The 57,513-nt window shown below is 35.1% G+C and carries 65 protein-coding genes and 1 riboswitch (1 of these 66 running past the window's edge); of the genes, 15 read left to right on the forward strand and 50 right to left on the reverse strand.

From position 1 onward, the window contains the following. From aroA to I580_RS04675, 13 genes are all read right to left on the reverse strand, one after another. Positions 1–180, reverse strand: partial view of a 3-phosphoshikimate 1-carboxyvinyltransferase gene (aroA, locus tag I580_RS04615; protein ID WP_143141656.1) — the 5' portion only. Its footprint begins 1,083 nt before the window's first position; only the first 180 of its 1,263 coding nucleotides appear in the window; its start codon is at positions 178–180; its stop codon lies off the left edge, out of view. Between the two features lie 147 nt (positions 181–327). Continuing rightward, positions 328–1,425 carry a prephenate dehydrogenase gene (locus I580_RS04620; RefSeq protein ID WP_010772465.1) on the reverse strand — a complete coding sequence of 366 codons (1,098 nt, stop codon included), beginning with the start codon at positions 1,423–1,425 and terminating at the stop codon, positions 328–330. A gap of 28 nt (positions 1,426–1,453) precedes the next feature. Beyond that, positions 1,454–2,620, reverse strand: a complete 1,167-nt coding sequence (gene aroC, locus I580_RS04625; protein ID WP_010772464.1) for a chorismate synthase — start codon at positions 2,618–2,620, stop codon at positions 1,454–1,456. Positions 2,621–2,631: 11 nt separating this feature from the next. After that, positions 2,632–3,693, reverse strand: a complete 1,062-nt coding sequence (aroB, locus tag I580_RS04630) for a 3-dehydroquinate synthase (RefSeq protein WP_010772463.1) — start codon at positions 3,691–3,693, stop codon at positions 2,632–2,634. 66 nt (positions 3,694–3,759) lie between these two features. Beyond that, positions 3,760–4,785: a 3-deoxy-7-phosphoheptulonate synthase gene (gene aroF, locus I580_RS04635; protein ID WP_010772462.1), complete on the reverse strand. Its 1,026-nt coding sequence runs from the start codon at positions 4,783–4,785 to the stop codon at positions 3,760–3,762. A 29-nt stretch (positions 4,786–4,814) separates the two neighbouring features. Then, entirely contained in the window at positions 4,815–5,684 is an 870-nt protein-coding gene (gene aroE, locus I580_RS04640) for a shikimate dehydrogenase (protein WP_010772461.1), read from the reverse strand. Between the two features lie 397 nt (positions 5,685–6,081). Beyond that, the gene (locus I580_RS04645) at positions 6,082–6,426 is read right to left on the reverse strand and encodes a nitrous oxide-stimulated promoter family protein (RefSeq protein ID WP_010772460.1); all 345 of its coding nucleotides are present in this window, start codon (positions 6,424–6,426) and stop codon (positions 6,082–6,084) included. A gap of 10 nt (positions 6,427–6,436) precedes the next feature. Next, positions 6,437–7,417 carry an NAD(P)H-quinone oxidoreductase gene (locus tag I580_RS04650; protein WP_010772459.1) on the reverse strand — a complete coding sequence of 327 codons (981 nt, stop codon included), beginning with the start codon at positions 7,415–7,417 and terminating at the stop codon, positions 6,437–6,439. A gap of 75 nt (positions 7,418–7,492) precedes the next feature. Beyond that, positions 7,493–7,945, reverse strand: coding sequence for a hypothetical protein (locus I580_RS04655; RefSeq protein WP_010772458.1), 453 nt, complete (start codon positions 7,943–7,945; stop codon positions 7,493–7,495). A gap of 82 nt (positions 7,946–8,027) precedes the next feature. After that, positions 8,028–8,399 (reverse strand): thioesterase family protein, encoded by a 372-nt coding sequence (locus I580_RS04660; RefSeq protein ID WP_010772457.1) that lies wholly within the window; start codon positions 8,397–8,399, stop codon positions 8,028–8,030. Positions 8,400–8,404: 5 nt separating this feature from the next. After that, entirely contained in the window at positions 8,405–9,616 is a 1,212-nt protein-coding gene (locus tag I580_RS04665) for a CCA tRNA nucleotidyltransferase (RefSeq protein WP_010772456.1), read from the reverse strand. Further along, positions 9,613–10,401: a 4-hydroxy-tetrahydrodipicolinate reductase gene (gene dapB / locus I580_RS04670; protein WP_010772455.1), complete on the reverse strand. Its 789-nt coding sequence runs from the start codon at positions 10,399–10,401 to the stop codon at positions 9,613–9,615. The genes I580_RS04665 and dapB overlap by 4 nt, the downstream gene beginning before the upstream one ends. Continuing rightward, a complete protein-coding gene (locus I580_RS04675) occupies positions 10,394–10,741 on the reverse strand; it encodes a nucleotide pyrophosphohydrolase (RefSeq protein WP_010772454.1) in 348 nt (115 codons plus the stop codon). The genes dapB and I580_RS04675 overlap by 8 nt, the downstream gene beginning before the upstream one ends. 159 nt (positions 10,742–10,900) lie before the next feature. On the opposite strand from I580_RS04675, the gene I580_RS04680 reads away from it, so the two are divergent. Beyond that, positions 10,901–11,794 carry a YitT family protein gene (locus I580_RS04680; protein ID WP_010772453.1) on the forward strand — a complete coding sequence of 298 codons (894 nt, stop codon included), beginning with the start codon at positions 10,901–10,903 and terminating at the stop codon, positions 11,792–11,794. 52 nt (positions 11,795–11,846) lie between these two features. Here I580_RS04680 and I580_RS04685 read toward each other — a convergent pair whose 3' ends face one another. From I580_RS04685 to I580_RS04715, 7 genes are all read right to left on the reverse strand, one after another. Beyond that, on the reverse strand, positions 11,847–12,383 hold the full coding sequence (locus I580_RS04685) for a ReoY family proteolytic degradation factor (protein ID WP_010772452.1): 537 nt from the start codon (positions 12,381–12,383) through the stop codon (positions 11,847–11,849). Positions 12,384–12,391: 8 nt separating this feature from the next. After that, complete coding sequence (locus tag I580_RS04690; protein ID WP_010772451.1) at positions 12,392–13,651, reverse strand: tetratricopeptide repeat protein; 1,260 nt, start codon at positions 13,649–13,651, stop codon at positions 12,392–12,394. A 2-nt stretch (positions 13,652–13,653) separates the two neighbouring features. Beyond that, a complete protein-coding gene (locus I580_RS04695) occupies positions 13,654–14,700 on the reverse strand; it encodes a hypothetical protein (RefSeq protein WP_010772450.1) in 1,047 nt (348 codons plus the stop codon). A gap of 518 nt (positions 14,701–15,218) precedes the next feature. Then, a complete protein-coding gene (locus tag I580_RS04700; protein WP_010772449.1) occupies positions 15,219–16,034 on the reverse strand; it encodes a hypothetical protein in 816 nt (271 codons plus the stop codon). 260 nt (positions 16,035–16,294) lie between these two features. After that, positions 16,295–16,570: an HU family DNA-binding protein gene (locus I580_RS04705; protein ID WP_010761417.1), complete on the reverse strand. Its 276-nt coding sequence runs from the start codon at positions 16,568–16,570 to the stop codon at positions 16,295–16,297. Positions 16,571–16,817: 247 nt separating this feature from the next. Continuing rightward, on the reverse strand, positions 16,818–18,128 hold the full coding sequence (gene der / locus I580_RS04710) for a ribosome biogenesis GTPase Der (RefSeq protein WP_010772448.1): 1,311 nt from the start codon (positions 18,126–18,128) through the stop codon (positions 16,818–16,820). A 164-nt stretch (positions 18,129–18,292) separates the two neighbouring features. Further along, positions 18,293–19,630, reverse strand: a complete 1,338-nt coding sequence (locus I580_RS04715; protein WP_010772447.1) for an aldehyde dehydrogenase family protein — start codon at positions 19,628–19,630, stop codon at positions 18,293–18,295. Between the two features lie 256 nt (positions 19,631–19,886). Between I580_RS04715 and I580_RS04720 the strand changes: the two genes are divergently transcribed. Beyond that, positions 19,887–20,663 carry a helix-turn-helix domain-containing protein gene (locus I580_RS04720; RefSeq protein WP_010772446.1) on the forward strand — a complete coding sequence of 259 codons (777 nt, stop codon included), beginning with the start codon at positions 19,887–19,889 and terminating at the stop codon, positions 20,661–20,663. A gap of 109 nt (positions 20,664–20,772) precedes the next feature. Here I580_RS04720 and rpsA read toward each other — a convergent pair whose 3' ends face one another. The 5 genes from rpsA to I580_RS04745 all read right to left on the reverse strand — a co-directional run bounded on the left by rpsA (position 20,773) and on the right by I580_RS04745 (position 26,086). After that, positions 20,773–21,984 carry a 30S ribosomal protein S1 gene (gene rpsA, locus I580_RS04725; RefSeq protein ID WP_010772445.1) on the reverse strand — a complete coding sequence of 404 codons (1,212 nt, stop codon included), beginning with the start codon at positions 21,982–21,984 and terminating at the stop codon, positions 20,773–20,775. Positions 21,985–22,196: 212 nt separating this feature from the next. Beyond that, positions 22,197–22,865 (reverse strand): (d)CMP kinase, encoded by a 669-nt coding sequence (gene cmk / locus I580_RS04730; RefSeq protein WP_010772444.1) that lies wholly within the window; start codon positions 22,863–22,865, stop codon positions 22,197–22,199. Between the two features lie 122 nt (positions 22,866–22,987). Beyond that, on the reverse strand, positions 22,988–23,536 hold the full coding sequence (locus I580_RS04735) for an SAG1386/EF1546 family surface-associated protein (RefSeq protein ID WP_010772443.1): 549 nt from the start codon (positions 23,534–23,536) through the stop codon (positions 22,988–22,990). 79 nt (positions 23,537–23,615) lie between these two features. Next, entirely contained in the window at positions 23,616–25,058 is a 1,443-nt protein-coding gene (locus I580_RS04740; protein ID WP_010772442.1) for a RecQ family ATP-dependent DNA helicase, read from the reverse strand. Then, on the reverse strand, positions 25,055–26,086 hold the full coding sequence (locus I580_RS04745) for a helix-turn-helix domain-containing protein (RefSeq protein ID WP_010772441.1): 1,032 nt from the start codon (positions 26,084–26,086) through the stop codon (positions 25,055–25,057). Before I580_RS04745 ends, I580_RS04740 begins: the two co-directional genes overlap by 4 nt. Positions 26,087–26,125: 39 nt before the next feature. Between I580_RS04745 and I580_RS04750 the strand changes: the two genes are divergently transcribed. Further along, the gene (locus tag I580_RS04750; RefSeq protein WP_010772440.1) at positions 26,126–26,338 is read left to right on the forward strand and encodes a ferredoxin; all 213 of its coding nucleotides are present in this window, start codon (positions 26,126–26,128) and stop codon (positions 26,336–26,338) included. Between the two features lie 438 nt (positions 26,339–26,776). Here I580_RS04750 and I580_RS04755 read toward each other — a convergent pair whose 3' ends face one another. The 10 genes from I580_RS04755 to I580_RS04800 all read right to left on the reverse strand — a co-directional run bounded on the left by I580_RS04755 (position 26,777) and on the right by I580_RS04800 (position 35,425). Then, a complete protein-coding gene (locus tag I580_RS04755; RefSeq protein ID WP_010772439.1) occupies positions 26,777–27,502 on the reverse strand; it encodes an alpha/beta hydrolase in 726 nt (241 codons plus the stop codon). Between the two features lie 133 nt (positions 27,503–27,635). Further along, entirely contained in the window at positions 27,636–28,244 is a 609-nt protein-coding gene (locus I580_RS04760) for an ECF transporter S component (protein WP_010772438.1), read from the reverse strand. Positions 28,245–28,672: 428 nt separating this feature from the next. After that, positions 28,673–28,797, reverse strand: a riboswitch (FMN riboswitch). Between the two features lie 135 nt (positions 28,798–28,932). Then, entirely contained in the window at positions 28,933–29,649 is a 717-nt protein-coding gene (locus I580_RS04765; protein ID WP_010772437.1) for a pseudouridine synthase, read from the reverse strand. Beyond that, the gene (gene scpB / locus I580_RS04770) at positions 29,650–30,267 is read right to left on the reverse strand and encodes an SMC-Scp complex subunit ScpB (protein ID WP_010772436.1); all 618 of its coding nucleotides are present in this window, start codon (positions 30,265–30,267) and stop codon (positions 29,650–29,652) included. After that, positions 30,264–31,043, reverse strand: coding sequence for a segregation/condensation protein A (locus I580_RS04775; protein ID WP_010772435.1), 780 nt, complete (start codon positions 31,041–31,043; stop codon positions 30,264–30,266). Before I580_RS04775 ends, scpB begins: the two co-directional genes overlap by 4 nt. Positions 31,044–31,087: 44 nt before the next feature. Then, the gene (locus I580_RS04780; RefSeq protein WP_010772434.1) at positions 31,088–31,450 is read right to left on the reverse strand and encodes a GNAT family N-acetyltransferase; all 363 of its coding nucleotides are present in this window, start codon (positions 31,448–31,450) and stop codon (positions 31,088–31,090) included. Between the two features lie 31 nt (positions 31,451–31,481). Further along, positions 31,482–32,372, reverse strand: a complete 891-nt coding sequence (gene xerD / locus I580_RS04785) for a site-specific tyrosine recombinase XerD (protein WP_010772433.1) — start codon at positions 32,370–32,372, stop codon at positions 31,482–31,484. 161 nt (positions 32,373–32,533) lie between these two features. Continuing rightward, entirely contained in the window at positions 32,534–33,466 is a 933-nt protein-coding gene (locus I580_RS04790; protein ID WP_010772432.1) for an alpha/beta hydrolase, read from the reverse strand. Between the two features lie 117 nt (positions 33,467–33,583). Continuing rightward, positions 33,584–34,213: an NUDIX hydrolase N-terminal domain-containing protein gene (locus tag I580_RS04795; RefSeq protein ID WP_010772431.1), complete on the reverse strand. Its 630-nt coding sequence runs from the start codon at positions 34,211–34,213 to the stop codon at positions 33,584–33,586. Between the two features lie 117 nt (positions 34,214–34,330). Beyond that, positions 34,331–35,425 (reverse strand): DUF871 domain-containing protein, encoded by a 1,095-nt coding sequence (locus I580_RS04800; protein WP_010772430.1) that lies wholly within the window; start codon positions 35,423–35,425, stop codon positions 34,331–34,333. Between the two features lie 177 nt (positions 35,426–35,602). Here I580_RS04800 and I580_RS04805 point away from each other — a divergent pair, with 177 nt between their 5' ends. The 3 genes from I580_RS04805 to I580_RS04815 all read left to right on the forward strand — a co-directional run bounded on the left by I580_RS04805 (position 35,603) and on the right by I580_RS04815 (position 37,252). Further along, complete coding sequence (locus tag I580_RS04805) at positions 35,603–36,367, forward strand: peptidylprolyl isomerase (RefSeq protein WP_010772429.1); 765 nt, start codon at positions 35,603–35,605, stop codon at positions 36,365–36,367. Positions 36,368–36,426: 59 nt separating this feature from the next. Further along, entirely contained in the window at positions 36,427–36,948 is a 522-nt protein-coding gene (locus tag I580_RS04810) for a P-loop NTPase family protein (RefSeq protein WP_010772428.1), read from the forward strand. An 88-nt stretch (positions 36,949–37,036) separates the two neighbouring features. Then, on the forward strand, positions 37,037–37,252 hold the full coding sequence (locus I580_RS04815; RefSeq protein WP_010772427.1) for a hypothetical protein: 216 nt from the start codon (positions 37,037–37,039) through the stop codon (positions 37,250–37,252). Between the two features lie 134 nt (positions 37,253–37,386). On the opposite strand, the gene I580_RS17440 is transcribed toward I580_RS04815, so the two are convergent. Together I580_RS17440 and I580_RS04825 are read right to left on the reverse strand one after the other, a co-directional pair. Next, positions 37,387–37,566 (reverse strand): YxeA family protein, encoded by a 180-nt coding sequence (locus tag I580_RS17440; protein ID WP_390621151.1) that lies wholly within the window; start codon positions 37,564–37,566, stop codon positions 37,387–37,389. A 340-nt stretch (positions 37,567–37,906) separates the two neighbouring features. Continuing rightward, entirely contained in the window at positions 37,907–38,461 is a 555-nt protein-coding gene (locus I580_RS04825; protein ID WP_010772426.1) for a TetR/AcrR family transcriptional regulator, read from the reverse strand. Between the two features lie 241 nt (positions 38,462–38,702). On the opposite strand from I580_RS04825, the gene I580_RS04830 reads away from it, so the two are divergent. Then, the gene (locus I580_RS04830) at positions 38,703–40,031 is read left to right on the forward strand and encodes a DUF1576 domain-containing protein (RefSeq protein ID WP_010772425.1); all 1,329 of its coding nucleotides are present in this window, start codon (positions 38,703–38,705) and stop codon (positions 40,029–40,031) included. Then, positions 40,009–40,347, forward strand: a complete 339-nt coding sequence (locus I580_RS04835; RefSeq protein WP_010772424.1) for a hypothetical protein — start codon at positions 40,009–40,011, stop codon at positions 40,345–40,347. Before I580_RS04830 ends, I580_RS04835 begins: the two co-directional genes overlap by 23 nt. Positions 40,348–40,408: 61 nt before the next feature. Here the strand turns inward: I580_RS04835 and I580_RS04840 are convergent, their stop codons facing one another. The 5 genes from I580_RS04840 to I580_RS16905 all read right to left on the reverse strand — a co-directional run bounded on the left by I580_RS04840 (position 40,409) and on the right by I580_RS16905 (position 43,245). Then, entirely contained in the window at positions 40,409–40,954 is a 546-nt protein-coding gene (locus I580_RS04840) for a TIGR01440 family protein (protein WP_010772423.1), read from the reverse strand. A gap of 111 nt (positions 40,955–41,065) precedes the next feature. Then, positions 41,066–41,311: a KH domain-containing protein gene (locus tag I580_RS04845; RefSeq protein ID WP_010772422.1), complete on the reverse strand. Its 246-nt coding sequence runs from the start codon at positions 41,309–41,311 to the stop codon at positions 41,066–41,068. A gap of 11 nt (positions 41,312–41,322) precedes the next feature. Beyond that, positions 41,323–41,598 (reverse strand): 30S ribosomal protein S16, encoded by a 276-nt coding sequence (rpsP, locus tag I580_RS04850; RefSeq protein ID WP_010761445.1) that lies wholly within the window; start codon positions 41,596–41,598, stop codon positions 41,323–41,325. A 236-nt stretch (positions 41,599–41,834) separates the two neighbouring features. Continuing rightward, positions 41,835–42,671 (reverse strand): GNAT family N-acetyltransferase, encoded by an 837-nt coding sequence (locus I580_RS04855; protein WP_010772421.1) that lies wholly within the window; start codon positions 42,669–42,671, stop codon positions 41,835–41,837. Between the two features lie 415 nt (positions 42,672–43,086). After that, complete coding sequence (locus tag I580_RS16905) at positions 43,087–43,245, reverse strand: hypothetical protein (RefSeq protein ID WP_155855919.1); 159 nt, start codon at positions 43,243–43,245, stop codon at positions 43,087–43,089. A gap of 250 nt (positions 43,246–43,495) precedes the next feature. Here I580_RS16905 and I580_RS04860 point away from each other — a divergent pair, with 250 nt between their 5' ends. Then, a complete protein-coding gene (locus tag I580_RS04860; RefSeq protein WP_010772420.1) occupies positions 43,496–44,047 on the forward strand; it encodes an NADPH-dependent FMN reductase in 552 nt (183 codons plus the stop codon). 55 nt (positions 44,048–44,102) lie between these two features. On the opposite strand, the gene I580_RS04865 is transcribed toward I580_RS04860, so the two are convergent. Further along, positions 44,103–44,663, reverse strand: a complete 561-nt coding sequence (locus I580_RS04865; protein ID WP_010772419.1) for a DNA-3-methyladenine glycosylase I — start codon at positions 44,661–44,663, stop codon at positions 44,103–44,105. A gap of 140 nt (positions 44,664–44,803) precedes the next feature. Here I580_RS04865 and I580_RS04870 point away from each other — a divergent pair, with 140 nt between their 5' ends. Genes I580_RS04870 through I580_RS04880 form a run of 3 tightly spaced genes read left to right on the forward strand, consistent with a single transcriptional unit; the run spans position 44,804 to position 47,252 of the window. After that, a complete protein-coding gene (locus I580_RS04870) occupies positions 44,804–45,184 on the forward strand; it encodes a GntR family transcriptional regulator (protein ID WP_010772418.1) in 381 nt (126 codons plus the stop codon). 2 nt (positions 45,185–45,186) lie between these two features. Continuing rightward, on the forward strand, positions 45,187–46,086 hold the full coding sequence (locus I580_RS04875; RefSeq protein WP_010772417.1) for an ATP-binding cassette domain-containing protein: 900 nt from the start codon (positions 45,187–45,189) through the stop codon (positions 46,084–46,086). Continuing rightward, complete coding sequence (locus I580_RS04880) at positions 46,083–47,252, forward strand: ABC-2 family transporter permease (protein ID WP_010772416.1); 1,170 nt, start codon at positions 46,083–46,085, stop codon at positions 47,250–47,252. The genes I580_RS04875 and I580_RS04880 overlap by 4 nt, the downstream gene beginning before the upstream one ends. Positions 47,253–47,532: 280 nt before the next feature. Here I580_RS04880 and ffh read toward each other — a convergent pair whose 3' ends face one another. The 4 genes from ffh to I580_RS04900 form a co-directional block, all read right to left on the reverse strand. Continuing rightward, a complete protein-coding gene (ffh, locus tag I580_RS04885) occupies positions 47,533–48,951 on the reverse strand; it encodes a signal recognition particle protein (RefSeq protein WP_010772415.1) in 1,419 nt (472 codons plus the stop codon). 4 nt (positions 48,952–48,955) lie between these two features. Beyond that, a complete protein-coding gene (locus I580_RS04890) occupies positions 48,956–49,294 on the reverse strand; it encodes a putative DNA-binding protein (RefSeq protein ID WP_010772414.1) in 339 nt (112 codons plus the stop codon). Between the two features lie 64 nt (positions 49,295–49,358). Further along, positions 49,359–49,988 carry an NUDIX hydrolase gene (locus I580_RS04895; RefSeq protein WP_010772413.1) on the reverse strand — a complete coding sequence of 210 codons (630 nt, stop codon included), beginning with the start codon at positions 49,986–49,988 and terminating at the stop codon, positions 49,359–49,361. Positions 49,989–49,990: 2 nt separating this feature from the next. Continuing rightward, a complete protein-coding gene (locus I580_RS04900) occupies positions 49,991–50,458 on the reverse strand; it encodes a 2-thiouracil desulfurase family protein (RefSeq protein WP_010772412.1) in 468 nt (155 codons plus the stop codon). Positions 50,459–50,603: 145 nt separating this feature from the next. On the opposite strand from I580_RS04900, the gene I580_RS04905 reads away from it, so the two are divergent. Then, the gene (locus tag I580_RS04905) at positions 50,604–51,317 is read left to right on the forward strand and encodes a response regulator transcription factor (protein ID WP_010772411.1); all 714 of its coding nucleotides are present in this window, start codon (positions 50,604–50,606) and stop codon (positions 51,315–51,317) included. After that, positions 51,314–53,071, forward strand: a complete 1,758-nt coding sequence (locus tag I580_RS04910; protein WP_010772410.1) for a sensor histidine kinase — start codon at positions 51,314–51,316, stop codon at positions 53,069–53,071. Before I580_RS04905 ends, I580_RS04910 begins: the two co-directional genes overlap by 4 nt. Before the next feature lie 182 nt (positions 53,072–53,253). Here I580_RS04910 and I580_RS04915 read toward each other — a convergent pair whose 3' ends face one another. Together I580_RS04915 and I580_RS04920 are read right to left on the reverse strand one after the other, a co-directional pair. Continuing rightward, complete coding sequence (locus I580_RS04915; RefSeq protein WP_010772409.1) at positions 53,254–54,159, reverse strand: phosphate ABC transporter substrate-binding protein PstS family protein; 906 nt, start codon at positions 54,157–54,159, stop codon at positions 53,254–53,256. A gap of 406 nt (positions 54,160–54,565) precedes the next feature. Then, positions 54,566–55,765, reverse strand: coding sequence for a pyridoxal phosphate-dependent aminotransferase (locus tag I580_RS04920; RefSeq protein ID WP_010772408.1), 1,200 nt, complete (start codon positions 55,763–55,765; stop codon positions 54,566–54,568). Between the two features lie 206 nt (positions 55,766–55,971). Here I580_RS04920 and hisC point away from each other — a divergent pair, with 206 nt between their 5' ends. Continuing rightward, complete coding sequence (gene hisC, locus I580_RS04925) at positions 55,972–57,048, forward strand: histidinol-phosphate transaminase (RefSeq protein ID WP_034860345.1); 1,077 nt, start codon at positions 55,972–55,974, stop codon at positions 57,046–57,048. A gap of 134 nt (positions 57,049–57,182) precedes the next feature. Here the strand turns inward: hisC and I580_RS16910 are convergent, their stop codons facing one another. Beyond that, the gene (locus I580_RS16910) at positions 57,183–57,353 is read right to left on the reverse strand and encodes a hypothetical protein (RefSeq protein WP_010772406.1); all 171 of its coding nucleotides are present in this window, start codon (positions 57,351–57,353) and stop codon (positions 57,183–57,185) included. Between the last annotated feature and the right edge of the window lie 160 nt (positions 57,354–57,513).

Raw genomic sequence — 57,513 nt, forward strand, 5'->3', positions numbered from 1 at the left:
TTCACCGTCATCTTCAATGTTAACACCTAATTCTTGAAAAGCTTTTAAGGTACTTAGACAGTCATCACCTCTCAAAAAATTTTTAATTGTTGTTTTTCCTTGTGCAATCGCACCAAACATAATACTTCTATGAGAAATCGACTTATCGCTAGGAATGTTAATCATTCCATTTAAACCCATTTTATTGATCACTAAATCCAAAATATCCCTCCTGATTTTTACAGCCTAGCAGCATTTTCCTAACTCGTAGAAAATTAGAAAAAACCTATCTGAATTGATTATCTTTCAGTTGTATTTCTTTTTAAACGAAAAATTTTTTACATAATCTTATTTTTCATAACACAAGTAATCAGTCTCTTTTTCAATTAATTCTTTTGCTTTCTCTAAATCTTCTTGGCGTTTAAAGGTTAATTGTAAAATACCATATATATCCTCACGAGTTTCAAGAATTTTCAAATTAATCAATGATAACTTCGCTTTGCCAAGTAAACCAGTTATTTCTGCAATAACCCCAGGAACATCGGGCACATCAACAAATAAATCATGAAAGGCTGGAATTGCCCCTTCTTTGTGAACTGGCATCTGATTTCTCGTTTCTTTCGCTTCATAGAAAAACTGATAAATAGCTTCTTTATTTTCTGTTTGAATCCAACTTGAAACTTGTTCCATTTCATTTTGCCATAAGTTCATTAATTCTAGTAAGGTTTCTTTGTTACTCAATAGAATATCGGTCCACATTTGTGGGTCGGAAGAAGCAATTCGTGTTATGTCACGAAAACCACCAGCCGCTAATTGTCGGGAACGTGGATGTTCTTCATTAAAAACTTTACTTTGGTTGACTAATCCAGCTGCAATAATATGGGGTAAGTGACTAAGCATTCCTGTAATTTGATCATGTTCTTCCGCTGTAAGAATGACAAATTTTGCTCGAGTTCCTTTTAACAATTTTTGCAATTGGTGAATCTGATGTTCATGTTTTTTTTCCGAGGAAGCTAAAATATAGTACGCATTTTCAAACAAATTTTCATCTGCTGCAGTCACACCAGATTTATGTGAACCTGCCATTGGGTGACCACCAATAAATGTCTTTAGTCCAGCTTTTTTTGCGGATTCAATAATTTCTAATTTTGTACTACCAACATCAGAAATAATCACGTCTTGTTTTAACGGCAATGTTCCTAGTACTTTTAACTGTTGGAGCATACTTTTCACAGGAGTACACAAAAAAATAACATCTGCTTGAACCGCTGCTTGTTCAATGGTTCCCCCCTTTTGATCAATGATTTTTCGTTTTAAAGCAAAATCTTCTGAGCTTGCTTGATTATCCAATCCCATAATCTCTACTGAGGGATGCTCTTTTTTTATGCATAATGCTAGTGAACTACCGATCAACCCTAGACCGATAATCAAAATTTTTGTATTCATATCGCTTCACTCTCCATTTTTTAGTTCATTAAAACGTTTGAGTATAGCGACGGTAAGATTCTACTTCTTCTTTCATTTGTGCGAAAGCATCACTACCAAATTTTTCCAGCATTGCTTGAGCGACTTCTGTAGCTACAACTGCTTCACAGACTACACTTGCTGCTGGTACTGCTGTACTATCAGAACGTTCTACGCTTGCTTTATATGGCTCTTTTGTGTCGATGTTGACACTTTGCAAAGGTTTGTACAATGTTGGAATAGGTTTCATCACGCCTCTAACAATAATGGGCATTCCATTTGTCATTCCACCTTCAAAGCCGCCTAAATTGTTCGATGTTCTCGTATAGCCAGTTGCTTCATTCCAAACGATTTCATCCATGACTTGACTGCCTGGTTTAAAGCCCATTTCAAAACCAATCCCAAATTCAACGCCTTTAAACGCGTTAATACTTGTCACAGCTTGGGCAATTTTTGCATCCAGTTTGCGATCCCATTGAACATAACTGCCTAATCCAATTGGCACTCCGCCAACAACAACTTCTACAACGCCGCCGATTGTATCACCATTTTTCTTTGTTTTATCAATTAAATCTCTAATATCTTGCTCAACTGATGGATCAAGTACGCGAACATCGGAATTTTCTGACCGTTCTTGGATTTCTTTTACGGTCAAATTATTCGGAATCTCCGCTTTGATTCCACCTAAAATGGCCACATGACCCGCAACTTCGATATTTAATTCCTTTAGCAGTTTTTTAGCAACTGCACCAATCGCAACACGCATTGTTGTTTCTCTAGCTGAGGAACGCTCTAAAACATTTCTAAGATCATCGTGCTGGTACTTGATACCTCCGACTAAATCGGCATGACCTGGGCGTGGTTTATTCACTCGTCGGATTTTTTTCTCCTTTTCAGAAACTTCTTCGATCGACATAACAGATGTCCAATTTTTCCAGTCTTTATTTTCAACGACTAGTGTCAGTGGTGAACCTAAAGTCTTCCCATGACGAATGCCAGATGTAATTCTTACTTGATCTTTTTCGATCAACATTCTGCCGCCACGGCCGTAACCACCTTGTCTTCTTGCTAATTCTAAGTTAATATCTTCTGGCGATAAAGGCATGCCTGCTGGTAAACCTTCTATGATTGCCGTTAACTCTGGTCCGTGTGATTCTCCCGCCGTAATAAAACGCATATAATCTCCTCCTAATCTAAATAACTCTTCATTTCTTCAATTGGAATACGAACGATTTTAGCTTTACCAATCGTTTCTAATAAAATAATATTGATTTTCCCGCCTCGTGTCTTTTTATCATGAGTTAGTGCTTTATACAATTGTTCTTGATTCCACTGCTCTGAAATAATAGGCAAATGAAATTTTTGAATCATTTTATCTAATTGTTCGGTCGTTCCTTCGGGTGTCAATCCCTTGGTTTCAGCAATTTTTGTGATTTGACTCATTCCGATTGCAACCCCTTCGCCATGCGTTAAATTACCGTACCCAACGGTATTTTCTAGTGCATGGCCGATCGTATGACCAAAATTAAGGAGTAAACGAACCCCATTATCTAACTCATCTTCTTCAACGACTTCTCGTTTGATTTTGCAACAAGCAGCAATAATTTCTGTCGCATGTGCAATTAGATCCTGTTCGTCAGTTAAAGTATCAAGCTTGTGCCAAAGGTCCTTGTCTGCTATCGCAGCAGATTTAATAATTTCAGCAATTCCTTCTTGAATGCGCCTTACTTCTAACGTGTTTAAAGTATCTGGATCGATCAAAACCCCATCTGGTTGAGCAAATGTTCCTACTAGGTTTTTAGCTTTTGTCGTATTAACAGCGGTTTTTCCGCCAATACTACTATCTACTTGAGCTAATAACGTCGTTGGAACTTGTAAGAAATGAAGTCCACGCATATACGTTGAAGCAACAAATCCTGCAAGATCTCCAACCACACCACCACCTAAAGCAAGGATGCCATCACTTCTAGTCAAGCCTTCATCTGCAAGAAAATCGTAAATTTCGGCTGCTACTAACAAGCTTTTACTTTGTTCACCCGCTTCAATCACAAAAGTGGAAACTTCAAAACCTGCTTTCTTCAAGCTATTTTGAACTTGATTGCCATATAATGGATGAACATTCGTATCAGTAATGATCACGACTTTTTGAGGTGACCACAATTCTCTTGCCCAAAAACCGATTTCTTTCAACAAACCTTTTTTAATGGATAAATCATAAGAATGATTGGGTAATGTTACTGTGAGTTTCATTTGATTCAACTCCTATTTTTATTAAAGAGCAAACTAAACCTTCAATTAAGCTCGTTTTATTTAAATTTATTCCTCTAAAGCATTGATTTCTTTCATTGCTTTTTCGATAATATGAACTTCTTTCATCATACGCATGTATGTTTTTTCATTTAATGATTGTGGTCCGTCAGACCACGCATTAATTGGATCTGGGTGAATTTCAACAATTAAACCATCAGCTCCTGCAGCAACTCCTGCACGTGCCATTGAAGGAACTAGATCCCAAATTCCTACACCATGACTTGGGTCAACAATGATTGGAAAATGACTTAATTTTTTGATTAACGGAACAGCACTTAAATCAAGTGTATTACGTGTTGCTGTTTCGTAGGTACGAATGCCACGTTCAATGAAAATCACATTAAAGTTTCCTTGAGCAGCGATGTATTCAGCTGCATTTAACCACTCATCAATTGTACCAGAAATACCACGTTTTAAGCCAATTGGTTTACCCGTTTTCCCAACTGCTTGCAATAATTTGAAGTTTTGCATATTTCTTGCACCAATTTGTAAAATATCACTGTATTCCGCGATCATATCGATATGAGCTTCGTCCATCACTTCTGTAATAACCTTCATGTCAAATTCGTCTGCTGCTTGACGAATGTATTTTAATCCCTCTTCTTCTAAGCCTTGGAAAGCGTAAGGAGATGTTCTTGGCTTAAACGCACCGCCACGTAAAATCGTTGCGCCGCCTGCTTTCGCGATTCTAGCACATTCACGGATTTGCTCTAAACTTTCGATTGAACAAGGTCCTGCCATCATCGTCATACTTCCATCACCTATCTTAACACCGTCAACATCAACAACTGTGTTTTCTGGATGAAATTCTCGACTTGTTAATTTGTATGTTAAGGAAATTCTTACTGCGTTTTCAACACCGTCGTAACTATTGAATGCTACATCTTGCATTTTTCTTGTGTCACCGACCAAACCAATGATTGTTTGCTCTTTTCCTTCACTCAAATGAACTTCTAGTCCCTCTTTTTTTACTCGTTCGATCACCGATTTGATTTGTGCCTTTGTTGCTTCTGATTTCATAATTACGATCATGTATATTCTCTCCTTCAGTTAATTCTAATTTAGTTGTTTTCAATAATTGGTTTTACGATTTCTATTGGCATTTCTTGACCTGTCCATTTTTCAAATGCTGCAGCTCCTTGATATAGCAGCATGCCTAAACCATTGTTCGTTTTAGCACCACGTAAACGAGCTTGTTTTAGAAATTCTGTTTCTCTAGGGGTGTAGATGACATCGCACACCGCTAAATCCGAACGAATGATAGAGAAATCTTGAATCGGTGTTTGGTTTTCTAGTGGTTTCATTCCGACACCAGTTGCATTTAATAGTAGTGCACTTTCAGCCACATCTTTAGCTAAACTATGTTCGTCAGATAAATCGTTTAAAGTGATAGCGCAGTTTGTATTTTCTGAAATATAGGCTAATTTCTCTTTGATTTTTTCGTAAAAATCATCTTTTCGGTTATAGACTGTGATCTCTTTAACACCATCTAAGGCGGCTTGAACAATAATTGCAGTAGCGGCACCGCCTGCTCCGATAATCGTCATTTTTTTGCCGATGATATCAACCTCAATGTCTTGCAAGCTTCTCATGAATCCTGTGCCATCGGTGTTATGCCCTGTCAACTTACCATGATCATTAGTAATAGTATTGACTGCACCAATCAGGCGAGCGGCTTCGCTTAGCTCATCCATATACTCAACAGCTAAGATTTTATTTGGCATTGATAAATTTGCACCAATCATGTCTAAGTTCTTGATTGAATCGATAGCTTGCTTCAACCCATCTGTCCCCACTTCAAAAGCAAGATATACTGCGTCAATTTCTAATGTTTGAAAAGCTGTGTTATGGATCATTGGTGATACACTGTGACGAATCGGTGTAGCAAATAATGCAGCCAGTCTAGTGTGGCCTGTGATCGTGTTTTCCATCTTATTTCCTCCTAAAGAGTGATTTTTTTCAAACAAAAAAGGTATTCACGTAAATTTTTAGAAAAATCTACAGTGAACACCTCACAAAAAATAGGTAATATAAAAGCCACTATAGATTTTCTCATCTACGCGGCTGAAAGTCATCTCAAAATCCCCTAGCCATCATAGATACAAACTTGCTAGTCTGCATCCATAATGTTTATGAATACAAACTCATCTAAAATAGCTAAAGTAATAATTATTCAGTTGTGATTGGTTATGCTTCATGGTTGTCATATGAATCACTCCGTAACTGATTTATTTAAGAATTGTTCTCAGTATATACCTAGGAAAACTAAGTGTCAACCTATTTTTCTTCTTGTTCTGATTTTTTTTTGTCTTTTTAAATTAAAAACCTTTAATTGCCGAGGTTTTGCCTGCTTTTTTTACTTTTATTTTCTTTTAGAAGATGTTTTACAGCTAAAACTGGATGATAAAGTAACATTCTTGGCCCAGAATATCTCATCACTTGTTTCATTTGCTCTTTATAATCCGGTCGATAACAATGTACAGGACACTGTTTACACGTTGGCTTTTCTTCTCCAAAACGACAGACATCCAATCGAAGATGTGAATAAGACAATAACATTTGTTTATTAATCTTAGTTGCTTCGTGATTTTTATAATAGATATCGATCATTGCTCTAATAGTACGTTTTTCTTCTTGTATTTTTGGTCCAGTATTCTTTTTTACCATTTCCATCTCTCACTCTTCAGTCATTGATTTTTAAAATGATTTTCCCTTTATTTTTATTGCTTCGCATATATTGATGTGCGTTTTCTACATCTTCAAGTGAAAAAACCGTATCTACAACTGGTTTTAGGTATCCAGTTTCAAAAAGTGAAGTTGTTTTATCCGAAAATTCTTTAGTCAGTTTTGCTTTATAGGAGTCACTTCTAGGTGTGAGTAAAGTTCCTTTGATAGCTATTCTTTTTTCTAATAGATCCATTAAATTTAGCTCTTTTATATTTGTACCACCTAAAATGCCAATAAGAATCAAACGACCATCGTAAGCAATACTAGCTAAATTTTGTTCCCAATAAGAGGCACCAATAAAATCTAAAATAACATCCACTCCTTGTCCAGTAGTCTCAGTCAAAACTCTTTTACTAAAATCTTCATCATGATAATTAATCACAACATCTGCTCCTAATGATCGACATAATTCAAGTTTATCAGATGAGCCAGCAGTGACAAAGATTTTCGCAGAAGTCAGTTGTTTGACTAGCTGAATTGCGGCACTTCCCACACCACTAGCACCAGCATGTATCAAAACAGATTGATTCGGACCTAATTCGCCCAGCCAAAATAATGTTTGATATGCCGTCAAAAATACTTCTGGAATTGCCGCTCCTTCAACAAACGTTAATTGATCAGATAAAAGCATTGCATTACCAAGGCTCATCACAGCATACTCTGCATATCCACCGCCGTTTACAAGCCCCATTACACGGCTTCCACAAGGGAATACATCAGAGTCACTTTCTACTACTGTTCCTGAAACTTCAACACCTAAAATGGTGTTCCCTTTTGGTAGCTTTCCTGTGTCTATTGCCACTAAATCGGTACGATTGATGGCTGCGGCTTCAACTTTGATCAATAACTGGTTAGAAGTTCGTTCAGGTAATGCTGCATCTTTAGTCAGGTCTAAGATTGGTTGATTTTCCTTATAAGATAACTCGATAGCTCTCATTTTTGCACCTCGCGATTTTAACGAAAAAACCGCAGAATCTTATGAAAAGAAATCTACGGTCCATTCGATTACATATTAAAGTTCTTCACCATATACATCATCAACTGTTTGTGTTGGGTCAATCACGATATACAAGCTTTTTGTTTTTTCACTGACTTTAGTAGATTGATATACATTGTCTAAACCTTCGTCAGTTTTATCTTTATATGGGAAGTAAACAAGGTCTGGTGTACCAGTTTTGTATAGAATTTCCATACGTTCAATATCTTCATATTTTAAAGCACGAGCGAACATACCTAGTTCTAATCCACCAAGGTTGATATCATGTGTTTGAACGTGATCACCTTCTTGGAAAATTTCGATTTTAAATCCTTCACATGGGTGGATTTCCATGAATTCGCTTCCGTGAATACGGCCAAAGCTAGTTGTGATTTGTTTAATCCATAAGTCTCCAATAAAACGGCGACCAATCGTCCATGTTTCACCATTTCTAAAATAAAACTTTAATCCAGTCATTTCTCTACTCATAATATACGTCCCCTTATCTAAAATAATTACTACAAAGTTAAGTTTAGCATAACTTTTATCTTAGGTCACACCATTCGCTTTATTACTTAGGATTAGCTAATTTATCTAAAAAAACATCTGTTAAGATAACAGCTCTTTGATGGGTCCCTGTAGCTATGGTTTGTCCATTATCAAATGCTTCAAAAGAAAAATTTATCTTCGTTTTTTCTTGCGAATCAACTTTTACTTTGACAATGATTTGCGCTCCGACTTTAGAAGGACGCAAATGTTTCGCCTCAATCACTGTACCTACACTTGTTTCTTCTGGCGCTAATTGTTTATGCAAATATTCTTTTGCTGTATTTTCCACCATTGCAATCATCACTGGTGTAGCTAATACGTCTAAATCTCCAGAACCAATTTCTTTAGCAGTCTCTTTTGCCCCAACAACAAACTCTTTTGAAAATTCTTCCACCGCTTTCACTCCTCGTCGATTATATCTTTTGCGTAAACAATAAGTAATTCTTTGTCATTTGCGATTTGACCATTCACAACAGCCGTTTCAAGCATTTCAATCATATCACCAAGCCATTTCCCTGGTTTTTTATTGAAATAGTCTAACAAATCATTCCCAGTAATAGCAAGTTGTTTTCTATTATGGATCGGCAAGCTTGAATAACGTTCTTTTGCTTCTTCAAGTTTACTCTTTTGGTCATAATAATACAATAGATTTTCTACTGATAGTACAGCATCCAAGCCCAAATTAAATAAATCCATCACTTGCCAGTCTCCTTGAAGACGTTTATTTAATCCAAACACCAATAATTGTACCTCATGGATCATTTGATTCGATTGTTTCCAAGATTTAAGAAAAGGTCGAAGTTCATTTTCTTTTAGTCCAATTGAATGTAATAACAACGTCCACGCTTGATTGTCTGTTTCAAGTTGTCTGTTTGGAAGATCCAAAAAGTTTAGTAATGCTTCGCCATATTGTTTTAATCCTGGGCAATATTGGTAACATTCCGTTTCGACGAATGGTAGTAACGCTGCTCGTCGATTTTTTCCTAATAAAAGTTTAATAAACTCTACTGCAATTCGTTCTACAGAAATTTTACCTAACAATGAATGGAATTCCGAAATAGCAGATAGTGTCTCACCTTCAATCGTAAAATCTAACTGACTAGCAAATCTCAACCCACGCATCATCCGTAAGGCATCTTCATGGAACCGTTCTTTAGGATTCCCCACAGCGCGTATGATTTTTTGCTCTAAATCGAGTGTACCGTCAAATAAATCAATAATTTTGCCATCCACATCCATTGCTAGAGCATTGATTGTAAAATCCCGACGTTTTAAATCTTCTTTCAACGAACGGACAAAAGTCACTGTATCTGGTCGTCTAAAATCTTGATAGGTTGACTCAGTTCTAAAGGTGGTAATCTCATATTGTTCCTCACCAACTAACACAAGAACAGTTCCATGCTCTATTCCTACATCGATCGTTCGATTGAAAATTTGTTTAATTTCTTCTGGATAGGCACTAGTTGCAATATCTACATCATGAATCGGCTGATTTAATAAAGCATCCCGTACACTTCCACCGACAAAATAAGCTTCAAATCCATGAGCTTGAATCTCTTGCAGCACCTTAGCGGCTTTAACAAATTCATCTGGTATTATTTCTAATTTCATAATAGATTTTCCAAACCATAAACTAATTTATCTAGGTGAACAACTTTTTCACAGCCCAACGCAACACCTGTCATAAATGAACTACGATCATACGAATCATGTCTAATCGTCAAGCCCTCGCCAACTCCACCAAATTGAACTTGTTGATGGGCAATCATTCCCGGCAAACGAACACTATGAATTCTCATTCCTTCAAAATCAGCTCCACGAGCACCTGTTATCAATTCTTTTTCCTCTGGATGACCTTGGATTTTCTTCACACGAACTTCACTCATCATTTCCGCTGTTTTGATTGCTGTTCCGCTAGGTGCATCTAATTTATTATCATGGTGTAACTCAATAATTTCTACATCCGGGAAATATTCAGCCGCTTTTTGGGCAAACTGCATCATTAAAACTGCACCCACAGCAAAATTAGGAGCAATTAACCCACCAACGTTTAATGTCTTTGAGCGATCAGTCAGTTCAGCTAATTGCGCTTCAGTTAAGCCCGTTGTGCCAACAACTGGTGAGATTTTGTTTTCTATAGCAAAGTTTGTATTTTCGTAGGCAACTTTTGGAATTGTAAAATCGATCCAAACATCTGGCTGAACAGAAAGAACTTCTTCTTTTGTCTTGAAAATCGGTACATCGACCGTTGGATATTCTGCTAATTCATTAAGATTCAGTTTTTCTTCAAATGGATCCAATACACCGACTAACTCAAATTTTTCATGATCTAAAACCATCTTTGTTGCAGTTGCACCCATTTTTCCTTTGAAGCCTGCGACTACAATTTTAATCATTTGTTTGCCCATCCTTTCGTTCAAAACGATATTTATCCCGTTGATTGAATTTTTCCATATTTTTTTGAAATGCTTCTGTTAAATCTATATCTAGAGAATTAGCCATAATCATCGTTACAAACAAAACATCGCCTAATTCTTCTGCAACCGTTTTTGGTTTTTCATCTATCTTTTTAGGTTTCTCGCCATAATAATGATTGATTTCTCTGGCTAATTCCCCTACTTCTTCCGTTAAACGTGCCATTTGGCTTAATGGAGAAAAATAACCCGTTTTAAATTGCTGGATATATGTATCCACCTCTTCTTGCATAGAATGCAAAGATTGATTTTCGTCTTTCATTTTTACCCCAACCTTTCTATTACATCTTATCAAAAAGTGTGCAATCTGAAAAGGTTCTACTTGTTGTTTTATAATGAGAATGATAAAGTGAGTACTGGATAAGGGTTGTTTGGCACAAGGACCGATACCTTTGGCCAATACGTTTTAGGAGTGAACACTATGATTGAAGAAAAAAAGTTTTATGTGAAAGATGTCTTACTGATTTTAGTTGGGACCTGTCTTTATGCATTTGGGTTAGTAACATTCAATATTGCAAATGATTTAGCCGAAGGTGGTGTGACAGGTATTACCTTGATTTTACGTGCACTTTTTTATATCGATCCAGCTTATTCAACTTTGATTATCAATATTCCATTGATTTTGATTGGCGGGAAAATTTTAGGAAAGCATTCATTTTATTATACCATTTTAGGAACCGTATCTCTCTCAGTATTTCTCTGGCTATGGCAACGATTTCCGATAGAAGTTAATTTAGATCATGATTTATTGATTGCTTCTTTATTGGCTGGGTTGGCAGCTGGTATCGGGAGTGGCTTGGTTTATCGCGTAGGAGGAACAACTGGCGGAACCGATGTCGTTGCTCGGATTTTAGAAAAAAATTATGGTATCAGCATGGGACGCTCATTACTGATTTTCGATATTTTAGTCTTGATTTTGTCTTTAAGTTATATTGATGTCAAACGAATGATGTATACTTTGATCGTTTCTTTTGTATTTAGTAAAGTTGTCGATTCTGTTTTGGATGGGGCTTATGCAGCCAAGGGAATCTTGGTTATTTCAAATCATTCTGAAGATATCGGAGAAGTGATTATGGCATTATTAGAGCGTGGGGTAACGTATTTAGATGGCCAAGGTGGTTATTCTCAAATCGATAAAAAAGTGCTTTATGTTGTAGTTAGTCCAAGCGAAATCATTGAAATTAAACGCATTGTTCATGAGCTAGATGCAAAAGCCTTTATTTCAGTAATTAATGTTCATGAAGCAATTGGGGAAGGCTTTACCTATGGCCGACCAGCAAAAATGCTTTTCAAAAGAAAAAAACAGTTTAACTAAATCTAATAAAAAAGGTAAATTAGCGCAGTGAGAATGCTAATTTACCTTTTTCTTATTTTTTTAATCGATTCAACTCATTTGTCAATTCCAAGAATCCTTCATAATTGTCATCCTCTAAAGCCAAATCGATTTGGTTATACAGTAATTCAATTTTTGCTTTCTGCTCCTCTTGAGCGAAAAACTCATTGATACGCTCAACCACTTCCTCACTTACTTGTTCATTCCATCTCGCATAAGGATTATCTTCTAGAATCGATAGATATTGACTATTTTGCCAAGAACCATCAAACGCACATTCCACATAAAGAGCTTCTTTCCAGTTCATACGGATTTCGTGAAAAATTTGATCTGTATCAGTAAATTCTTTTCCTGATAAAAACAATCGAATCGGCTCATCATCCATTTCTTTTGCCGTTAGTTTCAAGCCTCGAGTTGCTTTATCCGCTTGCTCAATAAAATGAACATTGTTTAAAATAGCCTCATGATTGATCAAATAATTTAAAATCCACAATACTTCTCGTTGGCTAAACGAAACATTATTAACTAACCAAACTAAAAATTCCTTTTTATCTGAGACATTGACAAACATATAATCACCTATCTTTCTTCAATATCATCTAACAAGGATTGCGCTTCATTATCCCCAGGTTCGTGTTGAAGATAGTGTCGTAATAACTCCTTAGCCTTTTCAATTTGTCCTTCTTCACGAAGAAAAACAGCATATTCTTTTAAAAATTCAGGTTCATGAGATAACTCTTGATACGCTTGTTCGTAATGTACTTTGGCTAAATCATACTCTTCTAGTTCATTGTATGCATGAGCTAAATTCCATTCGCCATAAGGGTGCCCTTGTTCTTCCATTTGCTGAACAATATCAATCACTTCATCAAATCTATTTTCGTTTAGATACAAATTACTTAATGTTAGTCTTGTTTCGTCTGTTTTTTCGCCTAGCGCTAGCGCTTCTTTTAGTAAAGATTCCGCTTTTTCTGTATCATGTAGCCGGTAAGCATTTTCTGAGGCTAATTGATATAAATCAACTTGGAAAGGATTTTCCTTAATTCCTTCTGCTAAAATTGTACGGGCTTCTTCTAGTTGCTCTTCTTCTTGTAAAGCTTCGCCTAAAGATAAATACAAAGATTGATAATGAGGATTTAACGCTCTCAATTGTTGTAGTAACGCAATAGCTTTTTGGTTTTCGTGCAATTGTAAATAAGTGAATGCTAATTGAAATAAACGATCGTCTGTCTGCCCTTCCTCCAAAGCATTTTCTAAAAACGGAATGGCTTCTTCGAAATCACCTAACATACTTTGGCTACTACCAACACGTTCGTTGATCGATACATTGGAGATTTCTGTAACTCCTCCTTCAAGCAACTCTTGATAAGAAGCAGAAGCTTCTTGAAACTGACCATTTGAAAAATACAACTCGCCTAATGCAAAGTGAATCAACTGCTCTTCTGGCATCAAACGTTGTGCTTCTTTTAATTTTGCTTCACTGACTTCTGGAATCCCGATCACCTGATATAAATCGGCCGTAACAAGCAGACTTTGTACATAGCTATCACTCTCTTTACTCACCTTTTCTAGGTAAACAAATGCATCATCAATCAAATTATTTTCGATGGCAATCTCAGCTAAAGGAATATTCAAACCATCGGCATCTGGAAAAATCATCAATAAATGTTCAAAAACTAATTTCGCTTCTTCTAAAAAACCAAGGGACAATAATTCTTCCCCTAACTCAACAAGCGTATCATCGTCATCTTTTCTAATGGCTTCTGCAAGCATCAATTGTGCTTGAGCCAAATCTTCATCATGTAATGCGTGTAGCATTTTTTCACTATATGTTGTCATAATTACCCTCTAATTTCTTTTAAAATAGTTTTATATTTTTCTACGATCGCTAGTAAGTCCTCTATGGTAGGTTGCTTTATACAATCAATTTCACCTACTTCTTTTAAAAGGGCGGCTTTTTCACCACGATCAAGACATTTTACAATCCCTTCCACATAATCACCGACTAAAATTTGTTCAGGAAAATCAACTGGAAAACCTAAATGAATCAACCATATGATAAAATTCTTATAATGAAACGAGAGCTGGTTGACCTCTTGAGACCAAAGTAATTGTAATAACATGCCTAAAAAACGTTTCATATGACCAGAAAGTAAATGACCATTAGGCGTTTCTAAGAATCCATGTTCAAACAGTTGCCCAAATTGATCGATTGTTTGCCCATCTTTTTCATAATACCGTATCAGTTCATCCAACATACCATTAAATGACTGCTGATTCAATCGTGTTGCATCACTGTAGTTTTTAAAGAGCATTCGTAAAAAATCGTGACTACAAACTAAACCACAGCGAATAAAAACCAGAAAATCAACTAGCTTACCTTCTCCGTGATCAGTCGTTAACGTATGATCATAGAGTATCTTATCTGCAAGAACTACACTTTGTAAAACAGGATGACTCTTCAATTCTATTTGAACCTCTGCAATCAAGCTCTTACTTAATGATTGAATAGAGAGCGGCAAAAGCCAACAATCAGAGTTTAATACAGATGTTTCATGCAAAAAATTTGTTAGCTGAACTGCTCCTTCATTTCCAACACCTAAGAAAAGAAAGTGATGTTGTTGATCAAAATCAGCTAAAAATGTCACTAAATTTTCCAATTCATCCATATTATTACAATGAGCATCATTTTTACAAATATACCAATCTAATTCTTGTTTGTCATCAAAAAATTGTATCAATTTTTCTGAAAATAAATCATAATACCGTTGATTAGTAATTAAAAAAAGATGTTTTGATTCAAATGAAGTCCCTTTAATCTGTGAAGCAAATGTTTCACCATAGATGATTGTTGTCTCTAATTGATTTTTCTTATAAAGAAGTTCCATCAATAACACCCCTCTCTTACATTTTACCATTAGTCAGCGAAAAACAGAAAGAGGGATGATTTTTATTTCTAAAAAAGCAATGATCCGCAATTAAAGACAATTGTTCTTTTATTTTTCTTAAAGAACGGGCATTATTGATTCATTATTTTAGTATATAAATTCTAATTTGCATAGGTAAAACTTCTTAATTATTGTTTATACTTAACTTGTTTCAGAAAACGGCTAACTTCTAATGAAAAATAGCGCAATTCTTTAAAAGTTAGTGTTTTAAGAAACAGAGTGATTCAGTCTGATTTGAATAATTAGAAGTTTCCATTGTTCATAGTTAAACGAGTTGTTTTAGACATAGCTAATTATTCGTTATCTGTTAAGCCAATCTGAGAAGATTGGCTTTTTTATTTGCCATCCAATCTATCCCTGCTCAGCCAAGGTACAAAAAAACGTCTAAAAGACACAGTCTTTTAAACGCTTTTTCTAAATAAAGTTTAAATATGTTTTAACCACATATGATTTTTTTATCATTTCCATAGAATAGGAATCGTTGCTTCTCCTATAAATGAATAGGAATTATCTCCATCTTTTTTTACAGCTGACCAAGAAAATTTCAATTTAGTCGTATCGCTCGTTAAATCTTTCCAAGTCATGATACCATTATCATAGGTGAAATTCGCATCCGTTGATTTATACTCAACCGTTACTCCATCAAATTGTTTTGACAAAATAACTGGATCTACTAGCTGATATTGATTCATCCCTTTTTTTAATACAACTGTTGGGTAGAATCGTTCTTCTGATCCTATTCGAACATATTTCAAATTATTTAAAGTATTCAAAACAGATATATCTAAAATTGGTGCCAGAGACTTTTCATCTTGGTTTTCAAGATTAGTAAGCGTTATGTTTAACTCTTCTAATTTAGCCATTGACTTTAAATAATCAATTGAAAAAGAAGGACTACCCCAATCTTCGAAAGTCTTAACATTTCCCAAGTGACTAAGTGGTCTAGAATCAACAGCCAGTGTACCATCCATAGCATAATTATCTAGATTACTTAAAAACTGAATTCCTTCTAAGCTAAATGGACTTGATTCAGAATCCAACAATCCGGTTGCTTTTTTTAAATCATTTTTCTCAAACAAACCATAATTGTTGAATAAGTCATTATTGCCTCGATCAATCAAATCAAACAATTGGTTTCTTAAAGATGGATCTGGAATATATGCATATGGCTGCATATCTCGACTTTCATCACGATAAGCAGAAGCCTGTGCCCCTCCAATTAAACTCAACCCGATAATTCCTAATACCCCACAACATTTTATAAACTTTTTCATCTTACCACTCCTAAATATATAGTTGTTTCAAAAAAATCATAACATATTTTGCTTTTCGATTATATCTAATTTTGAATATTTAGTTTTCACAATTAATCATTTTTTTCTTTAAATTTGATTAAAAACACTTATATATTATAAAAGTTAGACCACATCTATTATTAAATAATAAAAATCCCATTTTCTTTCTAGTCATATTTACTAGTTATCTCTGAAATAAAGAAAGAACCCTTGACTAATCAAGGGTTCTAAGAACTGTCTTATTTAACAGCATCTTTCAACGCTTTACCTGGTTTGAACGCAGGTACTTTACTTGCAGCGATTTGAATTTCTTTACCAGTTTGTGGGTTACGTCCTTTACGAGCCGCACGTTCGCGTACTTCAAAGTTACCAAAACCGATTAATTGAACTTTTTCACCTTTAGCAAGAGATTCTTGGATTGTTGAAAATACAGCATCCACTGCTGCAGTTGCGTCTTTTTTAGTTAAACCAGTTGAAGATGCAACGTTTTCGATTAATTCTGCTTTATTTGCCATGGATTATTTCACCTCCTCCACAAGGGATAGGATATCTAAAAGATATCGAATTTACGCTTATTTTTGAGTGGTCCAAAAATCACGTACAAATATTGAATTGGATCAATATTCTGTTATCACGATATCATAGGAAGCTTGTAATAGCAAGGTTTTTGATGCGTTTTAACCACTTTTTTCTAAAACTATCATTTTTTTTTATAACTCAATGAATTTATTTGTGCATTTGAAAAAAGTGTGGTAAAATGCGCTACTTCCGTCTTCTTGGGATAATTTTGATTGGTGTCCCTTCAAATGTAAAGGCCTTACGAATTTGATTTTCTAAAAATCGAGCATATGAAAAATGCATCAATTCTTCTTCATTCACAAAAATAACAAATGTCGGCGGCTTGATCGCTACTTGAGTCCCATAAAAAACTTTCAAACGCTTGCCTTTATCTGTTGGCGTTGGATTGATTGCAATGGCATCCATAACAACATCATTCAACAAAGCAGACGGGATTCGTAGGTTTTGGTTCATACTGACCAATTCAATCAACTCAGGTAACTTATTTAAACGCTGTTTTGTTAATGCAGACACAAAAATAATTGGCGCATAATCTAGATAACGAAACTCTTCTCGAATCTCTTCTTCAAAATCACGCATCGTATTTGTTTCTTTTTCAATCGTATCCCATTTATTGACAACGATAATAATTCCTCGACCTGCTTCATGCGCATAGCCAGCGACTTTCTTATCTTGTTCACGAATACCTTCTTCTGCATTTAACACCATCAAAACAATGTCTGATCGTTCAATCGCACGCATCGCACGCATCACACTGTATTTTTCAGTTGATTCATAGACTTTTCCTCGTTTACGCATACCAGCAGTATCGATCATCAAGAATTTTTGACCATCTTCAGATTCAAAATGCGTATCAATTGCATCACGTGTCGTTCCTTCGATTTCTGAAACAATCACACGATCTTCCCCAAGAATTGCGTTGATCAATGACGATTTCCCAACATTTGGACGCCCAATCAAACTAAATTTGATTGTATCTTCATCCTCTTCTTCGATTTCAGTAGAGAAATGTTTGACTGCTTCATCTAATACATCTCCGATTCCTAGTCCATGACTTCCTGAAATTGGAAATGGATCTCCTAATCCTAAAGAATAAAACTCATAAATTTCATTTCTCATTTCCGGATTATCTACTTTATTTACAGCTAAAATCACTGGCTTATTACTACGGTATAAAATTTTCGCTACTAATTCATCTGCATCTGTAACACCTTCTCTACCACTCGCTACAAAAACAATCACATCTGCTTCTTCGATCGCAATTTCAGCTTGATGCTTGATTTGATCCATGAACGGTTCGTCACTTAGATCGATACCACCTGTATCAATAATACTAAATTCTCGTCCCAACCATTCTCCAGTAGCATAAATACGGTCTCTAGTCACACCTGGTGTATCTTCTACAATAGAGATTCTTTCACCAGCTATACGGTTAAAAATCGTCGATTTCCCTACATTTGGGCGCCCGACAATTGCAATTGTTGGATTTGCCATTCAAATTACCTCCTTGACAAGTTTTCAATCTTTACTAGTTTACCTAAAGCTTGTCTAAGATGCAAGAAAAACTAGTGAATTAAGTAAATTAAAGCGCCAAAAAAAATCCTGTCATTGTCACTTAACAAATTTGACAATGACAAGATTTTTTAATTTAAATCATTTTATTCAACACCATACGCAATTCGTTTCACATTCATTAAATGATACGCTGTTACATTATCAGTTGTACTGCTTCCGCCCATTGCACCGCAACCTAATGTCATTGACGGCGCTAGTTTTGTTGTTGCACCAATTGCACCTAAAGCACCTAAAGTATTGACTAAAATACGTGAAGCTCTCATTTCTAAGCCATAGGTTTCGGCATTAGCATCTGTTGTTGTATGGATCACTGCAGTGTGACCTGTTCCTTCATTAGCAAGTAAGGCTTTGCAAGTTTGTACGCCTGCTTCAAAAGAGTCAACTGTAAATAACCCTAAGATTGGTGTTAATTTTTCTCTAGAGTATGGATTATGATGGCCGATCTCAGTCTGTTCTGAAATCAAAATAGAAGTTTCTTCGGGTACAGAAATCCCAACTAATTTGGCAACATCTGCTGCACTTTTCCCAACAATATCTGGATTTAATGTTCCCGTCTCTCTTAAAATATATTGGCTGACTTTTGCCGATTCTTCTTCGTCCATAAAGTAGGCTTTCTTCGCTTTCAATTGCTCGATAACTGCTTCTTTTACAGATCGATCCACTACAAGTGCTTGCTCTGAGGCACAAATAATACCATTATCAAATGTTTTACTGCTGACTACACAATCAATCGCATGCACAATATCAGCTGTTGCATCGATCAATACAGGGACATTTCCAGGTCCTACTCCGATTGCTGGATTTCCAGAACTGTAGGCTGCTTGCACCATTGCTTTACCACCTGTAGCAAGAATCAACGAAATATCCTCATGCTTCATTAACGCACTTGTTGCATCTAATGTAGGTTCATGAATCACCTGAACTAACCCTGCTGGCGCTCCCGCTTCAACTGCAGCTTTCTCAATGATGTCAGCTGCCATCAAAATAGATTTTAATGCTTTAGGATGTGGAGAAAAAACAATGGCATTTCTAGTTTTTAATGCAATCAAAGCCTTAAAAATAACTGTAGCTGTTGGATTTGTGGATGGAATCAGCCCTGCTACAACACCTAAAGGAATTCCAATTTCTATGATCTTATCTTCTTTACGACGATTGATTATGCCCACAGTCTTTAAGTCTTTAATACTTTCATAAACTTGTTCACTTGCAAAAGTATTTTTGATGATTTTATCAGATACTTTTCCAAAACCAGTTTCCTCATGTGCTGAAAGTGCTAGTTCCTCAGCATTATCAAGTGTTTTTTGGTAAACATTTTTCACAATCAAGTCTACTTGTTCTTGTGTATAGTTTTCATATTTCGCTTGTGCTTTCTTTGCTGTGTCAACTAGTGTTTCAATTTCTTTTACTTTTAATTCAGTCATTTTGAACACTCCTCTATTTTTTGTGGCTTATCCTCCACTAATGATTTAAACGCTTACAAACTTATTTTAATCTATTTAAGGCAATTTGTTAGGGAATAATTTAAGAAGATTATGGACAAAATTTACCTATTCGCGAATTTTTTTCACAAACAATAGCACTTGAAAGCTGAATTTATTCAAGGTATTATAGAATTAGCAAAAGATATTTCACAAACAAAAAGGACTATTATCTCATCGAAGAAAAGAGGGTTTACTTATGTGTCGATTATTGATTGTCAGTAATGATCTAAAAGAGCAACAAACTCTTCAACGATTTATCAATGATTCATTTATGAATATAAAGGTTTTACCTCCTGCTGAAACAGAAGTGGAAGCATTGGCTATCACTGAAAAACTATTACCAGAAATTCTTTTGATTGCGATTGACCATTTAGATGTTGATGGTTTTATTGTAAAACGTAAAATAGTTCAACAGTTACCCAATATCAAAGTGATTATTTTAACAAAACGAGATAACTTTCAAAGTATTCATCAAGCATTGCGATGTGGTGTGATTGATTATTTGATAACTCCAGTAGATTTTAATGAGTTAAAATTCGCTATCGATCGTTGTGTGAAGGCGCTAAATCAGGTCTCTTTAATGGATGTATTAAATAATAAGCCTACTGTTCTCGCAAAAGAGCAAATTAATACAATTTTGGATTATATTCATGAGCATTACAATGAGGAAATAAACTTGACTACTTTAGCCGATATCATGCATTTAAATCGTCATTATGTTAGCCGCTTTTTTAAAGAAGCTGTTGGCATGAACTTCATTGATTACCTCACTGCTTACCGGATTGAAAAATCTAAGCAATTATTGATGAAAACAGAAGAACCAATTACAGAAATTTCTGGAACAGTGGGCTATATCGACGCTACTTACTTTAGTAAATTATTTAAAAGAAAAGTAGGACAATCTCCTCACCAATTTCGCAAACAATATCGAGGGGAACATATTCCTGCAGATTTACGCATAATCTATAATTAACACTATAATAAAAGCCTCACCAACTAAAATTGTATAGTTGGTGAGGCTTTTATTCCTTGAATTGAAAAAGAGCGAAGGAATCCCTTCGCTCTGATTATCTTTATTATGATTATTCTGAATCAGAATCTTGTGATTTTAACGCATCACCTAGAATATCTCCCATTGTGAAACCAGTATTTTCTTCTGGCAACTCATACTCTTGAACCTCTTTAGGTTCTTCTTGAGATTCAGGTTTAGCTTCTAACGCCTTGATGCTCAATGCAATACGGTGTTCTTCTGGATTAACTTCCAATACTTTCACTTGAATCGCATCGCCTTCTTGTAATACTTCATGAGGCGTTGCGATATGTTTATGCGAAATTTGAGAAATGTGAACTAGTCCCTCAACACCAGGGAATACTTCAACGAAAGCACCAAAACTTGTCAATCGCTTGACTGTTCCATCTAAGATAGCTCCAACTGCTGCCTTGTTTTCAATATCTTCCCAAGGTCCAGCTAACGTGTCTTTAATAGATAAAGACACACGTTCTTCATCTGGATTGATTGAAAGAATCTTAACTTTAACATCATCACCAACAGTTAATACATCACTTGGTTTGCCTACATGTTGATGCGCAATTTCGGAAACATGGACTAATCCATCGATACCACCCAAATCAATAAACGCACCAAAATCAGTTAAACGTGCAACTTTACCTTCAACGATATCTCCATCATGAAGTGTCACTAAAATATCTTTCTTTTTAGAATCTTTCTCAGCTGCAACAACAGCTTTATGAGATAAAATCAAGCGATTTTCTGAAGGCTCGATTTCAATGATTTTAAACGTCAATGTCTGACCTTTATATTCTGAAAAATCAGCAACAAAATGATCTTCTACCATTGATGCAGGAACAAAGCCACGGACACCCACATCAACAACTAACCCACCCTTTACAACATTTGTAACTGGTGCTTCGATAATTTTACCTGCTTTAAAATCTTCTTCGATCTCTTCCCAAACTTTTTTAGCATCTAAACGACGTTTTGAAAGCAAATAGCTACCATTTTCCTTATCTTTGCCGATTGAAGTGATGACAACTAAATCTAAAATGTCCCCCACTTTTACTAATTCATTGATATCTTCTACTTGTGTTGTAGATAATTCTTTTGCTGGTACTACGCCTTCCACGCCTGCACCTTCGATACCAACAACGACTTGTTTGTCCTCGACTGCAAGCACTTCACCTTTGACGATGTCTCCAACGCTTACTTCTTGGACACTGTTCATTGCATCTTCCATTGTTTCATTGCTGATTTCCACTTTTTTGTCTTCTGTCATGAATATATCCTCCTATGCCACCAAAAAATTCGTAAAAAACTGACCTACTCCTTTAATAGTACGGGATTTTACTAAAAAAATAAAGCGATTTCTCTCATTTTCTTTTTTTTATTTGAGAGAAGAAGATATTTTCTTGCTTTAAGACAAAGAAAGTATCACTTTTACGCAGTGATACTTTCTAAACAAACGATTTGGATGAACAACAACAAAGCTTAAACTTCAGTTGAAATAACTGCTTCAATTGCAGTAACTACCTCTTCAATGTTCATTCCAGTAGTGTCGATTTTCACAGCATCTACCGCTTGTTTTAAAGGAGAGACTTCTCTAGTAGAATCAAGAAAATCGCGGTGTTCGATTTCTTTTTTTAATGTCTCAAAATCCGTTTTGATTCCTTTTTCCTGATTTTCCTTAAAGCGTCTCTCCGCCCGTTCTGTCACACTTGCCACTAAGAAAATCTTAACTTCCGCATCAGGTAATACGGCAGTTCCAATATCACGACCATCCATCACCACACCACCTGTGCGGCCAATCGCTTGCTGAAGTTCTACCATTTTTTCACGAACAGCTCCATGCTTTGCCACAATCGAAACAGCATTCGTTACATCTGGTTGTCTGATTGCTTCCGTCACTTCGATTTGGTCAATAAATACTAATTGTTCCTTTTCTGTCTGTTTAAATGATATCGTATGTTCCAAGCATAGCTTGCTCAACGCTTTTTCATCTTCAAAATCAATATTTTTTTTAATGGCTAAATAGGTCAAAGCGCGATACATGGCTCCTGTATCACAGTAAATATAATTTAATTTTTTAGCTAAAATCTTCGCAACTGTACTTTTGCCAGAAGAGGCTGGCCCATCGATGGCAATACTGATTTTTTTCATAACGAACTCCTTTGTTTATCACATAGTAAAAGAGTCTGTACAAAACATTCGTTGTTTTGTTTCAGACCCTTAATAACGAGGGATCGCAATTGTATCAACAATTGCTGTTCTCTCGATTCTTGTTATTTGACACGTAACGATTGACCAGGCTGTAACATAGAATTCAAAGTCAAGCCATTCAATTGTAGTAATTCGTCTGTCGTTATACCGTTTCTCGCTGCCACTTGGTTTGGTCCTTCTCCATTTAGCACTTCCGTATAAACAGCAGCTTGCTCTGATGCTTCACTTGTTGGAGTCGTCTCTGCACTGCTTTGTCCATCAGTCGCAACTTCTGAAGAAGATGCTGGCTGTTCTTGCGAAGCCTCAGTATTAGAAGATGACGGTTGTGTCGAACTATTTTTAGTTGAGGATTGAACCACCACAGATGATGAAGGTTGACTAGCATTTTTATTATCATTTGGTTTATCTCTCATCACATAGAGATAGGTTCCTACTGGTAAAGAAATAATCAATAGTAACAGAATTACTAAGATGGTTAGAAAGACCGTATTGCCCTTTTTTTGTTGTCTTTTTTCTGAGCGGGAGCCTCCAGTATTTTTATCAGTTTCATAAATTGATTGCTCCCAAGGTTCACGTGCACCTGATGGTTTTTTCTTATCTTTTTTACTCACGTATCGTTCCTCCTAAAATTCTCTCGTTTGCTATTATACCACAGCTTTTTATCAACTGCAGTCTAAAAAAAGATTATTTTCATTCTTTAAATAATCTTATTAAAATATCCTCCCACTGTTCGGAGATTTCGTTTTCTTCTGGTGATTGTACTATTCGCGCTTTGTAATTGTCAAAGGATAAGCCACATTTGTCACAACAATTTTCTTGAATATTTCCATCGATTTTTTCTGAAAAATACCGTTGAATGAACACACGTCGGCATTTTGCTTGCTTTATATAGTCTAACATAACAGTTAATTGTTGTTGACGTTCTTTCTCTTTTCTTAATAATCTTTGTTCAAGCTCATCGAGTGTATACTCTTTTTCTAAGTATCCTTGTAGCCATTTTTGCTGTATTTCATTTAATCCAGGTAATAACATTTCACGATCATCTATTTGATAGGATGTTAACTCATTTAAAAGTGCTCGATCAAGCCGACTTTCTGACTGAAAATAATAGTGAACAGACTCGTCTCCTTTTTGATAAAGTAAAATCGCAACACTTGCTTGACCATCTCGACCTGCTCGACCAATTTCTTGCACATAGTTTTCTAAGCTATCTGGACAATCATAATGAATAACAAAACGCACATCAGGCTTATCGATTCCCATACCAAAAGCATTCGTCGCGCATAAAACATCTAGTTGGTTGGCTACAAACTGTTGTTGTAATAAGCTACGTTCATTTGCAGTCAATCCGCCATGATAAAAAGCTGATTTCAAACTCGTTTCTTCTTTGATCAGACGATTGATTTTTTCAGCTGTTTTTCTGGTGGCACAATAAATAATTCCTTTACTTTTTAGCTGTATCAGATAAGAAATCAATGCCTCCTTCTTTTCTGTACATTGATTGACAATCAGGCCAATATTGGGACGATTTACTGAAAAAATCACTTCGGAAATCGCCTTTTTATGGGTGAATACTTGTTTGACGATTTCTTGTTTGACTGCCGGCGTTGCAGTAGCCGTCAAAGCTAACGTTAATGGATTTCCACATTCTACTTGAATCTTAGCCAGTTTAGTATATTCGGGTCTAAAGTCAACTCCCCATTGAGAAACGCAGTGTGCTTCGTCTACTACAAACAAAGCAATTTTTAATGTAGCCATTTTTTTCCTAACTTCTTGTTGTGCTAAAGTCTCTGGACTGATCAAGATATACTTATAGTCGCTCAAATGATGTAGAACATATTGCTTTTCTGAAAAAGACAAGCTACTATTTAAGGCGATAACACTTGACTCACCTTTTTTTTGAAGCTGAATCACTTGATCTTCCATTAAAGAAAGTAAAGGTGAAACAATGATCACTGTTCCTGCAAGTAGTTGTCCGACAAATTGATAACATAATGATTTACCTGTTCCTGTAGGTAGAACAGCTAAGGTATCTTGATTTTGTAACAGTTGCTCGATTACTTCTTTTTGCCCAGGTTTAAACGCATTAAACTTGAATTTTTTTTGTAATACATGCTCAAGATTGATTGTCATTGGCTAGCTTCTCTTTCTTGTCTAAGTTTTTGAATTTGATATAAGCGAAACTCAAAGTAGTCAAGTTCTGGGTTGATTTGTTTTAGTGTTCGATATGTCCATTCTTGATAAGGTTTCGAAATGTCAAATAGACACATTTGGGTCTTTTGAGATATAAAACGTTCAAACGGAAAGTCTTTTGTTAAGGCCAACTCCATAAGATGGTCTTTAATCGTACTTACTTTAACGTTCCTTTGCAAAGCCAACGTTTCTATCGTAAGCTGTGTTTTTAGATAAAAACTCGTTTCCATCATACTTTTATTATCGTTTTGCGCGACTAATTGCGTAATTAGCGACTTTAAAAAACGATCTTCTGGTATCGCTAAAATCGTATCTAATAAATGATGCAGCCGTTCTTTCTTGCTCAAAAAACGGTTAAACGAAGTATCTTGACTATCCATTAATTGAAACGAGGTCTTTCCAATTTTCTTATATCCTGAAAATTGTTGCGCAAAAAAATCTGCCTCTTCTTTAGGGAGCAGAGAAAATATCTCAGTCCATTCTTTTTTGACGGTTTCAATCAATCGAACTTTAGGCATCGATTGTATATACATTTTCACTCGTTTTTGATACAATGGCGATTGCTCAAGTGGAATATATTCCTTATGACTATACGATAAATTGGAGATGACCTGCACTGTAAATTGGAGTAAACGCCAAATCGTCTCGTCGGTTTTACCAAATCGATAATTGTCGAGCCACCAAAACGAGCGACTATCACGCTTCACACTCTCTAAGCCATGAGTAGTGATTTGAACCTCTCCATCAGAAGTTTGATGTAGTAATTTTTGTTCAATCAATTCATCTAAAATCGCATTAAATTGTTTTTCCGACAGCGCGGGAAATAACTGAAAGAAACGCAAGTTTTCATAAATAAAGCCATACAATAATACGGAACTTGTTCGCTTCCCCTTCAAAAGATGATATAAAGTGGATGTCCGTGCCTTGTATCCGTGCTGAAATAAAGCTAAAATGAAGGAAGGTTCCATATTTTCACCTCTTTCAAAAACAGAATAGGATGTGCTCATATGTTATGTAAAATAATTCCTGAAAAATGCATTGCTTGTGGTCTATGCCAAGTTTATGCGCCAGAAATTTTTGATTATAATGATGATGGAATCGTCATTTTAAAAAATGATAGCAACGCCTATCAAGAATTTGTTCCCGATAATGAAAGGAACAATGCGTTAACAGCGTACCGTAAATGTCCAGTTCGTGCAATAGAGATCATAGAAAAATAAAGAAAAAGTCAGCTAAAATTCATTGATTCATAAAAAAGAGAGAGCTTAGGGAAAAAGTCACTAGTTCCGAGAAACAAAGAAGGTATTCACGAAAATTGCCAAGTATCACAGTGAGCTTGAGAACTGATGCTAATTGCTCCCTACTTAGTGTTCTTCAAATGTTGTGACTGAGCTGGTATTGCGCAACTTGCGTTCCTTGTATTCCCAGTGTTTCCAAAACATTTCGGCTTGTTTCTGAGGTCATCAAATCCAGGTGTTTTAGCATGCAGAAAATAAATGAAGCAAGGTGCCTTTCAGACATCTTGCTTTGTGTATCATCGAATCATTTCATTCGTCGTGATTTCCAAAAGTGTAATCTGGCAGCCACTTTTTTTTACCACCCTTTAGTCAGATTTTGTGCCTAGCTTTCTATACATTTTTTCTTTGTTCTCTGTTTTTTTAATTAACTTTGTTCAGCCAATCAATCAGTTGGCGAGCGACGTCTTCTTGTTGTTCATCATTATTTATCAAAGCAGGATTGTCTCCTTTTTGCTCACCATAGCTACCAAATCCAGCATGATTCCCGCCCGTGATTTCTTGAAAAATTGTTTGTTCAGGAAGATACTGTTTGGCTTGTTTATACGCCTGCCAATTCAAAACACCATCGACAGAACCCGTTAATGATAAAACTTGCCCTTTAAAGTTTGAAAGGCTACCTTTTTCGTCAGGATAGCTAGCTAAGAAAAATACACCTTTTAATGACGTTGTGTTCACTTGTTCGGCCGCAAATCGACTAGCCATGACTCCACCTAATGAATGCCCGCCAATCACATAATTCGTTAGATGGTTCGCACGAATGACTTGTTCTGCTTTGTTTTGTCCAAAAACAGCTAAATTTAAAGGTTGTTTTACAAGATAAACTGAAAAACCAGCTTGTGCTACTTTTTCAGCCCAAATGCTGTAACTAGTATTTTCGACTAACGCTCCTTGATAAAAAATAAGTGTTGGTTTCTCTGTGTCACCTTTAAAAACGAGTCCGCCCTTTTCATCTATTGCTTTTTGCGATGCTGCTATAGCATTTGTTGTCGGTGTATAGGTGATCGTTTTTATATAAAATAAACCTACTATAACTAAGGTTACGATAACTCCGACAATCCAAAGTAGTCGTTTTTGCCATTTTTTCACTTTACTTCCCTCCACTTCTTATCTATTTTATCAGAAATTTTCCTTTAATTAGATTTTTTTGTCTTGACGAGAAAAAAAACATAGAGCAAAACAACACTGTTCTACTCTATGTTTCTTAATTTATATCAATATTTTACTTTGTTATTGTTTTTTTAGTACCCAATTGGTATTGCTTTTTTGACAACCATGGCAAAAGTTTTGCATGCAAGACTAAGAATACCGCACTCACCATTGCACCTTTGATCAAGTTGAATGGAATAATCCCGATTGTAACGTATTTTGCTAAAGACATTCCTAAAAATTGCCCCGCTGATACACCAAATAATTTTAAATATAGCGGCGTAATCACAAAGTAATTTGCAACCCCCATGAAAACCGTTAAAGCGATTATTCCTGTAGAAATACCTAAGATTTTATTTGAACGTTTGCTACTTCCTCGTTTAAAGAAATAATACATCGGTAAAGTAAAAACTGTTGTTGCAAAGAAACTAGTCGCATCTCCCACTAAATTCTGTGGTGACGCCCCTGTTGTGAATAGATGTAGTACAGATCGTATAAAAGCCGTACTGATTCCAGCTAAAGGACCGAATAAAAACATACTGATCATTACTGGGATGTCGCTAAAATCGATTTTCAAAAAACTTAACGATGGTATGATTGGAAACGCCACGAATTGTAACACCACACCGATTGCTGCTAACATTGCTACACTTACCATTTTTTGTACCTTGTTGTTTCGCATATGAAATCCTCCTGTTAAGGACCCATCTTCAAACGAACTTTTCTAAATTGACTTTTTTCAGTGACTACTCTTCATTTACAATGAGGTATTGACTGGTAAACCGATTTGGTAATCTAAGAAACCATTCCCTATGTTATAACCTTAGTGATTGGTCGCTGCTTAAGAGCCATTGCGCATACTACGTTATTTCGTTAAAAAAGAAATTCACTCATAATTAGTTTTTGATTAAGTATGGTGTTTCAGTACGAAAGTAACCTCTCTTGCTTTGCACATCAAATACGTTTCATTCTCTACTCTGTCCTTCAATTATTAAAACTTTAGCTCTTAGAAATTGAAATGAAGTGTAGTGAGTCACAGCAAAAACTCTATTTTCCTGCAGGGAAAATAGAGTAGAGTTATCTTATCTGAAAAATGCCAATTCAAATAAGCCCTATCTTCTTTATCCAGACTTTACTGTCGGTATTGGAATTTCACCAATTCAGCCACTTCAAATGAAGTAGGTCGTGGACTATAACCACCGGTCGGGAATTTCACCCTGCCCCTGAAGACGAACCTTTATTAATTTTTTTGTACATTCTCATTATACATCGATATTCTAAAAAAGCAATAGTTAGGTTCTTCACATTTACATAAACAAAAAAATCGAGATAGTCCCCTTTAGGTCATATCTCGATTTTGATTGATTAAATTATTTTGATTGATTCATTAAAACACTAATTTCTTTTTTATTTAAGGTTCGGTACTCGCCAGGTCGTAGCCCTTTCAACGTCAAATCACCATATTTTTCTCTTTTTAGCTTCTGAACAGGATAACCTACTGCTTGAAGCATTTTTTTTACTTGATGGTTACGTCCTTCGTGAATTGTTAATTCGACTATACTTGTATTGGTTTTGAGATCAACAGATATGATCTCAAACGCAGCTGGTGCTGTTTTATATCCTTCAATTTTCATTCCTTTAGTTAATGGAAGTAAATCATGCTTTTTAGCTAATCCTTTTACTTTCGCCACATAAACTTTATCAATTTCATGGCTTGGATGAGTTAGTTTTTGAGAGAATTCACCATCATTTGTCAATAGTAACAATCCTGAAGTATCATAATCTAGTCTACCGACAGGATAAATCCGTTCTTTGATGTGAGAGAAAAAATCCGTTACAACTTTTCTACCCTTATCATCAGAAACGGCAGAGATAACCCCTTTTGGTTTGTAAAAAAGATAATAACCATACTCTTCTTTATAAATTGGCACATCATCTACTTCAACTTTGTCATTTTTACCAACTTGTGTTCCTAATTCTCGAATGATTTTCCCATTGACTTTTACTCGTCCGTTGACGATATACTCTTCTGCTTTTCTGCGAGATGCAATCCCTGCATGTGCAATAACTTTTTGAAGTCTTTCCATTTAGTTTTCTTCCTCCGATTCGCTTGTGTTGATAGTCGTTTCTTCTTCATTTAATTCTTTGTAACGATCGAAAAAGAGATCTAAAGGTAACTCTTCAGCGATTTCTTCTTCCATTTGCTGAATATCAGGTAGTTCTTCTAGAGATCTTAAACCAAAATAATCCATGAAATAAGCCGTTGTTCCATACAAAATAGCGCGACCTGGGCCATCGACTCTTCCTTTTTCTTCAATCAATTGCCGTGCAACTAATTTTTGCATCGACCCAGCTGACTGAACTCCTCTAATTTCATCTACTTCCACTCTTGAAATTGGTTGCTTATATGCCACAATCGACAGCGTTTCAAGAGCTGCTTGAGATAAGGCATTCGAAATAGGGGATTGGGCATATTTTTTTAGTAATGGTGCAAATGATTTTTTAGTAGATAATATAAAGTGATTACCAACTTCCAAAATATTTAATGCTGTTTGTTTATCTGTTTCATAGCGTTCTTTTAAAGCGGTCAGTGCTTCATAGGTTTTGGCAGTTGATAAACCTAATAAATAAGATAATTCTTCTAACCCAATTCCTTCTTCACCAACAACAAATAGAATCGCTTCAACTTGACTAACTGTGGTCACTCTGTTTCCTCCGTACTTGCTTCCATCTCTTCAGATGTATTATATAATAAAATAGTACTATAATTGTCCTCTTGTTCTACGTGGATTACTCCTTTTTTCATCAATTCCAATAAAGCCATAAAAGTCGTAACAACTTCTTGTTTAGAATATGAAGTAAAAAAAGATTCAAAATTTATTGGTGTATTCCGATCAATTTGACACATTTTTTGAGAAATTGTGGCAATTTTTTCTTCAATCGATACATCATCTCCAGTAACGGTCGTTTCAACTGGTTGTCGACTTCTCTTTTTTTCTAACATCGCATGAAATGCTAAAAATAAATCTATCGTATTCAATTGATTAGGCTCTAATAAAGGATTGTCTTCTTTATATTCATCAATATCCATTGGTTCCTTCGTATAATAAAGACTTCTTTCTGATTCTTTCTCATGCAAAAGACCTGCCGCATATTTAAATTTACGATATTCTAATAATTGAGCAACCAAAGCATCACGTGGATCGTCACCATCAAGAACTTCATCATCTTCGATCATTTCCAATTCTTGTTTTGGTAAGAGCATCTTACTTTTGATCGCCATCAATGTTGCTGCCATCACTAAATATTCTCCAGCAATTTCTAATTCCAATGTTTTCATTGTATGAATATAATTCATATACTGCTCAGTTACAGCAGCAATTGGAATATCGTAAATGTCGATTTCCAATTTTTGGATTAAATGTAACAAAAGATCCAAAGGGCCTTCAAATACATCCAATTTCACATTAATTTCTTGCACGATCATCCAACTTTCTTTTTCAGCTCTTTAGTTTACCATAAAATTCAAGTGTTGTGTTCTTTCCACTTAGATAAATAGGGAGAGGTAGCTAGCGTGCCATAAATTTTTGTATCTGGGTATAGTTTCTCCACTTCATTTAGCAAGTCAAACCCCAGCTTTTCACCTCTAAAAGAAGGATTGATCGATATATCATGTAAAATCATCGCTTCAGATGTTTCTACCTCAATTCCGACAATTCCTTGAATATTTTGCTCTCCATCTGGTGTCCAAAATAACAAATGTAAATTGCTATCTGTTTCATACATATCAATTTCTTTTAGAAGCGAGTGATATTCCGTTAACTTTTGATGGAAACTTAATAGACCCATCGCAATCTTGCGTTGCTCTTTTCGATAATAGTTTAACATGATCTCACCTTCTTTCATTATTTATCATGAGTTACGCTCTTGGAAAGTGTTGCTTGTATACATCTGCCATCCTTTGTTTGGTAATGTGGGTATAGATTTGCGTCGTAGAAATATCTGCATGCCCTAAAAGCTCTTGAACAATCCTTAGATCAGCACCATTTTCCAAAAGGTGCGTGGCAAAACTATGACGTAAGGTGTGAGGGGTTATAGTTTTATTGATCCCCGCTTCTTGAACGATTTGTTTCAGATTTTTCCATACACCTTGTCGTGACAATGGTCTCCCATGGTTATTCACAAACAAATGCGTTTCATTTTGGTTTCTTTTTATTAAAACAGGACGTGCTTCTTCAAGATATTTTTCAATCCACTGAATAGCATAATCGCCTAACGGAATGATTCGTTCTTTATCCCCTTTACCAATAGTCTGTAGTAATCCAATCGATAGATGTAGATCGCCAATTTTCAAATCGACCAATTCACTCACACGTAAACCTGTTGCATACATGACTTCTAAGATCGTTCGGTTTCTTATTCCTAAGGGTTTCGTTGTATCAGGCGTTTCAATCAATGATGTGACTTCTTCAATGGACAAGGTATTCGGTAATTTTTGAGCTTTTTTAGGTGAATCGATATGTTGCATAGGATCATGATCAGTAAATCGTTCTTGTCTCAAAAATTGATGAAACCCTCTTAGACTTGAAATCATTCTGATAATCGTTGCAGATGAGTTATTCTCATTATACAACGTTTGTAAATACTCCATGATTATGTATCGGTCTATCAGCTGCCAAGAATCAATCTTTTGTCTTTTCAGAAAATTCAAATATTTATGTAAATCTCTTTCATAGCTTTTCCTTGTATTGAGAGAAAGTCCACGCTCTATTTGTAAGTAATGCAGATAGTCAATCATTTGTTCTTCCATCTATTTTACCTCATTTCTTTTTATTATCATATCAAAGAATTCTAGCAAATGTATAGTAAAATCAGTAATAATGTTAATTAAAGAGACTCTTTTTTTAAGTACCCAACCTTAGCGGTCTTAAAAAATCGTCACCAGCTAATTACGCTGTATGACGATAATCATTAGTCTACATATTTAGTTAAAAAGCTAGCCACTTTCGCTTTGTATCCATCTGGATCGACTGTATAAGCTTTAGCATGTGCAGCACCTTTTACAACAAATTTTTCTTTTGGTGCATCTGTTGCGTCATATACTTCATCTAACATTCCAAATGGGACAAATTTATCTGCATCACCATGAATAAATAACATTGGAACCTTATTTTTCTTTAATTGTGCTACTGAACTTGCTTCTCCGAAGTAATACCCCGCACGAATCTTCGTAATTAAACTTGTAACCGGCACTAATGGAAAGGCTGGTAAATTAAACATATCTTTTAACTGATACGCCAATTCCTCATTTACAGTAGAATAACCGCAATCTTCAACGATTGCTTTAACATTTTCTGGTAATTTTTCACCACTAGTCATCATAACCGTTGCACCACCCATACTAATACCATATAACGTAATTTGAGTATTTTTACCATTTTGAGCGATTACTTTGTCGACCCATTGAAGATAATCTTTTCTTTCTGGCCAACCAAAACCAATGTAATCGCCTTCGCTCTCACCATGTCCTCGTGCGTCAGGTACTAAAACATTGTAGCCCCAATCATGGTACATTTTAGCAAAACTAGCCATTGTTTCAGCACTTCCCATATAACCATGGGCCATAATAACATTTTTATTTGTGTTTTCTTCTGCAGGTAAATAAATTGCTTTTAACGTTAATCCATCTTTGGAAGTTATCTCCCAATAAGAACGGTTATTTTTATCTTTAAACCATTTCTCTTGAGGTGTCTTCACTTCGACATCCGTCCCTGGTGTGCCTGCTGCTAAAAAATCTTTTTGTGACGGAACAACTGCGTAATTATAGAAATACAATCCTGCTCCCGTTAATATGATTACAACGAACACAACTACTGCTATCAAAACTTTCATTATGCGATTCATCCAATTACTCCCCATTTAAAAGTATCACTCTTAATATATTGTTTACTCGAATAAACGACGATACTCATTTTTTCAAATCCTTAAATAGTATAATGTTTTATTGGAATTTTCGCAATATTAATCACAAATCATGATAGTTTTATCATTTTGATAATCAGCAAAAATCATTTCGAAATTGTCAATAATATTTCGTTCTTTAGAGAGCGCTAGCGAATAAATATCTTTTAGTGAAAAGTAACCAACATCGTTGGTCTCAACACCTATTTTCACTTTTTCATTCTGGGATTCACATCGAATAAAGAACTTATACACATAAGTCAATGCTGGTGGAAAGTCATGCTTTGATTTATCTAATACAGCAATTACTCTCTTGGCTTTAACCACTAATCCGGCTTCTTCTAACGTTTCTTTCTCGGCAACTTCTTTTGGTGAATAGCCAATATCAGCCCACCCACCAGGTAAAGACCAGCGATTATCACTGTTTTCTTTTACAAGTAATAATTTTCCTGAAGAATTGAAGACAACTGCACGAATATCTACTTTAGGTGTCGCATAGCCTTCATCTTGATCTACCAGAATCGTTAACTCATGAGTGGATAGCTCAGGGTAAAGTATACTCATTAGTTGCTTTGTTACTTGTGAAAGTTCTTCATAACGTTCTTGATCAAAGATATCTTTTCCATATTTTTTCCCTGTTTGTGCAATTCCTTGAAGTTTCGCTAATAATATATTTAATTCTTTTTCCATTCTATTCACCTCGTCTCTTTTTAGTTAGTCACTGTTTTGGCGTTTTTAGGAAAAATCTTAAGAAAAAAAGAGATTAAATGAAAGTTTTCGGTTCTTCCACCTAATCCCATGATTCATTTAATCTTTATTTTCAATCAATTTAAAACTAGACCACGGTTTCAAAAAATCTAACAAGAATAACTCATCTTCAGAAATACGTCCTACGACATTCACTCGACCATCGTTTTTCATTTCTTTTAATGCAATTTGAGTTTCACCTTTATACTGACCATACCCAACATTATCGATCAATACATCCCCTTTTGTCATATCTTTTGTATTATGAGCTGGGAAGTCTCTATCTTTAAAATGGATTCTCGTCATAGTAGAGCGTAAAATATACTCTGAACGGTCACCACGATAGCTATGAAGACTAGTAAATAACACTTCTCTCTCATCGTCTGTGATATCTTTTGCAACATCTACTTTCACGGATGGGTATTCTGCATTGAAGGCATCAGCCATTGCTTTAAGCTCGGCTTCTGATGCGTAAGCATTTCCAACTAAAATATCGTCAATTAAGCCCGTTAATACTAAATGCTTCACTTGTGTTGCGATTTCCAAATCACGATGGTCTTCTAATGAACATAAACCATCTTGTGTTGGCCAAGGTCCAAATGTTGCATCATGTGAATTGACAAATGCCATTGTATTTAAATTGTATTTTCTAAATTTCTTAGAACAGTAAACAAAATGATCATACCCTAATCCAGAATAGCGATGTGGATAAAAATTATGCGAACCTAATAAGTTATCCGTATTTGGTGAATAGCTCATGATATTGTCTACATAGTTCGTTCCTGAGCTCATATTGATTTCTATTTTTATACCATACGGGTTACGCGTCATTCTTGCTTCTTCAGCGCCAGTAAACCCAACATCTAATCGTACACCATATGCACCCATTTCATCAAAAAATGATAAATCATCATAAGAGATTTCTAATTGTTCAAATAAGGCAGGATTAATGTCAACCATAACTTCCATTCCAAGGCTATTGGCATAATCAACGACTTTTTTAAATTCTGCTAATACCTTTTCTTTATCTTCTGTAATTTGAAGCAAGCTAGTGAAAACGCGTTTAAAACCGTATTTATGAGCTAAGTCTAGATACGCTTTGTCCTTTTCAAAAGTTGAACGTTCTGGATAAATAGAAATACCTAATTTTCCCATTATTACTGCCTCCTAAGATTTGTATTGATTATAATGTATCCATTTTCATTATAGCAGAACAAGGAAAAGTGGTCTACACCTTTTACAAATCTTAAAATTTTTCCATTTAGACTAGCAGTTATAAAGAGGATTTGTTATGATAAAGTGTAACTATTTTTGAAAGGAAGACTTAACTTTATGAAAACAAAAAAATTCATTGCTGCAACAGCTCTGGTAACTTCATTAGTATTATTTGCAGCATGTGGACCTAAAAATGAGAAAAAAACAGCAGATTCTTCTGTAAACGAAACAAAAACATCTGAATCTGTCGATTTAAATTCGTTGGATTTACCACAGCTCTCTGATAAAGTTAGTGAAGAGGAAGATTTAGTTGAATTGGTCACGACTGAAGGCTCAATTGAAATTAAACTATTTCCCAAATACGCACCCAAAGCAGTTGAAAATTTTATGACGCATGCAAAAGATGGTTATTATAACAACGTAACTTTCCATCGTATCGTTAAAGATTTTATGATTCAAAGTGGTGATCCTAAAGGCGATGGTACTGGCGGTGAAAGTATTTGGAATGAAGAATTTGCTCCTGAAATTTCACCTAATCTTTATCACTTAAATGGTGCCTTAGCAATGGCGCGTACTGGCGGACCTGTGACAGATAAAACACAAGGAAGTCAATTCTACATTGTCCAAAATGAAGAAAATGTATCGGATGGTCTTCTCAAAGATGAGTATCCAGAAAAAATGATAGATGCTTATAAAAAAGGCGGTACACCGAACTTAGATTTTAACTATTCAGTATTTGGTCAAGTGATCAAAGGGATGGATGTTGTGAACAAAATTGGTAATACTGAAACAAAAACGAATGAATCTGGCGGCGAAAAAAGTGTACCTGTTAAAGAAGTCAGAATTGAGAAAATAAACATTTTACAAGAAGCAAAAAAATAAACACGTAAAAGAATGGTGATACATCGCCATTCTTTTTTCTTTCAAATTGGAGGTTAAATATGAAAAAAATAATGATTGCAGGTCCTGTCGGTAGTGGAAAAACAACATTTGCCAAACAACTATCTGCTGAAAAGAAGATTCCTTATTATGAATTAGACAATCTCATTTGGAATCGCCTACCAGCAGGAGACCAGCCATATCCTGTTGAAGAATCCATACAACAACTACAAGAAATTTTAACAGAAGAATGTTGGATCATCGAAGGGACAACGACAAAAGATTGGATCAAACCAGCTTTAGAGGCTGCAGATATTCTTTTTTTGTTGCTCCCTCCTTATCACATCCGTATTTATCGCATTCTTCATCGCTTTATCAAACAAATTACAAAACAAGAAAAGGCTCATTATAAACCTACAATCCACTTATTAAAAATGATGTTTAGATGGAACCATCATTTCGAGAAGAAGAATGTGTTTGAATTACAAAAATTAATTAAATGTTCTCCCGAAAAACTACTTATCGTAAAAAGTAAAAACGCCTATCTATCTTCCAAGCACTATTTGGTAAAAGAAAAAACATAGAAAATTTCTTTTCATATCCTCATATATCAACGAATTACTATCCATTTTTAAGATAAAGTGGTACTGTTAAGGAAAGAGGTGAAAGCACGTGACGTTTAATCCACAAATCGAAACGCTCATACTTGAGGCTTCCAATCGGAAATCTCCTCATTTTGTAGCAAACGTGATCAATTTTCAGCAATTTGACCAAGAAGACGTAAAAGACACTGCACAAAAATTGATTGAGGATGGTAAAATTCAAGCAACTATCCATTTTCATCATAATGATTTATGTACAATTGACTTTATACCTCAGGCTATTTGAACAAATTGATTACAAAAAAAGACTGCGCGAACATAATCAAAACTACAGCTGAACAAAATAAACACATCTATCGCTCATTTTTTGTTCAACTTTTCTAGTCAGGATTATAGTACGATTGCAGTCTTTTTATCTATTCATTTGTTGTAGTCCTTTTGGGGAACCTCATCTTCTGGAAACTCTTGATACGTTTCAACATGAACGCCTTTATTATCAATCTTTAAATATCGATCTATTTTTAATTCATGATCCGCTGTAAAAGTTAATTCTTTTTTCTTCCCCTCTTTATCAACTGTTTCTTGTTTATAAGTAGCAATGCGTAGTGATTGATGCTGTTGGCTTTTTTTGTTTTAACGTACACTACCCCCTTACCAACTAAAGGATTAAATTAATCAATCGTGCCAGAAAGTTCATCTGACTGGTTTTGCGTATAAATCTTTACACCAAAAAGAAAAACGCCTCCAAGTATAGCTAGTGTAATGAGTGTTTTGATTACTTTCACACTATTACCACCAAATTTCATTTGATAAATTTAGTTTAGCAATAAAATCATGAAATTAGATCCGCCATATATGCGAACTCTACTTCAGACTTTTAGCCTAGTATACTCTCAGACTCTCTTTATATTAGCGACCGAAAAATAACGATACTTAAAGCTCAAATTACATCCATATTGTAATTTCTCTCAACTCGCTCAAATACTGAGATAAGGTTTTCTTCGGTTGTATCTAACATCCCAGAAATACTCAATGAAGCCATTCCAATTGCCACTATCCACAAATTCAAATGCAAATTTTCTAGTTCTTTCTCTCCTTTATCCACATAGTTCACTTCATTTTTAATATTTTTCCTAAAAGAGTCAAACGATAGCTGACGTAGTTCGTTGCCATATGAATGCTGGTCTACATATAAAGATATGTATAATTTCCTATTAGCTTTTGCTAAATTAATGTAATTGATACCAAAATTTGCAACACTACTTGTTGTTGGTAATTGAGAAAAATATTCTCTTTCCAGATACTCATGCGTTTTTTTCAATAGAGATAATTTCAACTCTTCCATATTCTTAAATTCCAGATAAATTGGTTGCGTTGAAATTCCCATATACTCAGCCACATTCCTAGCTGTTATAGCTGAAAAACTTTTTTCTATCAATAAATTTTGAGCAGCTGCTAAAATGTGTTGTTTTTTATATATTTTTTTTCTAACCAAAAACAATCACTCCTATATTTTGAAAATTCACAGGTTCATATATCTAGATAACAATATTGTCGATTTATCATTTTTATTTTTTATTCTTTTATTTTACACTTTTTTTGTCGTTCTTTTTCTCAACAATTATGGAAATATCCAAAAAACATGATAATTTGTTTGACTTTTCTAAAATATTATTGACCAATGAACAGTAGACACGCTATAGTTAAGTTATTGATAAATAACGGAGGTATTTCTTATGGCTAAAAACTATAGCCAAACACTTTTTTTACATACGGATAAAAAGCATCCAGATCAGGATCAGAAAAATAGAAGCTACTATTTTTTGATTGTTTATTGTTTTATTTTTATTAGTATTGGATTTTTAAGTGAGCCATTCTCCACCTTATGGGGAGGAATGGTACGTATTTTGACATCACCTAGCAATTTACTAACGGATTATATTGAACTCGGGACATTTGGTAGTGCCTTTGTAAATAGCGGCCTCCTTACTCTGATCAGTGTCCTCCTTGCTAAAAAAGAAAAAATTCCAATTAACGGACCAATGATTGCAGCATTATTCACTGTATCTGGCTGTTCTTTTTTCGGAAAAAATTTGTATAATTCGATTCCAATCATTATTGGTGGGCTTTGCTATGCAAAAATCGTGAAAAAGCCTTTTTCCCAATTTATCGTCGTTAGTTTATTTGGTAGTGCGCTCTCACCTATTATTAGTTATCTCACTTTCGGGCTCTCTTTACCCTTGATAGAATCGATTCCTTTAGGTTGTCTCGTCGGAATTTTTATTGGCTTGATTTTGCCTCCTTTAGCTTCCCACATACTTACATTTCATCAAGGCTTTTCTTTGTATAATGTTGGGTTTACTTCCGGGCTTATCGCCATGATGTTTACAGGGATTTTAAGAATGTTTGACTGGAAAATCGAAGGTAAAAACTTAGTTTCAACTGCTTATCATACAAAACTGCTTTTTTTCTTACTATTTTTATTTCTATTACTATTTTTTGTAGGCTTTATAGTCAATCACTTTTCATTAAAAGGATTAAGAGACATCAGTAAAACATCTGGGAAATTAATTACTGATTTCATCTCTATTGCAGGAATCGGAGCGACTATGATGAATATGGCACTGATGGGGTTATTACTGGTTGGTTATACACAAATTAGCCATTCTACTCTTAATGGACCAATTGTTGGCGCTATTTTATCAGCTGTTGGCTTCAGTGCTTTTGGTAATCATCTGCTCAACAGCCTTCCATTATTAGTGAGCGTCTTTTTGACCGCTCAATTTTCTTCTGTATTTGAAGTCGATCAAACAACTGTTGTTCTCGCTGGGATTTTTGGTACTGGTTTGGCACCAATTGCTGGATTTTATGGCATCACCTTTGGATTAATTGCTGGATTTTTACATATGTCATTAGTCACGAATGTCAGCTATCTACACGGTGGATTAAATCTTTATAATAATGGATTTTCTACTGGTTTTGTAGCAGCAGTCATGGTACCATTACTTGATAATATTTTACAGATCAGAAAGGTGAAACAACATGCAAGAAAGAGACAAAGCTAAGAGAATTGTAGACGAGTTATTAACTTACTTTTTTTCAAATGATATTGAAGAAATCCATATTGATATGAACTTTACACCTGAGGGTTTCTCTATTAAGATTCAGGGAAAAACAGAGGAAGAACCCAACAATGTCTTACATTTATTAGAATTACTAAACACACCTAGAGATCTAAGTATTGAATGTTATTATGATGAATTACTAGGGATTACTCATCATGAGGAAGAGGATTATCACTTACTTGGCTTGATGATCGACGAAGCAGAAATTAGTTTCGACGCACCTATCTTTGAAATCAACGTATTTAGAAAAAAATAATTACCATACTAAAAAAGATGAAGAGCACCCCTACCAAATACAAGGTTGCTCCTCATCTTTTTTATTCATAAATAGCACGAACTCCCCCAATTAATTTAGGTCTTGTACGTAAATAAGTGGTGTGTGCCGCACCAATCTCTTTAATTGAGGTACGAACTGGAACTTGAACATGCTGTATGTGCATGCCAATCGAAGTATCTCCAATATCAATTCCACCTTGTGCCACAATTTTTTCCACAACGACTGGATTTGAGAAAAGTTCAAACGCAGCTACAGCTGCTGCTCCTCCTGCATGGAGCGCTGGTACAACTGAAACGATTTCCAATTGATGCTGTTTAGCAATTTTTTTCTCAACAACTAAAGAGCGATTAATATGTTCACACCCTTGTACTGCCAAATAGAGGTCTTTTTTTCTTACAAACTCATGAACTGTTTGCACAACCTGTTGGCCAATTTCTAAGCTGGAATTTTTACCAATCATCCCACCATTGATTTCACTACTGCTACAGCCAAGAACAAAAATATCCCCACTTTCTAAGTTTACCTGTTTAAAATATTCCACAAGTCCTTGTGTCAATTGTTCTTGATAATTTCTTTCCTCACTCATACTTATCACTCCATTCATTTATTTTTTACTCTCTATGATTCTATTATCACGAATATCTCTCAATTGGTCAAAACAAAAAAACACCCAAAAATTTGGGTGCTTCATTTTGCATTATTTACCATCTACGATATTTAAACGAACTTTTTTAGGTCCATCCACACGTACACTGTAGACAATCGTCCGAATTGCTTTCGCAACACGACCTTGCTTACCAATGATACGGCCAATATCTTCAGGCGACACAGTCAAATTGTACTCTAGAAAAACATCAGATTCTTCTACTTCCAACTTAACCATCTCAGGTTGACTGACTAATGGACGAACGATAGTTAAGACTAACTCTTTCACATCTGTCATAATTAGTCACCTTATTTCTTTTCAAGTTTAGCTTCGTGGTGTTTTTTCATAACGCCTTCTTTTGAAAGGATGTTACGAACTGTATCTGAAGGCTGAGCGCCTTTAGACAACCAGTCTAAAACTAAATCTTCTTTTAAAACTACTTCTGCAGGATCTTTTAAAGGATTGTATGTTCCAACAGTTTCGATGAAACGTCCATCACGAGGAGAACGAGAATCTGCGACTACAATACGGTAAAAAGGACTCTTTTTAGAACCCATGCGTTTTAAACGGATTTTTACTGACATTTTATATATTACACCTCCATTAACTTAATCACAAATGTTAGTTTACCAGATTTCCAGCAAGCTGTAAAGAGTTTTTTCTTGACACCTTAAAAAAACCTTTCTGACAATAATATTAGCTATTTTTAGTTAGCTATATGGTATAATTAAGCTACCTTGGCAGGGGCAATCAACAGTTGCTTATCAAAAAAGCCGTGAATAGCAAGAGAAAATTCTTCACTGTTCATGGCTTTTTTATATTATTCGCTTATTTCATAAGCATAATAGTCAAACAAGGTTTGTTCTACAAATCCTATTGATTGATAAAGATGATGAGCTATATTGTTCGTAGATTCAACTTCTAAATAAATTTTTTTGGCTTGTTTCTCCAATAATTGTTGAATAATCTGGCTAAGAATTTTTCTTCCCAAGCCCTGTCCTCGAAAATCTGCTCTTACTACAAAACCGTAGATTCCGTATGAGTTGCCTTCTTTTTCTATTCTAATACTTGCAATTACATTTTCTTTTTCTTTTAGAACAAGTGTCTTTTTTAAATCTTCCTTGTTTAAAACTTCTTGTTTTTCTGTGAATTCTCCATTCTCAAGACTAGCTATTGCTTTAGTGTCTTTTTCCCTTGCAGGTTGTAAGCTAATTTCAGATGGCATTGGCATAAATTTATCAATAGCTAACGTCATTGCATATTCCGAAAAACGATATTTATACCTGTTCATTTCTTTAACATACGATATAGAAAAGTTATCCTTGCGATCAATAATCCATAAAGTAGTTTGAATGTTTTGCTCTTTTGTATATTCTATAAGTATTCTATTGATTTGATCAAGAATTGCTCTATCATGCTTTGTAATAATTGTCACTTCAAGTTCTTCCAGATTGAAACTACTCATTGCTACATAACCGACTAATTTGTCTGTATCCCAACAAAGTAAGTGGCTTACCTTTTCATGAGACTCTTTAAAAAAACCTAAATCTAATTTGTATTCAATATTATACCGTAACTGATTTTTTTCTTTTAACCTTTTGACGGCTTCAACTTCTTTTGCACATAATTCTTTTTTTATAATTGGCTTTAGTGTCATCTGCTCTCCTTTTTAAATCAATTATATAAGGTGCTTGATAGAAAGACAAGGTGTTTGCCACTATCCCGAAGGCAAAGACAGCAAGAATATACCACGTATGATCAAACTAGTTGAACGCCTTTTACCTGTTTTTAACACAATTTGCTAATTGCAATCAGTTTTATTATGAAAGTTGCTATTCAATCTGTCGCTGCTTTGAGTTGGATTTGTTGTTTCTATACTGATAATTTTACTAGATAATACAGACTCACTTGTTTCATTTGGTATCGTCACTTCGATTAGATTGGCTCTTGCCGTTTTCAATTTTTACTCAATAGATGAATCGGATTATTCGCGATATCAGTAATACTCAGATTCGTCAATAATTCAGAACCGTATCCTCTTGTGCCTTTGCGACATTGGATGGAACGGATTGTTATTCAAGGCTCCTTTCTTCCGTAGCTTCTGCTGAGCGGTCGGTATCTTTTGAACTGCTAATAGATTGAATCTCACTATTTTCTGTAGTTGAGGCCAAGTGAGGTTTCATTGTACTAAAAATACGCTCTTGTACATCTGCTTTCATAGAAATAGCCATAATCATAATCATCAGCAAGAAAATAAATAAGAATATACTGATTTTAACAAATCATTTACCATTCCCCATACTGTTATCTCTCAATTTTTTAAACGTTTTACTGTCATTTGTTATATAAGGGCTCCTTCTTACCGAACATTGATTTGCTCATAACATTTTACGAGGATAACAGTCCAGTTTTCTTGCAAAAAATTATTTTTAGTTTTAAAATTAAATTACAATTGTTATTTATTGAATGGAGGAATACGTGATGAAAAAGAAAATCGGATTTTTTGTAGGAAGTTTAAGGAAAGATTCTTATAGTAAAAAAGTAGCAGTTGCTCTTTCTAGTTTATTCCCAGAAGAATATGAACCTATTTTTATTGATTTACAAGACTTACCCATGTATAACCAAGATTTAGATGATGAAGGAGTACCTCCTGTTGCTTGGACTAAATTTAGAGATGAAGTAAAACAACTATCAGGTCTAGTTTTTGTCACACCAGAATATAATCGCTCTGTTCCTGCTGTTTTGAAAAACGCGTTAGATGTTGGTTCTCGGCCTTACGGTCAAAATGTTTGGGATGGTAAACCAGGCTTAGTCGTCAGTGTATCTCCTGGCGCTTTAAGTGCTTTTGGTGCAAATCATCATTTACGTCAATCCTTGGTTTTTCTTAACGTCCCAACTCTTCAGCAACCTGAAGCTTACATTGGAAATATTGCCAATTTGATTAATGAAGATGAAACGATTGCCGAGAATACGATGAACTTTTTCAAAATAATTATAGATTCTTATCTTGTGTTTTTAGAAAAGAATCGTTGATTTATATCAAATAGTCTAACCCCCTATTAAAATGTAGGATTGGGTTAGACTTTTTTTATATTTCTTCATAGCGAAAACAAGTTGTCGCATGGTCATTGATTAGCCCTGTAGCCTCTATAAAAGCATAAATGATCTTACTGCCAACAAACTTAAACCCTCTTTTTTTTAAATCTTTAGTTATTCGATCAGACAACTCATTCGTACTTGGAATTTGTTTTTTACTTTGATAAGAGTTTTTCAAGACTTTGTGATTATTAAATCCCCATAAATAATTTGAAAACGAACCAAGCTCCTTTTGAATTTCTAGTACTCTTTTCGCATTAAAAATTGTAGCTTCGATCTTTCTGCGATTGCGGATGATATTCGGATTGTGCATTAATTCCTGAATTTTCCGTTCATCATAATTCGCTATCTTTTTTATATTGAAATGGTCAAACGCTTCATCAAAGCTGTCTTCTTTATCCAAAATTATTTGCCAACTTAATCCTGCTTGATTGATATCTAAAACCAATTTTCGAAACAAGCGCTGGTCATCGTATACTGGGACTCCCCAAACTGTATCATGATAGTATTTCATCTTTTCATTTTTTTGTGCCCACGAGCAACGCGTCTTCATTTTTTCCCCTCCAGCAACTGACTTTTTATTGATGTATCCCTCCTTTTATTTTAGCAAACTATCAAAAAAAATGTTTACAAAACAAACTGTACTATGTATACTAGTACACACCAAACGGATTTTTTAGAAAGGAGATAATTATGGTTTCTATCAATAAAACAAGTAGCAAACCTTACTATGAACAATTAATGTTAGGAATCAAAGAAGACATTCTAAGCGGACTGTGGCAATCTGGTGACCGTCTTCCTTCCGTTAGAGAAATGGCTCGTCAACTTATGATGAACCCTAATACAGTCAGTAAAGCCTATAAACTACTAGAAGCACAAGAAGTTATCGTCACAGTAAAAGGTAAAGGAACCTATGTCAAAAAAATCGATACAGAACTTCGAGATGAATACCAGATTCAAAAAATCCAAAAAAAATTTAATGACTTAGTTATTGAAGCTCATTACTTAAACGTTCAAAAAAAAGAAATAAGTCAATGGTTGGATGACAGTTATCAACACTTGAAAGGAGAATAAATATGAAAATAGAAAGTTTGGTAAAAAATATTGATCAACGAGTAATTCTAAATGACATTAATTTAACGTTGAATCCAGGAGAAATCACTGGCTTGATCGGTCGAAACGGTTCTGGTAAAACCACATTCTTTCGATCGATTGCTGGTCATTATGAGCTAGATCATGGAAAAATTTTTATCGACCAAGAGGATATTCAGTCAAATAAGATACTCAAACAAAAAATCTTTTATATTGATGAACAATACAATTTTCTTTCAAATTATACTCTAAATAAATTGCTCGTCTTCTATCAAAATGCCTATGCAGGTTTTAATAAAGAAAAGTATTTAAGTTTAACTAAGAAAAATAATCTAAATCCTAGTTTCAAATATCGTTCAATGTCAAAAGGCATGCAGGGTCTTTACAAAATGATTTTAGCGATCTGTTCAAATGCTGAATATCTTTTCTTAGATGAACCTTTGGATGGGTTAGACCTTATTGTCAAAAAAAATGTTTTAGGTATTCTTTTAGATGATGTCAGCGAAAATCATCGCTCGATCATCATCTCTTCGCATAATTTAAATGAGTTAGAAAGTATTATTGATCGTGCATTGATTCTAAAGAAAAATCAGATTCAATTTGATTATCATTTAGAAGTATTAAGAGAAAATGCACGTAAAATCCAAATGGTTTTTAAAACAAAAAAAGTTCCACAACTGATTAAAGAAAACAGCCGTTTGCTTCATTTTCAAGGACGTGTTGTCACAGCGATTTTTGAACATTATACAGATGAACTAAAGAAAGCTATTCAAGCTGAACAACCTATTTTATTCGAAGAACTGCCTTTAACATTAGAAGATGTGTTTGAAGTAAATTTAGCTCACGATGAATCGAACGACTGTTTACAAGGAGAATCTGTATGAATAAACAATTAATGACGATTTTAAAAAAACGCTATGGGCTTGTATTAGTTATTACGAGTCTCTCAATTATATTGTTCTACGGCTATAATGGTATCAATGATGTTAATCATTGGAAGACTACAGAGAAGTATTACAACTCCGAGCAATATACGAAAGATTTGGAAAAAATTTCAGAGCATGATGACCCAAGATATCAAGGCTTATCACTCAATGAACGTAAAAAATTAAATGAAGAAGAAGGATTGAGTTTATTTTATCAAACAAATGCCTATGATGACTCTGGAAAATTAATTACTGATCCTAAAAACTATAATCCCTACTTTACGATCTATTTCAATGAGAACCCACTTCTTCTGCTCGCGATTATTGTAGCAATTGGCTTCTTTATGTTTTTTGTTGATTTGAAAACTTCATTCAATGAGTTTCTTTTTTCATTAGGTGTTTCCAAACGTAGGATTTATTTTTCAAAGTTTGCTCTGATTTCAGTCCCTATATTAACTAGCTTACTTTTAGGTAAAATACTATTTGTCAGCATTATTACAACGGGTATTCCAGCTGAATATGTCAATATTAGCATAATGGAATTAGTAGCAAATGTTTTAGCTAGTTGGACGACGTACATGTTTTATTTCTTTATTGCGGCGTTTATTGGTTTAGTGACAGGTAATATAATTTTAGGTCCCCTTACAGTATTTGGTTTTTGTATATCGTTCGAATTTTTCATTACAGCAGTTGTCAATGCTTGGTATTATTTTACCAAGACAACATCAGATTACTTTATAACAAATAAATTTTTTGTATATACTGTAACAAAAGAGCCTATCTCTGCACTTCCTATCACTCTGGCAGTTATCGTTTCCCTGCTTTTGTTTGTTTCAGGTTCCTATTTGTTCTCTACCCTTACGCTGGAGAACAAAGGAAAATATTTACTGTTTGATACACTTAAAATACCAGTCATTATCGCCATGACAATTTATGTTCCACTTGTGCTTGTATTCAGCCATGGATATTATAATTATGAAACCGGCGCTTCTCCAATTCCTAGTTTATTAATTTATGGCATAATCACTGCTTTGATTGGAAGTTATCTTGTTTTAAAAAAAGAAATCCATGAGTTGATCAATCGAGCAAAACAAATGAACAATACTAGCAATGTGAAGTCCTAGTTTTACATTACTAGTAAAAAAGTGAGTGAGATATAACTCTTCGAGTCATATCCCACTCTCGTGTAATCTGGATAAACGGTTGAAACAGAAGCACTCCCTTCGGAAATAAGTTGAAATTACTGTGACACACAACGAGGCACGAATTGATGCTTTCTCGCTAAAGGCTCGTCGCAGATAAATATTGTTGCACAGTACCTACTTGGTTCTCGGGATGAAACACTTCTGATATGCCCCAAAAGTTGTATATGAAAAATACAATTTTTTTGGGGTATTTTTTATATTATTTTTTCTTCTTTTTCTTCTTCTTGTTTTTCTTCACCATACGGTTCATAGCCATTTTACCGAGTTTGCCCTTAATACCGCCACCAAGCATTTGATCCATACCTGGAATATCCATATTTCCTTTAGACATTTGCTGCATCATTTTTTTTGATTCTTTGAATTGTTTGATCATACGGTTAACTTCGACCACATTATTTCCCGAACCAGCAGCGATTCGGCGACGGCGACTTGGATTTAACAAATCTGGATTTTCTCTTTCAGCTGGTGTCATTGAAAGTACCATTGCTTTTTTACGAGCTACATCTTTTGGATCGACTTTTACATTTTCTAACCCAGGCATATTATTCATACCAGGAATCATTTTCAGTAGATCTTCAATTGGTCCCATCCCCATGACTTGATCGAGTTGCTCAATAAAATCATTAAAATCAAAGCTATTTTCCTTCATTTTTACTGCAAGTTCTTCGGCTTTTTTCTCATCATAATCTTGTTGGGCTTTTTCAATCAGGGTCAGCATGTCCCCCATACCTAAAATACGGCTGGACATACGATCTGGATGGAATATTTCTAAATCTGTTAGTTTTTCACCAGAACCAATAAATTTAATTGGTGCGCCCGTTACAGAACGAATAGAAAGCGCAGCACCGCCACGTGTGTCTCCATCAAGTTTCGTGATGACAACCCCGGAGATTCCTAATTGCTGATTAAAACTATCAGCAACATTAACAGCATCTTGTCCAGTCATCGCATCAACAACAAGCAAGATATCATCGGGTTGAGCGATTTCTTTGATTTGCTTTAACTCATCCATCAGCGTTTCATCAATATGCAGACGACCTGCCGTATCAATCAACACGTAATCATTTTTCTTCTCTTTTGCTCGCTCCATCCCTTGCCGAACGATTTCAACAGGACTAGTTTCAGTTCCCATATCGAAAACAGGAACATCTAATTGTTGTCCTAATACCTTTAACTGATCGATCGCAGCTGGACGATAGACATCGGCCGCAATCATCAATGGGCGTGCATTTTCAGTCTTGATTAAGTGATTTGCCAACTTACCGCCAAAAGTTGTTTTACCAGCACCTTGTAACCCAACCATCATGATTACAGTTGGAATGCGTTCTGACTTGTTCAAGCCAACGGTTTCTGTTCCAAGTGTAGCCGTTAATTCTTCATCAACGATTTTAACGATTTGTTGCGCTGGTGACAAACTTTCAAGAACTTCCACACCAACTGCACGTTCGCGTACACGTTTTGTAAAATCTTTGACTACTTGTAAATTTACGTCGGCTTCTAATAATGCCAAACGAATTTCTCTCATCATTTCTTTTACGTCAGCTTCTGATACTTTTCCTTTACGACGTAATTTGCTCATTGCCTGTTGTAGGCGATCTGTTAAACTTTCAAAAGCCATAATCTCATTCCTCTACTTCTTGTATTTGTTCTATATACTGGGTAATCGTTGTATCTTTTGGGTAGGTTTCTTTCACGTAAGTTTTTAGTGTATCTAATAATTCGCCACGCACGACATAATCAGAAAATAGATGTAATTTTTTTTCGTATTCTTCTAAAATTTTTTCTGTCCGTTTGATATTATCATATACTGCTTGGCGGCTGATATCATATTCTTCGGCAATTTCCCCCAGCGAAAAATCATCAGCGTAGTACATCTCCATATAATTCATTTGTTTTTCTGTCAACAAAGTGGAGTAAAATTCAAACAAGGCGTTCATTCGATTGGTCTTTTCAATTTCCATAGTTGTTGCTCCTATCTTCAATCCCTTTTAGGTTACCGATTTCAGCGTGATTAGTCAATAGTTCTTATTGAATTTCAAGGATTTTCTCAAAAGATTCAATCAATCGATCGTAATAACTCTGAGCATTTGCACAAAAATCTTTTTTAGAGAAATATTCTTCTATTATTTCTTGTTGACCATTTTTTTGAGTAACACCCTTTAAAATAGCTTCCGCGCTTGGATTCTCGAATAGTTCTTTTAAAGTAGACAAAGGAACTGAAAATATACAGGACACTTCTTCCTCTTGTAAATAAAAATCACCTAATAAGAGCTCTTGATCAACCAAATAAACATTTGTAAACTCATTATCAATAAAATTCTCCAAAGCAATTTCAACTGGAAAAACACCAAGGAATTGAGCCTGATCGATTGAAACATCAATACCCAATTCTTCCTTTACTTCTCTAAAACCATCGATCACAGTTTCTTCAGCTAACAAATGTCCAGCCGCAGTAATATCCAATTGGTTGGGAAAATCTTTCTTTTGCGACGCACGTTTTTGAAAGTAAACAATCAATTCATGCTCTTTTATTGTGTAAAACCAACAATGGAATGTTTCATGCCAAAATCCTTGGGAATGAATAACTTGTCTGGTTGCAGTGCTAATTTGCTGATAGTTATGGTCAAAAATTTTTAGTACTTCATTCTCAGCCATCTCTATTTTTCACAACCAATCAGTGTTTGCCAATCACTTTGTGAAACCACATTAAGCCCTTTGGAAATAAAATAAGCCGTTGCAACACCTGGACCCTTTCGACGATTTCCAGAAAATGTCCCATCATAAATCCCATTGCTTCCGCATGACGGACTATTTTCTTTTAAAATGATGGTTGTAATATTGTATTCTACTAATTTTTGATAGGCGGTGACTGCTCCTTGTTTGAACATGTCAGTCATATCTTCTCCTGTATTCGTAATAACTTTCGCTTGGTCATTCCAAACATCAAATCCGTCTCCACCTATAATCTCAGCAGGATCGCGCGGAATCGGTAAACCACCTAAAACTTCTGGACAAACAAGCATTGCTTGACCATTCTCTACTAATTTTTTTAAAGCAGGAATTTCTTTAGCTTGACCATCATAGCGACAACAAATCCCACCAAGACATGCGCTGATTCCAATCATATACTTCCCTCATTTCAATCTTTACTATTATACCATTTCTTTAGCTTTGAAAGTAGTTTTAGAAACACTCCATAAAGTTTTTGATCACTGAGAAACTGTGCTAAAATAATCTTGTGTTTATTTCGTATTATAAGGAGCCAAATAGATGAAAAAAGTACTCGTTGTCGATGATGAACCGTCGATTGTAACCTTATTGACCTTTAATTTAGAAAAAGATGGCTATGAAGTGATGACTGCTGTTGATGGGGCAGTCGGCTATGAATTAGCTTTGACCAACCAATTTGATTTTATTATTCTAGATGTTATGCTGCCGAATATGGATGGTTTAGAGATTACAAAGTCTTTACGCCGAGAAAAAATTGATACACCTATTTTAATTCTAACCGCCAAAGATGATCAAGTTGATAAAATCATCGGTTTAGAGATTGGTGCGGACGATTATTTAACAAAACCATTCAGCCCTAGAGAAGTTTTGGCAAGAATGAAGGCTATTTTCCGTCGTTTAAAACCTACCTCAACGACTTCCGAAGAATACAACGAGCCGGTTAAAGCGCCTTTGATATTAGGTGATATTCGTGTAGATGAACAAAATTACGAAGTAAGTGTGCGCGGTGAGAAGATTGAACTAACACCAAAAGAATTTGAATTACTAGTTTACTTTATCAAACGGAAAGATCGTGTCATCGATCGAGATACTTTATTAGATAGAATTTGGAATTATGATTTTGCAGGCCAAAGTCGTATCGTGGACGTTCATGTCAGTCATTTAAGAGACAAAATCGAAATCGATCCAAAACGCCCTGCTTATTTAGTCACAGTTAGAGGTTTTGGCTATCGTTTTCAGGAGCCTAAAAAATGAAAAAACGCCAGCGAGTTGAATATTGGGTAGTCGCACTTGTGATGGTTACACTATTTGTCGGCAGTATTTTCTTAACAAACTATTTTTTTAAAAAAGAATTGTTAGCTCAACAGGAAGAGTATTTACAAAAAAAAGGAACGTTGATTCTTGATCAGCTCTCCCCAGACTTATTTTTAACACAACAGTTTTCAGAGCAAGAAAAAAAGTTAATTGAACATTATTCGACGGATAAAAATGAACGTTTGTCCTTAATGAATGCTAAAGGGGATATTTTTTATGATAGTATCGATCCTGCACTTCATGAATCAAGAAGAAATCGCCCTGAAATCAAAGCAGTTTTATCTGGTGCCGATTTCGGTTCTGCCTTAAGAAAAAGTGCGACTTTAAATAAAGAGCTGCTGTATCTTGCATTACCTGTTAATAAAGATGGCGAACTGACTGGAATCATTCGCATGTCAGAGGAAACGGCACAGTTTTCTAATAGTATTCAATCATTTAAACGCTATATTCTATTGACCTTAGGTTTGTTATTTTTGATTATTACGGCCTTTATCTTTTTATTGCTCCATCAAAAAAATGAACCTCTAGTTACTGTTTTACCCGTTTTAAAAAAAATTGTGAAATATCCAGATGAATCTCGTTCCATCATCCAAGATTCGCCAGAATGGAATGAACTGTATCAAACTGTCAACCTTTTGAGTCAGCAAATGAGTCAAACTTATTTAGCTTATACCTCAACAGATGAACAATTTCATGCTTTACTAGATGAATTGATGATCGGCGTTTTTATAATTGATATTGAGGGAAGGTTACAATTAATCAATCCTAAAATGATTGATATTTTAACGATCGACCAAACAGATGTTGGCAAAGAATATTTTGAGGTCATCAAAGAACCAGCTTTGATTCATTTGATCCATCAAGTCATTACGGAAAAAAGTTCTGTTCATCAAGAAATTAAACTAACTGATTCACCAAATGAAATGATTCTGGATATGTCTTTACGCTTTATAGAAGAAGATGGTAATGATTATCAAGTTTTAGGTATTGCTTATGATTTAACTCGTGTCAGACAACTAGAAAAAATGCAAAAAGATTTTGTTAGTAATGTTTCACATGAGTTAAAAACACCTGTAACATCGCTATTAGGATTCACTGAAACCTTATTAGATGGAGCGAAAGAAGATCCCAAAACCTTGACTCAATTTTTGGAAATAATGCAAAAAGATGCTCTGCGTCTACAACAATTAATTCAGGAAATTTTACAATTATCACGCGACGGTAAAAATATTGCTTACGATGATCAAACGATTATGTTACATCCTTTTATTCAAGAAATTTTACGCTCTTATCGTAAAACAATCCGGGAAAAACAATTAACAATCAACATTCTTGGTGATGGAAAAATGACATATACCACAAAATACGAGCTTTTTTATCCAATCGTCAAAAATTTAGTTGAAAATGCTATTCAGTATTCTCAAGCTAACGAAGAGATCATAATTGATTTTGGTTTTGCTGATACCTTCTATTTCGTAGTTAAAGATAGTGGCATTGGAATTAGCTTAGAAGATCAAGAACGGATTTTTGAACGATTTTATCGAGTAGACAAAGCAAGAAGTCGTCACTCTGGTGGTACAGGGTTAGGTTTAGCCATAGTTCACAATTATACTGAACTATTAGGTGGAACGGTTTCGATTGACAGTCATTTAGGTTTAGGTTCGACCTTTACAGTCAAGTTACCAAAAAAATAATCAGACAAAGTGGTTGAGATAAACATCCCTGAAGACTATCACCCTCTTTATACAAATTGAAAAAAGTGATCGAAGGATAACATAGTAACTGATTTTTTACAACCGTTTATTCGGATTTTAATAGGCTGGGCTATAACTCTTCGAGTTATAGCCCAGCCTATTGCCATTTTTAGGGGAAGAACTTATTTTTTAGTGATCGTTCCTTCTACATCTCTTTCAACTTTCATCCCAGTCATTGGCAAGTAGCCTAATTCTTTAACTACTCCATCTTGAACAGCATCTGATAGCATGAAATCTAAAAATGTTTTAATACTGTCATCTGGTTGACCTTTTGTATACATGTGTTCATAGGACCAAATTTTCCAAGAGTTATCCGCAACATTTTCTTCTGTTGGTTTAACATCATCAATGCTTAAAGCGAATGTTGAATCATCCATGTATGAAAAAGCAAGATAGCTAATTGCTCCTGGTGTTTGTGCCACGATTTGACGAACTGTTCCTGATGAGTCCTGTTCCTGTGATTGGACAGCTGTAGCCCCATCCAGTCCCCATTTTTCGAATGTTGCTCGTGTACCACTACCGCTTGGACGATTGATTACAGCAATTTCTTGATCTTTACCACCCAAGTCTTTCCAGTTTTTTGTTTTTCCAGTAAAAATGTCGATCAACTCTTGCTTACTAATATTTTTGACCCCAACTTCTTTATTAACGACAGGTCCCATACCAACAACTGCAACCCTGTGATCAACTAATTTTGATGCGTCTACACCAGATTTTTCTTCTGCAAAAACATCGGAATTACCGATTGTTACAGCCCCATCAGAAACTTGAGACAACCCAGTTCCACTTCCTCCACCTTGAACGGAAATCGTATAATTAGGATTTTCAGAAATAAATTGATCTTTTGCTGCATCTACTAAAGGCTGTAATGCGGTTGAACCGACAGCTACGATTTTGACTGGTTGATTACTAGTACTACTTTCTTTTGATTTATTACTGCTGTCCCCAGTTGCGGCTCCTTGATTGCCACATCCTGCGATTAAAAGTCCTACACTTAAAACAATTGCCGATACTAAACGTTTCTTCATTTTTGCACGTCCTTTTCAATTAGTTACAAGCTTAGTTTAACAGCGCTCTGTTAATTCTACTTCAACGTTTTGTAAATAATGCGTAAATGAATGTAAAGGTTCTGTAAGTGACAGTACCAGTAGGCCCTTCGTATCTCGTTGTAGTTCAAAACAAGCAGAAATCTATAAAAATTGATAACGATATAGACTATTCAATGACTCCTAATCAATGTTCTTCCAAGTGTTATGAACATATCTTATTTTCAGAGTATTGGCTTCTCCTTTTACCGCTCTTTTATTCTGATTTCAAGTGTCTTTTGTATAACTAAAATAACTACATCTCGTAAAAAAATGAGGCTGAGACATAACTCTACGAGTCACATCCCCACCTCAATAAATCCGAATAAAGTGAAGTTAATCCTTCTGGCTATTTCTCAGAGCTAAACGCTGCTGTCCTAACCTCGTTCGTTTCAATATAATTTTTAATTCGTTTCATTGCTTCTTTCAATATAGAGAAGTCCGCAGCATAACTAATTCGAACATAGCCTTCTGCTTCTTTACCAAAAGCTACACCAGGAATGATTGCTACCGCTTGTCTTTGGGCCAGATCCACACAAAACTTCATTGAATCTTGTTCAAAGCCTACGGGAATTTTAGCAAAAATGTAGAAAGCACCATTTGGCCTAGCAACTTCAAATCCCAAAGCTGTCATTTGTTCATAAACAAAATCTCGACGCTCACGATATTCTTCTTTCATAACTGCTGCATCATTCATTCCTTCAATTAAAGCTCTGACAGCGGCTTTTTGCGAGATAGTAGAAGCTGCTGTAACTAAATACTGGTGGACTTTAATGATCTCGGCAATCAAATTCTGTGGACCGAAGATAAAACCGATCCGCCAACCAGTCATTGCATGCGATTTTGACAACCCATTAATTAAAATCGTTTGTTCTGGAATAAATTCTGCAATAGATACATGTTGGTCTTCATAAGTCAATTCACTATAAATTTCATCACTAATTACGAAAATCGGATAGTTCTTCAATACCTCAGCAATTGCTTTGACTTCTTCACGATTGTAAGTTACACCTGTTGGATTACTTGGATAGTTTAAGATAATCGCTTTGACTTGATCTCCATGCTCTACCATTGCTGTTTCAATCATTTCTGGTGTCAGTACAAAGTCGTTGGACGTTGTATCAATATAAATTGGTTCAGCTTGAGCCAAAGTAATGACCGGTTCATAACCTGGATAAATCGGAGCGGGCATCAAGACTTTATCACCTGGCTCTAATATCGATAATAAACTTGCGGAGATTGCTTCAGTAGCTCCTACTGTCACCAGAACTTCAGAAGTTGGTTGATAGCTCACTCCATATTTTTCTTTCATAAAAAAAGTTGCTGCTTCTCGAACATCTGTTAAACCTGACATACCAGAATAGTGTGAAAAATTTTGATTGATTGCATCATGTGCGGCCATTTTTATATGCTCGGGTGTATTAAAATCTGGCTCTCCTAAAGTTAATTTAATAATGTTATCAATACCTGTTACTTGTTCATCAAATTGACGAATCATCGAAACGGCGATTTTTCCTACTTGCTTGTTAAATTTCTTTGTTAAATCCATCAAACCATCTCCTTATAATTGATTGGTTCCCTACTGTAGAATCAATGCTTATTCAACCACTAGCGTGATAGCCTATTTTTCTCAATGAAATTATAATAGCATAAGTTCGACTAAAATGAAATTTGTATTTAAATTTACGTCATTTTCTTTTTAAATTCACATATTTCTCTTGCGAAACTTCTCTCGCTTCTTTATAGTTAAAAGAAATGAAGGGAGCGATTCAATTGAAGGGTCTTAGGAAAATCACACCTTATACACCAGGAGCACAACCAAACCATCCAGAAATGATTAAGTTGAACACCAATGAAAATCCCTATCCACCTTCGCCAAAGGTTGCTGAGGCATTGAGAAGTTTTAACGTTGAACAGTTGAAACGATATAGTTCTATTGATAATCATTCTTTAAAAAAAGCGTTAGGAGCTAAGCACAACCTATCTCCTGATCACTTTTTAATTGGGAATGGATCTGATGAAGTTTTAGCTTTTTGTTTTCTTGCGTTCTTTAATAGCACTGATCCGCTCTTATTTCCAGATATTACGTATGGTTTTTACAAAGTTTGGGCCGATTTGTTCAAAATTCCATTCAAAGAGTTGCCGTTGAACAACGATTTTAAAATAGATTCCGCAGATTATATACAGTTAAATGGCGGAATAATCATTGCTAACCCCAATGCGCCGACAGGCTTATTTAAACCACTTTCTGAAATCGAGTCTCTACTAAAAGAAAATTCAGAAGTTATCGTGATTGTTGACGAAGCATACATTGATTTTGCTGAACGATCCGCGATCTCTCTTCTAAACGACTATCCTAACCTAATCATTATTCGAACCTTTTCAAAATCAAATTCTTTGGCTGGGTTACGAGTGGGTTATGCGATTGGTAATCCTGAACATATCAAAATTGCGGAAAGTATAAAATCTTCCTTCAATCCATATTCTGTTGATATGTTAGCTGAAGCATTAGCTATAGCTGCCGTTGAGGATGGAAACTACTATCAAGAAATATCAAAGAAAATTTGTAAAACAAGAGATTGGTTTTCAGAGAACATTACAACATTTGGTTTCTCTACGTTAGTCTCAAAGACAAATTTTGTACTTCTAACCCACCCAGATTTAAATTGTGAAGATCTTTATCATTATTTGGAAACGCAAGATGTATTTGTTCGTTATTTCTCCAAAATCGAGAGATTGAAGAATTATCTGCGTATTTCGATTGGAACGCAGGAAGAGATGGAAGATGTTTACCAATTGTTGCGTGATTACGTGACAAATAATCACTACTAACAGATCGTGACTCACAAAAATTCAGTACCTTAAAACACTGATTTTTGTGAGTCATGATCTGTTTTGCTATTATTTGGAGAATGTTATCGTTATAAAGATACGATGACTAAAATACTGACCTTTGTTCATTTCAATTACCAACAAATTGGCCTTTTCGTAAATACAACACCGCGGACAGCCAATTCCTTGTCTTTATTCAGTACTGTATCATTTTCCACAAATCGTTCAAATGAAATACCGATAATCTGATCCACAACTAAATTATTTTCTTTTTTCTTGGTCATTTTTATTGATAATTTTCTCATCAGAAATCAATGCCTCCTTTTTTATTTATTTTATCATAACTTAGCACGACCTAATAGACGCTAATACTAAGAAAAAAGAACCTCTTCTATAAGGGGTTCTTTGAATATTATCTATCATTCTTGTTATAGTCAGTTGTTTGCTCAAACAATAAAAAATGTT

It is taken from the genome of Enterococcus caccae ATCC BAA-1240, from assembly GCF_000407145.1.
In the GTDB taxonomy this organism is placed as follows: domain Bacteria; phylum Bacillota; class Bacilli; order Lactobacillales; family Enterococcaceae; genus Enterococcus_L; species Enterococcus_L caccae.

Excerpts from the sequence above, each read along its gene's own strand:
- I580_RS04900 (WP_010772412.1), bottom strand. The coding sequence starts at position 50,458 with ATGATTGGAATCAGCGCATGTCTTGGTGGGATTTGTTGTCGCTATGAT.
- dapB (WP_010772455.1), bottom strand. The coding sequence starts at position 10,401 with ATGATTAAAATTGTAGTCGCAGGCTTCAAAGGAAAAATGGGTGCAACT.
- I580_RS04685 (WP_010772452.1), bottom strand. The coding sequence starts at position 12,383 with ATGTTTGTCAATGTCTCAGATAAAAAGGAATTTTTAGTTTGGTTAGTT.
- I580_RS04715 (WP_010772447.1), bottom strand. The coding sequence starts at position 19,630 with ATGACTGAATTAAAAGTAAAAGAAATTGAAACACTAGTTGACACAGCA.
- I580_RS04745 (WP_010772441.1), bottom strand. The coding sequence starts at position 26,086 with ATGGAACCTTCCTTCATTTTAGCTTTATTTCAGCACGGATACAAGGCA.
- I580_RS04880 (WP_010772416.1), top strand. The coding sequence starts at position 46,083 with ATGAATAAACAATTAATGACGATTTTAAAAAAACGCTATGGGCTTGTA.
- I580_RS04875 (WP_010772417.1), top strand. The coding sequence starts at position 45,187 with ATGAAAATAGAAAGTTTGGTAAAAAATATTGATCAACGAGTAATTCTA.
- rpsA (WP_010772445.1), bottom strand. The coding sequence starts at position 21,984 with ATGACAGAAGACAAAAAAGTGGAAATCAGCAATGAAACAATGGAAGAT.
- I580_RS04675 (WP_010772454.1), bottom strand. The coding sequence starts at position 10,741 with ATGAAAGACGAAAATCAATCTTTGCATTCTATGCAAGAAGAGGTGGAT.
- I580_RS04665 (WP_010772456.1), bottom strand. The coding sequence starts at position 9,616 with ATGAAATTAGAAATAATACCAGATGAATTTGTTAAAGCCGCTAAGGTG.
- I580_RS16910 (WP_010772406.1), bottom strand. The coding sequence starts at position 57,353 with ATGAGAAAATTATCAATAAAAATGACCAAGAAAAAAGAAAATAATTTA.
- aroB (WP_010772463.1), bottom strand. The coding sequence starts at position 3,693 with ATGAAACTCACAGTAACATTACCCAATCATTCTTATGATTTATCCATT.
- I580_RS04645 (WP_010772460.1), bottom strand. The coding sequence starts at position 6,426 with ATGGAAATGGTAAAAAAGAATACTGGACCAAAAATACAAGAAGAAAAA.
- I580_RS04795 (WP_010772431.1), bottom strand. The coding sequence starts at position 34,213 with ATGGAAAAAGAATTAAATATATTATTAGCGAAACTTCAAGGAATTGCA.
- I580_RS04830 (WP_010772425.1), top strand. The coding sequence starts at position 38,703 with ATGGCTAAAAACTATAGCCAAACACTTTTTTTACATACGGATAAAAAG.
- I580_RS04915 (WP_010772409.1), bottom strand. The coding sequence starts at position 54,159 with ATGAAGAAACGTTTAGTATCGGCAATTGTTTTAAGTGTAGGACTTTTA.
- I580_RS04835 (WP_010772424.1), top strand. The coding sequence starts at position 40,009 with ATGCAAGAAAGAGACAAAGCTAAGAGAATTGTAGACGAGTTATTAACT.
- I580_RS04845 (WP_010772422.1), bottom strand. The coding sequence starts at position 41,311 with ATGACAGATGTGAAAGAGTTAGTCTTAACTATCGTTCGTCCATTAGTC.
- I580_RS04780 (WP_010772434.1), bottom strand. The coding sequence starts at position 31,450 with ATGTTAAACTATTATCGAAAAGAGCAACGCAAGATTGCGATGGGTCTA.
- I580_RS04705 (WP_010761417.1), bottom strand. The coding sequence starts at position 16,570 with ATGGCAAATAAAGCAGAATTAATCGAAAACGTTGCATCTTCAACTGGT.
- der (WP_010772448.1), bottom strand. The coding sequence starts at position 18,128 with ATGGCAAATCCAACAATTGCAATTGTCGGGCGCCCAAATGTAGGGAAA.
- I580_RS04810 (WP_010772428.1), top strand. The coding sequence starts at position 36,427 with ATGAAAAAAATAATGATTGCAGGTCCTGTCGGTAGTGGAAAAACAACA.
- I580_RS04650 (WP_010772459.1), bottom strand. The coding sequence starts at position 7,417 with ATGAGAGCTATCGAGTTATCTTATAAGGAAAATCAACCAATCTTAGAC.
- I580_RS04895 (WP_010772413.1), bottom strand. The coding sequence starts at position 49,988 with ATGGCTGAGAATGAAGTACTAAAAATTTTTGACCATAACTATCAGCAA.
- I580_RS04920 (WP_010772408.1), bottom strand. The coding sequence starts at position 55,765 with ATGGATTTAACAAAGAAATTTAACAAGCAAGTAGGAAAAATCGCCGTT.
- aroF (WP_010772462.1), bottom strand. The coding sequence starts at position 4,785 with ATGATCGTAATTATGAAATCAGAAGCAACAAAGGCACAAATCAAATCG.
- I580_RS04910 (WP_010772410.1), top strand. The coding sequence starts at position 51,314 with ATGAAAAAACGCCAGCGAGTTGAATATTGGGTAGTCGCACTTGTGATG.
- cmk (WP_010772444.1), bottom strand. The coding sequence starts at position 22,865 with ATGAAAAAAATCAGTATTGCCATCGATGGGCCAGCCTCTTCTGGCAAA.
- I580_RS04750 (WP_010772440.1), top strand. The coding sequence starts at position 26,126 with ATGTTATGTAAAATAATTCCTGAAAAATGCATTGCTTGTGGTCTATGC.
- aroE (WP_010772461.1), bottom strand. The coding sequence starts at position 5,684 with ATGGAAAACACGATCACAGGCCACACTAGACTGGCTGCATTATTTGCT.
- ffh (WP_010772415.1), bottom strand. The coding sequence starts at position 48,951 with ATGGCTTTTGAAAGTTTAACAGATCGCCTACAACAGGCAATGAGCAAA.
- I580_RS04700 (WP_010772449.1), bottom strand. The coding sequence starts at position 16,034 with ATGAAAAAGTTTATAAAATGTTGTGGGGTATTAGGAATTATCGGGTTG.
- aroC (WP_010772464.1), bottom strand. The coding sequence starts at position 2,620 with ATGCGTTTTATTACGGCGGGAGAATCACACGGACCAGAGTTAACGGCA.
- I580_RS04720 (WP_010772446.1), top strand. The coding sequence starts at position 19,887 with ATGTGTCGATTATTGATTGTCAGTAATGATCTAAAAGAGCAACAAACT.
- I580_RS04680 (WP_010772453.1), top strand. The coding sequence starts at position 10,901 with ATGATTGAAGAAAAAAAGTTTTATGTGAAAGATGTCTTACTGATTTTA.
- I580_RS04905 (WP_010772411.1), top strand. The coding sequence starts at position 50,604 with ATGAAAAAAGTACTCGTTGTCGATGATGAACCGTCGATTGTAACCTTA.
- I580_RS04840 (WP_010772423.1), bottom strand. The coding sequence starts at position 40,954 with ATGAGTGAGGAAAGAAATTATCAAGAACAATTGACACAAGGACTTGTG.
- rpsP (WP_010761445.1), bottom strand. The coding sequence starts at position 41,598 with ATGTCAGTAAAAATCCGTTTAAAACGCATGGGTTCTAAAAAGAGTCCT.
- I580_RS04890 (WP_010772414.1), bottom strand. The coding sequence starts at position 49,294 with ATGGAAATTGAAAAGACCAATCGAATGAACGCCTTGTTTGAATTTTAC.
- I580_RS04800 (WP_010772430.1), bottom strand. The coding sequence starts at position 35,425 with ATGGGAAAATTAGGTATTTCTATTTATCCAGAACGTTCAACTTTTGAA.
- I580_RS04740 (WP_010772442.1), bottom strand. The coding sequence starts at position 25,058 with ATGACAATCAATCTTGAGCATGTATTACAAAAAAAATTCAAGTTTAAT.
- I580_RS04620 (WP_010772465.1), bottom strand. The coding sequence starts at position 1,425 with ATGAATACAAAAATTTTGATTATCGGTCTAGGGTTGATCGGTAGTTCA.
- I580_RS04870 (WP_010772418.1), top strand. The coding sequence starts at position 44,804 with ATGGTTTCTATCAATAAAACAAGTAGCAAACCTTACTATGAACAATTA.
- I580_RS04765 (WP_010772437.1), bottom strand. The coding sequence starts at position 29,649 with ATGGAAAGACTTCAAAAAGTTATTGCACATGCAGGGATTGCATCTCGC.
- I580_RS04790 (WP_010772432.1), bottom strand. The coding sequence starts at position 33,466 with ATGAATCGCATAATGAAAGTTTTGATAGCAGTAGTTGTGTTCGTTGTA.
- I580_RS04860 (WP_010772420.1), top strand. The coding sequence starts at position 43,496 with ATGAAAAAGAAAATCGGATTTTTTGTAGGAAGTTTAAGGAAAGATTCT.
- I580_RS04695 (WP_010772450.1), bottom strand. The coding sequence starts at position 14,700 with ATGGAACTTCTTTATAAGAAAAATCAATTAGAGACAACAATCATCTAT.
- I580_RS04855 (WP_010772421.1), bottom strand. The coding sequence starts at position 42,671 with ATGACACTAAAGCCAATTATAAAAAAAGAATTATGTGCAAAAGAAGTT.
- I580_RS04690 (WP_010772451.1), bottom strand. The coding sequence starts at position 13,651 with ATGACAACATATAGTGAAAAAATGCTACACGCATTACATGATGAAGAT.
- I580_RS04805 (WP_010772429.1), top strand. The coding sequence starts at position 35,603 with ATGAAAACAAAAAAATTCATTGCTGCAACAGCTCTGGTAACTTCATTA.
- xerD (WP_010772433.1), bottom strand. The coding sequence starts at position 32,372 with ATGGAAGAACAAATGATTGACTATCTGCATTACTTACAAATAGAGCGT.
- hisC (WP_034860345.1), top strand. The coding sequence starts at position 55,972 with ATGAAGGGAGCGATTCAATTGAAGGGTCTTAGGAAAATCACACCTTAT.
- I580_RS04655 (WP_010772458.1), bottom strand. The coding sequence starts at position 7,945 with ATGAGTAGAGAAATGACTGGATTAAAGTTTTATTTTAGAAATGGTGAA.
- I580_RS04865 (WP_010772419.1), bottom strand. The coding sequence starts at position 44,663 with ATGAAGACGCGTTGCTCGTGGGCACAAAAAAATGAAAAGATGAAATAC.
- I580_RS16905 (WP_155855919.1), bottom strand. The coding sequence starts at position 43,245 with ATGGCTATTTCTATGAAAGCAGATGTACAAGAGCGTATTTTTAGTACA.
- I580_RS04760 (WP_010772438.1), bottom strand. The coding sequence starts at position 28,244 with ATGCGAAACAACAAGGTACAAAAAATGGTAAGTGTAGCAATGTTAGCA.